We start from the raw sequence: 56487 nt of genomic DNA on the forward strand, positions 1-56487 counted from the left end.
CCGAGGATCGCACAGGAAAACTGAGACGCTGTCCGAGCCGCAGATGCCGAACGCGCGCATGCGCACCAGCACGTCGGTGGCCCCGATTCCGGGCCTGGGCACCTCCACGATCGAGGTCTGTCCCGGGCCGGTGACCAGCACGGTCTTCATGGTTTCCACTGCTTTCACATCCTTCGTAGCGGGGGCGACCGGCGCAGCTTAAACGATTTAGTGACTCGGGCGGTAGGGTGTCGGGGTGCCACGTAGCCGAGTGACCCTCAAAGACGTCGCCGCTGCCAGCGGTGTCTCCACCGCCACCGCCAGCTTCGTGCTCAACAAGGTCACCACCCAGACGATCGCGCCGGCCACCCAGGAACGGGTCCGCCGTGCCGCCGCCGATCTGGGTTACGTGCCGCAGGGCAGTGCCCGGGCACTACGGGAGGGCCGTTCCCGCCTGGTCCTGCTGAACGCCGGCCGGCTCCCGGTCACGGGAAGCCTCCGCAGCTTCATCACCGGCCTGGACACCGAGCTGTCGGCACACGGCCACACCCTCCTGGTCCGGCACGGCGCCACCACCGGGATCCCGGCCCGGACCGGTGAGGGCGCGCTGAAGCAGGCCGTCGACATCGTCGATCCCCGAGCGGTGATCGATCTGGTCCGGCTCTACGCCGACGAGGATCCGGACCGGCTCGACGGGGGCTGGATCGACGGGCTCGCGGCGCACACCGCCACCCAGATCGACTACCTGATCGGTCGCGGTCACTCCCGGATCGGGTTTGCCATGCCCGCTGACGAGCGGCTCGCCGGGATCGCCCGGCTGCGGTTCCAGCAGGCCTGTGCGGTGGCCCGTGGCCGAGGTGTGGCGGAGCCCGTCGGTGTGACCGGGGAGGCCGTCGAGATGCCGGCGGGTGTGACCGCGGTCGCGGCGTTCGATGACGATGTGGCGTTGCGGCTGCTCAGTGTGATGGCTGATCGTGGGCTCCGGGCGCCTGACGATCTTGCGGTGATCGGGTTCGACGACAGTGGGTACGGCGAGATGTGGCGGCCCGCGCTGACCACCGTGCGGATCGACGCCGCCGGGTACGGGCGCCGGGCCGCTCGGGCGGTCCTCGGGTTCCCGCTCGACGCGGTGGCTCCGGATCCGTCCATCGTGGTCGTCCGAACCTCCGCCTGACTCCGGGCCGGCCCGCCGGCAAGCCGGCGACATGTCGGCCCGCTGGCGAGCAGGCAGTCAAGGGGCGGCCGGGCGGGCTGGGCCACCCCGGTTGAAGGCCCGGATCAGCGCTGTAGCAGGCACGTTGCCATCCGAAGTGTCTCCGGTGGGCCGGATCCCGAAGTGCTACCGGGATGCACTGAAAAAGGGGCTGCCCGCGGGCCGAGTCGCGCCGAAGAAGAGTCCGACAGTCGAAGACGGCGACCCGAAAGGCCCTCACTTGATGCGCAGCGCTGCCCGTTTCCGTGCGATCGCCCTGACCTCCGCGGTGCTGCTGAGCGGGCTGGCGATGCCGGCCACCGCCGCGGCCGCGGTCGAGGCGGGAACTGCCGCGACCGTCGTGTCGACTGCGGATGGCGGGACCGTCGCGGCGCGTGCGGGCCGTGGTGCGGGCGGGCCCGGCCGTGGCAGGACCGCGGTGACGCCGACCCTCGCCGGGCGGCTGGCGGCCACCCGGTCGGTCAAGAGCCTCAACTACTACCCGTCGAACGCCGCCTGGTCGTCGATGTGGAACAACTTCGACGCCAAGCGCATCGAGGCCGACCTGGCCAAGGTCGCCGGGCTGGGCGCCGACAACGTGCGGGTCATCATCTTCCCGCAGGCGTTCGGCTACCCCACGCCCAAGGCGAAGTACACCGACCGGCTGGAGGCGTTCATCGCCGCCGCCGACAAGTACGGGATGACCGTCAAGATCACGCTGTTCGACTGGTGGGACGGCTACTCCGACACCGCCAACAGCATCACCTGGGCCAAGACCGTGATCGCCCCGTTCAAGGACGACCCGCGGGTGCTCGCCGTCGAGCTGAAGAACGAGTTCCAGCCGGACGACGCGAGCGCCGTCACCTGGGTCCGCAAGCTGATCCCGGCGATCCGCGCGGTCGCCCCGGCGATGCCGCTGACCCTGTCGGTCGACGGCGCCACCGGCGCCCCGGGCATGGCGAAGATCAAGAAATCGCTTGCCGGTACGTCGCTCGACTACTACGACTTCCACTTCTACGGCAGCTCGGAGCGCGCGCTCACCGAGATCCGCCGCGCCCAGGACGCGGTCGCGCCGGTTCCCGTCGTCATCGGCGAGACCGGTCTGAGCAGCGACTCCGACAGCGAGGGCGAGCAGGCCGCCTACCTGGCCCGGGTGTACCGCGCGGCCCGTGAGGCGGGTGTCGGCTCGGTGTCGCCGTGGACGTTCACCGACTTCTCCGACGGCGCCATCCCCGGGCACTCGCAGGTCTCCGGCAAGCCGGCCCAGTACAAGTTCGGCCTGCACCGCGTCGACGGCACCCCCAAGGTCGCCGCCTCGGTCGTGCGCACCGCCTGGACCAGCGGCGCCACCCCGAACAGCATCCTGAACCTGGGCTTCGAGGCGCCGGCCGGCGAGTCGCCCTGGCGGGACAACCTGCCGCAGGCGGGCGAGGCCGTGATGGCCACCGACTCGCCGCGGACCGGCAGGTACTCGGCCCGGTTCAGCAACACCGGCCGTACGTCCGCGGGTCTGCCGTCGCTGGCCATCTCGCCGATCACGCCGGTGCAGCCGGGCCACCGCTGGCATGCCGAGGCGTTCGCCCGGGGCGCGAACGCGACAGGCATCACCGAGATCACGCTGAGCTGGTTCGACGGGAACGGCAGCTGGATCGGCCAGCACTCGTCCACCCGCCTGGCGGCCGGCAACACCGGCTGGACCAAGCTGTTCGTCGACGCGGTCGCTCCGGCCGGTGCCGCCGGAGTCCAGCTGCACCTCAAGTCCGGCGACAACAAGGGCACCGTCTGGTTCGACGACGTGGCGATCTCCTGACTTAATGTGATCATGAATGCCGATCAGCGCACCACGATCCTCACCGACCTGGACGGCACGGTCGTGCCCTCCGGGGACGTGATCACCCCGGCCACGCTGGACACCGCGGTGTGGCTGCGGGATCAGGGGATCCCGCTGATCACGGTGACCGCCCGTACCCCGGCCGGGGTGGCCCGGCTCGGGCCGTTCGCCGACCTGCTCACCCTCGGGGTCGGCTACGGCGGCGCGCTCGGCTGGAACCCGGCCACCGGCGAGACGCTCTGGCAGGAGGTCATCGGCGCCGGCGAACTCCGTGATCTGGCGGAGTTCGCCGGTTCGGTGCCGGGCATCGGGTTCTCCGCCTTCGGTGTCGACGTCTGGCGGATGACCGCCACCCACGTGACGTTGCGGGGCGGCGCGCCCCGGGAACCGTGGCTGCTGGCCGAGCCGGACGAGATCGCGAGTGTCCCGGCCCACTCGGCGTCGTTGCGGCACCCGACGATCAGCTCCGACGAGATGATCACCAGGCTGACGGCGGCGGGGTTCGCCACCCGCCTGGACCTGACCTATGCGGCGAGCGGCCTGGTCAACATCAACCCGCTGGGTGTGGACAAGGCGGTGGGCGTACGGCGGGCGCTGGATCTTCTGGGTCGTGACCCGGCCGATGCGATCGCCTTCGGTGACATGCCCAACGACCTGCCGATGTTCGCCTGTTGCGGCCGGTCGGTCGCGGTCGGCAACGCCCACCCGGCGATCCTCGCGGCGGCCACCGACGTCACGGCGGCGGTGACCGAGGACGGCTTCGCGCAGTTCTTCCGGAACAACGCGCTCACCGTTCGGTGAGGTAGGAGCCCACTGTCTCCTTCCGCTCGGTGGGTCTGGGGCTGGCGGACGTAGTGGTCGCCTACGCGGCGGTGGAGCGGTGCAGATGACGCAGGGTCAGCGCCAGCCGGGCACGTAACAGGCCGTGTGGCTCGCGCAGGTTCCAGCCGAGCAGGTGCGAGGCCTGCGTGACCCGGTCCTGGAGGGTCGAGTGGTGCAGGCGCAACAGGGCGGCCGCCGCCCGCAGGCTGCTGCTGGTCGTCACCGCGTGCAGGGTCGTCGGCAACCACGGCGTGGAGGCGGCGGCCTGCTCCAGCACCCGCACGTCCGGAACCGACCCGGGATCGGGCACCGCGACGAGCACGGCCAGTGAACCGAGCTCGTCATGGCGTACCAGCAGATCGCCGGGATCGTCGTCGGTGCCGGCGGCACTGAACCGGACCGCGACCCGGGCCGCCTGCCACGACGAGGGCAGATCGAGAACGGGCACGGCCGGCCCGAGACCGCCCCGGATCAGCGGCGGCTCCGTGCCGGACGTCAGAAGAGCAACCTCTCCGGCGTACGTGACCAGCACCGACGCCGTGCCGGAGAGCCCCAGCAGCCGCGCCGCCCGCAACCGGGACTCGGGCGCGGCGGAGGAATCGATCAGCAACTCGACCATCGCCGGATCGTCGGCCACCGGGGCCCGCCCCCGGGTCCGGTCGAGCACGGTCCGCGCGGCCGAGGCGGCCCGTTCCAGCACCATCGCGTCGACCGGCCCGGGGCCACCGTCCCGCTCCAGCCACAGCCCGGCGGTCCCGAGATCCAGATGCGGCCAGTCCGGCGAGACCGGCGCCGGATCGGGCGCGGCGACCCCGTCCGGCCGCATCCGGATGTGGACGCGCCGGGCAGTGTCGTCGAGCCGGGCCGGGCAGCCGGACAGGACGGCCGCACCCCGGACGATGCTCTGCAGGCCGGCGCCCGCCTCGACGAGACCGTCGGAGTAGGCGATCACCTGCACGGCGGCGCTGGCGTCGGCGTCGAGCGCGGCCAGGCGTACGGCCAAATCCTTCACGGTGTTGAATTTAAGAGCCGAGAAGCCGGTCCAGCCAGCGGACCCGGGCCGCCCGGGCGTCCTGGGAGAGGGCCGCGCTCGGCACCATCACGTCGAAGCCGTGGAAACCGCCCGGCCAGACGTGCAGTTCGGCCTGGCCACCGGCCTGCCAGATCCGGCTCGCGTAGGCGACGTCCTCGTCCCGGAAGGTCTCCGCACTGCCGACGTCGATGAACGCGGGCGGCAGCCCGGACAGGTCCCCGGCCCGAGCCGGCGCGGCATAGGGCGACACGTCCGGGCCACCGGCGGCCTCGCCGAGCAGCGCGGTCCAGCCGGTCCGGTTCGACCCCCGATCCCACACCCCCAACCCTTCCATCTGTACGGAGGACGTGGTGTCGTTCCGGTCGTCCAGCATCGGGTAGATCAGCAGCTGCCCGCGCAGCGCCGGCCCGTCCAGATCGCGGGCCATCAGGGCGAGCGCCGCGGCCAGCCCGCCACCGGCGCTGCCTCCGGCGACGAGCAGCCGGTCCGGGTCGAAGCCCAGGTCGGCGGCGTTCTTCGCGGTCCAGAGCAGGCCTGCGTAACAGTCATTGACCGGGCCGGGATGCGGGGTCTCCGGAGCCAGCCGGTACTCCACCGACACCACCACCAGGTTGAAGCGCTCGGCCAGGTCCAGCATCTCGCCGATACCGGTCCGGTTGTCGCCGATGATCATCCCGCCGCCGTGGGTGTGGTAGACGCAGCCCAGGGTGCCGGTGGCCGCGGTCGGCCGGCAGATCAGCAGCGTGACGTCGGGGTCGCCGTCGAGCCCGGGAACAGCACGCTCCTCGACGGTGAACCGGCCGTCGCGCCGCAGGTCGTCGTCGGTGACCGGGGCGAGGGCGGCACCCTGCCGCATCGGCACGATCATTTCCGGGGTGATGACCGGCGGGAGTTGTTCGCTGATGACAGTGAGTGCGGCGGCGAGTTCGGGATCGAACGGAACGGTCGTCACGGCGGCCTCCTCGTGTTAACACCGGATCACAACCGTGTGACCGGTGTCACCAGCATGCTGCGCGTTGGCCCGCTGATCGAGCGCCATCCGGCGGAATCCACCCGCCGTTCGGCGGGTCAGCCGAGGTCGTCCAGAGCCGTCCGGATCTCCCGGCTCAGCAGATGGCCGGCATCGAGGCCCATGCTCGCGAAGGCTCCGGTGAGCTCCAGTGAGATCAGGCCGTGCACCCGGTACCACAACTGCACGGCCAGTCTGACGGCCCTGGGGGAGACGTCGCCGGGCAGCCCGAGGCCCTCGCTCCAGCGCTGTAGGTCGTCGTCGGCCGGCTCCGGACCGGTGATCTCGGCCAGGGTGGTGATCAGGGCGCGCATGCCGCGGTTGACCGCGGTGACGCCGTCGGCCGGATCCGGGGTGCCGGGGGCGCGGTCGGCGAACAACATCGTGTAGCGCCGGGGATGGACCAGGGCCCAGCGCCGGTACTCATGAACCAGGCGGTCCAGGCGATCCGCGGGACTGTCGCCGCCCCTGATGGCGCTTCCTGCGGCGTCGCTGCTCGGGGTGTCGTTTCCTGCGGCGGCGCTCTCCACGGCCGCGCCGAGATCCGCGTAGGCCGCGGCGACCAGCGCCTCGACCACCGCGTCTCGGGAGGGGTAGTAGCGGTACAGCGAGGGCGGGGTCATCTCCATCGCCTTGCCCAGGGCGGCGATGGTCACCGCGCTCACGCCACCGGCGTCGACGAGCGCGAAGCCGTGCTGCTGGATCTCCTCGATGGTGCGGGCGCGCAGGAGTTCCCGTCGTGACATGACCGAACTTTACCGCATTGCCAAGGTGAATGCTATTCGCTAGAGTTACGACTCGTAACTCAAGCGAAGGAGTGAAAATGCGGGATCGTATCGGGCGCGCGCTGATGGGCCTGGACGCGGTGTTCACCGTCGTCGCCGTGGTGAACGGGTTCACGCTGATGGCCGTCGCCACCGACGAGACGATCATCGTCGAGGGCTGGCGGACGTTCGGGTTCATCGTCTTCGTCGGCCTGTGGGCGCTCATCGCGGTCTGGCCACGTCGCGTACCAGGCGTCTGGGAGCTGATCCTGATCCACAAGGTGCTGGTCACAGGCCTGGCGCTCACGGTTCTGGACAGCGCCTCCGGTGCCGCGGAGACCGCCTGGATCGACGGCTGGCTGGTAATCTCGACTGCGGTCGCCTACGTGCTGTGCCGCGGCTGGCAGGCCTGGCGACGCCCGGCCGACACCGCTTGAGCCGCCACTCTGGACGGTTTGACTTCACTATCTAGGTTGTGGCCGGTGAAGATCCGCTATCTGTTGCACAACGCGTATGCCGTCGGCGGCACGGTCCGCACCGTCTTCAATCAAGCTGGCGCGATGTGTGGCGAGCACGACGTGGAGATTGCCAGCGTCTATCGGACTGGTGAAGTTCCGGCTCTGCCCCTCGACCCCCGAGTGCGGCTGGTCTCCCTCACCGATCTGCGGCCCGACGGCACACCCTGGGGCGGTGGCGGCACCCGCCTGCTGCGGCGGACCAGGCTCCTACCGAACCCGTTGCCGCACGGCCGGGACTTCCGCTACCAGCGGTGGGATCCGGTGGTCGACGTGAAGGTGGTCCGCTACATGCGGGCCCAGCAGGACGCGGTGCTGGTCACCACCCGGCCGTCGCTGAACCTGCTGTCGGCGTGGTTCGCGCCGCGCCGGCTGACCCGGATCGGTCAGGACCACATGAATTTCGGCAGCTACCGCAAGCGGCTGCAGGACCGGATCAAGCGGGCCTATCCGCGGCTGGACGCGGTGACCGTGCTGACCCGGGCCGACCTGAAGTCGTACCAGGACGCCCTCGGCGACCGGGTGCGCCTGGCCCGCATCCCGAACGGGATTCCGCCGCGTTCGGCCCGGCCCGCACTCGGCCGCGCGCCGGTGGTGATCGCCGCCGGGCGGCTCGGGCGGCAGAAGGGCTTCGACATGCTGATCCGGGCGTTCCAGCAGGTCCACGAGTCGCATCCGGAGTGGGAGCTGCACATCTTCGGCAACGGCGGGTGGGATCAGAAACTCACCCGGATGATCGAGAAGCACGGGCTGAACGGCACGGTCCGGTTGCGTGGTGTCACCAAGGACTTGGACGGCGAGTTCGCGAAAGCCTCGATCTTCGTGCTCAGCTCGCGCAAGGAAGGCCTGCCGATGGTGCTGCTCGAGGCGATGAGCACCGGCTTGCCGGTGGTGTCGTTCGACTGCCCGACCGGTCCCGCCGACGTGGTCGACGACGGGGTGAACGGGCTGCTGATCCCGCCCAAGGACGTGGACGCCCTGGCAGCCGGGATCACCCGGTTGATCGAGGACGCCGCCGAGCGCGACCGCCTGGGCGAGGCGGCCCGCCTGACCGGCGCGGCCTACGAGATGCCGGCGATCGTGCCGCTATGGGAGGACCTGTTCAAAGCACTGCTGCCCGGCCCGCAACGGGCCTGACCAACCTTCCCGGCGGCGCGCCCCAGGCCACCGGGCCACATAACCACATTCAGCGCCGCGCGGTCCGGGCCTTGACGGCCGTGGGTGCCTTGAGTGCTGTGCGGTCCGGGCCTTGACGGCCGTGGGTGCCTTGAGTGCTGTGCGGTCTGGGCCTCGGCGGCTGTGACCGCCTCCATCAGCGGCGTGGTTCGTGCCGCCGGGGCCGTGACCTCATTCAGTGGTGTGCGGTTCGGGCCTCGGCGGTTGTGACGGCCTTTGGCGCTGTGCGGGTTGGGGCTTGGTGGCCGTGTCCGCTTCCCCGGCGGCGCGGGTCGTGCCGCCGGGGTCGGGACTGGCTTCGGCGCTGTGTGGGTTGGGCCGTGGTGGGTGTGACTTGTTTCAGCGTGGGGCTGTTTGGGCTGCGGTGGCTGTGACTGTGTTCAGGTTGGTGGTGTCGGGGCCTCCGAAGCCTCGGCGGACGTAGCCGAAGGCGAGGCCGGAATCGGGGTCGGCCCAGCCGATGGCGCCGGCCGCGCCGCTGTGGCCGAGGGTGTGGTGGCTCGCCCATGGGAACTTTGTGGCCGGGTTCTCGAAACCTAGCGCGTAGTGGTCGGCCTCGCCGATGACCAGGTCGACGCCGAGTGAGTAGGGGGCGGAGAACTCGCGGAAAGTCTCCGGGCGCAGCAGGGCGGGACGGCCGTCCAGCGGGCCGATCGCCGCCGCGTACATCCGGGCCACCCCGCGGGCGCTGCCCACCCCGCCGGCCGATGCCTGCCCGCCGGCCCGTGCCGCCGGCGAGTTTCCGAACTCCACCAGGTCGAACGCGCCCAGCGTGGCCGCCGCGGCTGAGCCCGGCTCCGGGATCCAGGCCGGTCCGGGTGCCGCGAAGACGGGACGGAACCGGTGCTCCTGATCCTTCGGAAGACCCAGGAACAGGTCGATTCCGTACGGTTCCCGGAAGCGCTCGTCGTACCACTCGCGGATCGAGCGGCCGGTGACCAGACGCAACTCCGCGTCGAGCAGCGCCCCGACGGTCAGCGCGTGGTAACCGGTGGCGGTGCCCGGCGGGAAGAAGGGCTCGACCAGCAGTTTCGCCAGGGTTTCGTCCTCGGCGCACTGCTCGATGGTCAGCCCCTCGACGCTGATCAGCCCGGACCGGTGGCCGATCAGCTCGCGCACGGTCAGTGGGAACGGCAAGCTGCGAGCGGGAGCGTCCAGGTCGAGCCGGCCCTCCTGGACGAGCAGCGCGGCGACCAGGAACGCGGCCCCTTTGGACACCGAGAACACGCTGGTCACCGTGTCGTCGTCGCCGGTCCACAGGTCGGCGACGAGTTCACCGTGCCGGTAGACAGCGAGCTGCGCGGACTCCGCCACCGCCCCGGTGAACTCGTCGCGGACGGCCTCGAAACCGGGCGCTGTGAACCCGTACACCTCAGTCATGGTTCGTCAGTGTGGCACCGATCCATGCGTCGACGGTGGTCACGTCGGCCTGCATCGGGAAGACCTTGCCGGTCAGCACCCGGTGCACCTCGGGGTCGTTGTCGAGGCAGCCGTCGGCGAGAACGGTGAGCCGGTAGTCCAGGTCGGCGGCCTGCCGCAGCGTGGACAGCACCACTCCGGAGGTGGCGATCCCGGTCAGCACCAGGTGATCGATTCCGGACGCGCGCAGCAGCATGTCCAGGTCGCTGCCGGCGAACCCGGACACCCGCCGTTTCACCACGATCGCCTCGCCGGGCAGCGGCGCGACCGCCGGGTGCACGTCGGTCGGGCTCGCGGGCAGGTCCCGCCCGGCCAGGCCGCCGAACATCCGGTTGTGTGCGGCCACCTCGGGCGCGCCGGCCCGGAAACCGACCACCACGAAGATCACCGGCAGTCCGGCGTCCCGGGCCGCGCCGACCGCGGTGGCCAGGCGGGGCAGGTAGTCCGCGTCGGGGTAGCGGTCCGTCACGGCGGGCTGGACGTCCATCACGAGCAGGGCGGTACGGGCGGTCATCGATTTCCTTCACAAAGAGGGCCGGCAGAGGCCGGCTTGGAGATGGCCGGGCCAGGGGAGGCCGGGCCAGGGGAGGCCGGGTTGGAGGAGGTCGGGCCAGGGGAGGCCGGGTTGGCGTCGGTGGAGGTGGGGTCGGCGGAGGCCGGGGTGGTCCAGTTCGCCAGGAACTGGAGGGCCTGTTCGGACGGGGAGCCGGGTTCGGCAGTGCCTGCCGAGAGCCGCAGCCCGGAGTGCCCGGCCAGGGCCATCGACTCGAAGTCCACGGTGAGCGGCCCGGCAACGGGATGGTGGAACAGCTTGCGTCCGGTGCGGCGGTGCCGGACGTCGTACGCCGACCAGAGGGACCGGAAGTCGTCGCTCTCCGCAAGCAACTCGCCGACCAGGACCGAGAGCTCTCCCGGGTTGCGGCCCGCAGCCGTGCGCAGCACCGCGACCGCGTCGTGCGCCAGCAGCTCCCACTCCGGGAAGAACTCTCGCGCGCGCTCGTCCCGGAACAGGAACCGGGCCTGGTTGACCGGCTGGAACGGGCTGTCGAACAGCGGCGCGAACAGGGCCCGCCCGAGTGGATTGGCGGCCACGATGTCCAGCCGGGTGTTCCACACGTACGCCGGGGTGCCGGTCATCGCGTCCAGCAGCCGGTGCAGGGTCGGCCGCAGCGGACGGTCCGGCGCCGGGCGGGCCCGGTTGTTCGCGGCGTGCACCAGGTCGAACAGGTGCTCGCGCTCGGCGTCGTCCAGGTGCAGCGCCCGGGCCACCGCGGCCAGCACGTCGTCGGAGTAGCCGCGGGCGTTGCCGCGTTCCAGCCGCGTGTAGTACTCGACGCTGACCCCGGCGAGTTGGGCGACCTCCTCGCGGCGCAGCCCGGCGACCCGGCGCTCGCCGTGCCGGGGCAGTCCGGCCTGTTCGGGGGAGATCCGCGCCCGCCGGGACAGCAGGAAGTCGCGGATCTCGTCTCTGACGCTCACGCCCCGACGGTAGATCCACCGGGGGCGCCGCTGGGAGGAACCATCAGTGCCTGGCGGAACCGGACGGCACGATCATGTGATTCAACCGCGGGGTGATCCGGGAAAGCTCGTGGATACCACAAGGTCCACCAATGAGTGGGTACCACAAGGTCCACCAATGAAGGGGAATCCCGTGCTCCGCAACCTCGGCATGATCACCGCCGTCGCCGCCCTGGCGCTGACCCAGCAGGCGTGCGCGAACGGAACCTCCCCGCAAACCGCCCCGGAGACGACGACCTCCGCGGCGTCGCCGTCGCTGTCGCCGTCGCCGGAGAAGTCCACGGAACCCACCACCAAGGCGCCGACGAGCAAGCCGCCCAAGGCCGATCCGAAGGACCCGATCCTGGCCGGCAAGCGTCAGGTCGTGATCGCCCCGGTGGAGAGCTTCGAGGGCATCGTGGTCCTGGACGAGCAGGGCAACCTCGGCATGACCGACGGCGAGGCCGATCGTGGCCTGTTCGTCTTCACCCCGCACAACGGCAAGTTCCAGATCAAGACCGCCAAGGTGGGTACGGGTGGGGAGCCGGACTGCCTGAGCGTCAAGACCAACGGCAGCCAGCCCCTGACGGCCGTCGCGGTGGCCTGTGACACCAGCAAGGCCGAGCAGCTCTTCGACGTGGTCCCGACCGGCAAGAAGGACAACAACCGCCCGGTCTACACGATCGCCAACCGGGACGCGCTCCTGCGCACCAGCAGCAGCGGCCTGATCTTCGAGGAGCTGGGTGACGGCCCGGTGATCACCACGTTCGTCCTCGTCGACAACGGCAAGTCGACGCTGCCCGCGCTGGACTGACGCGGCCGGCGGTCTCCGGTAAGGGGTGTCCGGGAGTATGAGCCTGACAGACGGCGAAAACTGTCAAGGGCCAATATCCTGCGAGTGGTTCCCGGACGCCTGCCGGAAACAAACGCCGACTACCGTTCGGCCTTCGATCGACGAGGGGGCGGAGGACCGATGCGGATACTTCTCGTGGAGGACGACCGCCGGGTCGGTGCGGTGATGACCTCGATGCTGCAGCGCCGGGGCTACGCGGTGGAGCACGCGGCCACCGCGACCGCCGCTCTGGAGGCCGCGCCGGCCGACCTGGTGCTGCTCGATCTGAACCTGCCCGACGGTGACGGCCTGGACGTCTGCCGCACCCTGCGGGCCCGCAACGAGAACCTCGGCATCATCGCGGTCACCGCCCGCGGCGAGGAGCGCGACCGGGTCACCGGCCTGCGCACCGGCGCCGACGACTACGTGGTCAAACCGTTCTCGATGGCCGAGCTGCAGGCCCGGATCGAGGCCCTGCTGCGCCGCACGGTCCGGCACAGCCCGGCCGCTCCGGCCGTCGTCGAGGTCGGCCCGATCCGGATCGACCCGGGCGCCCGCACCGTCGAGGTGCACCGGCAGCCGGCCAATCTGACCCGCAAGGAGTTCGACATCCTGGCCTCGCTGGCCCGCCAGCCCGGGGTCGCCCTCACCCGCGAGCGCATCATGCTGGACGTCTGGCAGACCACCTGGTCCGGCAAACACACCCTGGAGGTCCACGTGGCCTCGTTGCGGACCAAACTCGGTGACGCCGACCTGGTGCAGACCGTCCGGGGCGTCGGCTACCGTTTGCGAGCAACATAGGGAGGTCGGGTGCGCAGGCGGCTGGTGGTCACCTACCTGCTGCTGCTGTGCATCACCCTGCTGGCCCTGGAGATCCCGCTCGCGGTCACGGTCGCGAGCCGGGAGACCGATCGTGCCGTCGCCGACCGGCTCGCCGACGCCACCCGGTTCGCCTCGCTCGCCGCGCCCGCGGTCCGCAGTGGCGAGTTGGAGACCCTCACCGAGGAGCTGCGCCGCTACCAGGAGCTGTACGGCATCGGCACCATGCTCGTCGACCAGGACCAGCGGCTGCTCAGCGTCTACGGCCGGTCCCCGGAGAACCACGCGTCGGCGATCCGGGGCGCGCTCGCCGGGCACCAGGTCGGCACCCCGGAGACGCTGTGGCCGTGGGTCAGCGAGCCGCTGGTGGTGGCGGTCCCGATCAGTGACGGCGGCGCCGTGCTGGGGGTGATCCTCACCGTCTCGCCGACCGACCGCAGCCGTCGTGCCGTGCTCTCGGTCTGGCTGGTGCTGGCCCTGGTCGGGGTGCTCGCGGTGGCCGCCTGCCTGACCGCCGCGCACAGTCTCGCCGGGTGGGTGCTGCGCCCGGTGACCAGATTGGACGCCGCGGCCCACGAGATCGCCGAGGGCGACAGCGCGGCCCGGGTGCCGCCCGGGGTGGGCCCGCCGGAGTTGCGGCGGCTGTCGGACAGTTTCAACGAGATGGCCGACGCGGTCGCCGAGGCGATGCGCCGGCAGCGGGAGTTCGTCGCCCACGCCAGTCACCAGCTGCGCAACCCGCTGACCGTGCTGCGGCTGCGGATCGAGGACCTGGGCGGCCGGTACGACGACGAGGAGCTGCACACCGACCGGCAGTTCGCCCTGGAGGAGACCGACCGGCTGGCCGACGTCCTGGACGGTCTGCTGGCGCTGGCCCAGGCCGAGCGGGGCCGTCCGGAGCTGGAGGTGGTGGACGCCACCGCGCTCACCACCGAGCGGGCCAAGGCGTGGCTGCCGCTGGCCGAGCGCCGTGGTGTCGAGCTGGACACCGACGTGCCCGCCGAGCCGGTGCCGGCCCGGGTGGTGGCGACCGCCCTGGATCAGGTGCTGGACGCGCTGATCGACAACGCGCTGAAGTTCACCCCGGCCGGCGGGCGGGTGTCGCTGCGGCTGCGAGCGGCCGGCGGGGGAGCGGAGGTGACCGTGCGGGACACCGGGCCGGGTATGACCGAGGAGCAGTGCCGGCAGGCCACCGAGCGGTTCTGGCGGGCCGCCGACGCGCAGAACGTGGACGGCGCCGGTCTCGGGCTGTCCATCGTCGCGGTCCTGGTGGAGGCGTCCGGTGGCCGGTTCACCCTGGCGCCGGCCCCGGAGGGCGGTCTGGACGCGACGGTACAACTCAGGGCTTGACCGGCCGCTTGTAAAAGGGGCTCAGGGCTTGACCGATTTGTAATAGCGGGCGGCCCCGGGGTGCAGGGGCACCGGCAGGGTGGCGATCGCGGCCCGCAGATCGAGTCGTTCGGCGGCCGGGTGCGCGGTGGCCAGGGCGCCGCGGCGTTCCATCAGCAGCCGGGTCAGGTCGTACGCCAGATCGTCGGGCATCGTCGCGGACGCCACCAGCAGGTTGGGCACCGCGATCGTGGTCACCGCCGGCATCGAGTACGCCGACGTCGGCACGTCCCGCACCACGTAGACGTCGCTGTAGACCCGGCGTAGCTCGCCGGCCCACGCGGACAGGTCGACCAGCCGGGTGCCGACCTCGGCGCTGACCTGTTTGATCCCGTTCACCGGCAGCCCGCCGGAGAAGAAGAACGCGTCGATCTCCCGGTCACGCAGCGCCGCGATCGAGTCGTCGAGGCTGAGTTCCCGGCGCTTGATCGCCTGGGGCATGCCGGCCACGGAGAGCAACCGGTCGACGGTGACCGTGGTGCCCGAGCCGCGGGCGCCGACCGACACCCGTTTGCCGCGCAGATCGCCCAGCTTCACGATCTTGCTGTCGGCCCGGACCACCAGGTGCAGCAGGTCGTCGTAGACCCGGGCCAGCGCGACGATGCCGGCCTTCGGCTCACCACCGGTGACCAGTACGTCCGCCTGGGTGAAGCCGATCTCGGCCCGGCCCTCGGTGACCATCTCCAGGTTCTCCGCCGAGGCCGCGGTCACCAGCACGCTGGTGGTCGTGTCGGGCAGCTCCTGATCGATGATCTTGCTGAGGGCGGTGCCGATCGCGTAGTAGACCGCGGTCGGGCTGCCGGTCGCGATCCGTACCTGGCGCTCCTGAGTTCTGTCCTGACTACAGGCGGTCACCATCAACAGCAGGGTCAGACCGGCGATCGCCATCCGGCGGTGTTTTCCTAGGGTCACTGTGCGTCCAAGATCACTGTGTTTCCCTACGCGGGAGGGCCCGGTCCGCGCAAGTTTCCCTCAAGTCTGCGTCACGGGTGTACCGGCCGAACGGCCGATCGGAGACGGTGACGTGACAAACCACGGGAGGGGAGAGGTCGATGGACCGCACAGCGACGTTGGATCACGCCGCCACACGCGCCGTCGTGCTCGCCGGAGCGCTGCCCGCCGCCTTCGAGTCGGCGGTCCTGGCCGCGTGTGTGGACACCAGCCGCACACTCCGGCCGGCCCCGCTCCGGGCGGAGTCGCGCATCGGTGAGGCCCTGGCCGAGTTCGACCGCGAGGACCCGGCCGAACGGCTCGAAATCCTGCTCGCCGGGCTCGGCTGCATGACCCGGCGCGACACCCGCTCCGGCGGCGAACGCCGCCGGTACTCGGTCGAACGTGTCATCGTCCACGAATCGCAACGTCACGCCACCTCCCGCATGCTCGACGCCGCCTGGCGCCAGGGCCGGCAGGCACTGCTCAGTTCCGAACCGCTCGGGGCGTCGTCGCCCCGTAACACCCAGCGCCTCACCCTGGCCCAGGCCGCCTGGCGGGCCGCGCTGCTGGCCGCCGGTCACCGCCGGCGACGGCACATCCTGTCGGTGATGATCCGGGACCAGGAGATCGCGGCGGTGCTGGTCCGGGCGGCCCGGCTGCTCGGCGTGACCGCCGAGGTCACCCGCCGCAGCGGATGCGTGGTGGTCACCGTGCCCGCCGACGCCGCCGATCTCCTCCCGGCGACCCCGCCCCGGTTGCGGTTGCGCGACTCGGCACTGGTTTAGACATCTCTGCTGGTACGGGGGTGAGCGCTCGACCGTTGTTCCGGCGGTCGAGCGCTCGGTGTCCGTACCTGATCAGTCGTCGCGGCCGGTGTCGACCGCCTTCATGATCATTGCGGCGATCGCCACGCCGACCACCGCGATACCGACCTGCACGCCGACGACGGCCCAGTCGTACCCACGACCCGCCACGGTGAACAGCGCGTCGCTGTGCAGTTCCCACCGGTCCGCGGCCCAGGTGCCGGCCACCGCCGCACCCATGCCGATCAGCACTGTCGGGATCACGCCGATGCTCTGCCGTCCCGGCAGGACGGCCCGCGCCACCACACCGATGATCGCGCCGAACACGATCGCCACCACATAATCCTGAGCGTCCACAGCGCCTCCCCTCAAGGTCGCAAGGTGCCCAGGGTGACAGACGTGTCAAACGTCGGCCGCCGGGACGAGCCGGTCGACGGCGATCCGCCAGTGACCGCAGGCACAGTGCTCGTACCGGACCCGGCCCTCGCTGGTGAGATGGCCGGACCGGGTGTACCAGGTGTGTCGATGCATGAGATCAGCATGATGTAATGCCCTTATGCGCATCAACCCTTACGGTGAGGAGCCGGTCCGGCTGGCGCTGGACCTGGTGACCCACCCGCCCGCCGACGCCGGGGAGCTGGCCGGCCGGTGCCGCGCCGCCGGTTTCGTGGTGGACATGCCGATTCGCGACGCCGACCTGTCCGAGGTGGAGGCGTTCCTGGCGGACTGGCTGGCGGTGATCGACGCCCCCGGTCCCGACGCCCGCGCCGAGCGGCTCAACGTGCTGCTGGCCCGGGCGTCCGCGCATCCCCGGCTGACCAACCACGTCGGCGACGGCTGGCACGTGCACTACCGCGACCCGGACCTGCCGCTGTCCGCCGCGCTGCGGGCGCTGATCAGTGTCGGCACCGCCCTGCACCTGGCCGGCCGGGGCATCCACCGGCTGGGCCGCTGCGCCGCCGAGGGCTGCGGCCGCCCGTTCGCCGACTTCAGCCGCACCGGCCGGCAGCGCTACTGCTCCCCGGCGTGCGGCAACCGCGACGCGGTCCGCCGCCACCGCTCCCGGGCCGCGGCCCCGGCGATCAGGGAGCGGTGACGGCGATCGGGAGCGGCGATGCGATCAGGGAGCGGTGACGGCGGTCGGCAGCGGTGATGCGGTCAGGGGCAGGCGGCCGGGCTGAGTTCGCTGACCAGGCGGGTGGCCGTGCCGGTGTGCTTGGCGTAGGCCTCCGGGAACGCGGAGATCTGGACCGCCTGCGCCGCCTCGGTCAGCCGCATGTCCTGCCAATTCCGGACCTTGAGCAGCTTGTCGTAGAACTTCCCGGTCTGGTACGCCGGATCACGCAGCTGCTTCGGGGTGCCCCAGCCCTGGCTGGGCCGCTGCTGGAAGAGCCCGATCGAGTCCCGGTCGCCGCCGCGCAGGTTGCGCAGGGTGGACTCCTGCAGGGCGGTGGCGACCGCGATCACCTGACCCTGCACCGGCACCTTCCGTTCCGCGCCGATGGCGACGATGGTGCGGGCGTTGGCGACCTGCTCCTCGTTCCATCGGTCGAGTTCGGACTTCGCCGGGGACGCCACGGGCGGGGCGCAGACCTCGGTGGCATCGGCGGTCTGGAACCGGGAGAGCACCAGCATGGTGGCCAGGACGGACACGAGAACGGTGAAGAGCACGCGCAAGACGGAACCTTCCAGGAACGTGAACCGTTCGCACGATATCGACCGTCCATGATTCACCGCCTCAGCCCACCGGTCAGAAGATCCGGCCAATGTGGTCAACGGACCCCCGCAGTGTCGGCGGGCCGCTTGCGCATCCGCGGTCGGTGACCGACGGTGAGCGGATGAAGGTCAACCATCTGAACTGCGGCAGTCTGCGGCCGTGGGGCTCACCCGGCGGCCTGGTCTGCCATGTGCTGCTCGTGGAGGCCGCCGACGGGCTGGTGCTCGTCGACTCCGGCTTCGGTCTGCACGACGTCGCCGCGCCCGCTCACCGGATCGGCCCGGCGCGGCACCTGATCCGCCCGGTCCTCGATCCGCGCGAGACCGCGATCCGGCAGGTCGAGAAGCGGGGACACGACCCCGCGGACGTACGCCATGTCGTGCTCACCCACGGCGACGCCGACCACACCGGCGGCCTGGCCGACTTCCCGCACGCCCGGGTGCACCTGACCGCCGCCGAGTCGGAGGCCATGCGCCGGCCGCTGACCCGCGGCGAGCGCCGCCGTTACCTGCCCGGCCAGCGCGAGCACGGCCCGGACCTGGTCGAGCACGACCCGGAGCACGGTGACGGCTGGCGCGGGTTCGCCGCGGCCGCCGAGATTCTGCCCGGGGTGGTGCTGATCGGGCTGAGCGGCCACACCCGCGGGCACGCCGCGGTCGCCGTCGACGCGGGCGACCGCTGGGTCCTGCACGCCGGGGACGCGTTCTACCACCGCGGCCAGATCGAGAACGCCGGCCGCCCGCCCCGCACCCTGACGACGATGGAGCAGGTGGTGGCGCACGACCGGGCCCGGGTGCGCGACAACCACGCCCGCCTCGCCGAGTTGCGGGCCGCCGCCGATCCCGGCCTGCTGCTGGTCAACGCGCACGACCCGGAACTGCTCCGCCGCGCCGTCGCGGACAGTCCGGACTGACGCCGGGCCGGGTGGCTGGCCCACCGGGGCCAAGATCCGCCGGTCCGGCGGACCGGACCGGCGGCTGCTGATTTGGTTCAGGGTGTGTTCAGCACTTTCATCCGGCGTAAGCGGCGCGGGCGGTGGCGGCGGGACTCCGAGCACGGCGGCGTGGCGGTGATCTTCGCGATCTTCATGGGCAGCTCGGTCCTGATCGGCATGACCGCGCTCGTGATCGACGTGGGCCTGCTCTACAACGAGCGCGAGCAGTTGATCACCGGCGCGGACTCGGCCTCGTTCAAGGTCGCGATCAACTGCGTCAAGGATCCCACCACGTGTACGACCGCGGCGCAGACCCCGGTCGCGATGCAGTACGCCGGCCGCAACGCCAAGGACAACACGTCGGCCGCCCAGATCTGCTTCGACGACACCGGCTGCCCGGTCTGGAACGTCCCGCGGGCGTGCCCGCCGCTGCCCGTGGTGCCGGCCGGGCAGGGCAAGGGCAACTGGGTGGAGGTACGGACCAGCACGGTCGTGCCGGGCGGCGGCACCCTGGTCCCGCCGATCTTCGCCAAGGCCGCCACCGACGGCAACTACAAGGGCACCCGGGTCGGCGCCTGCGCCCGGGTGGCGTGGGGGCCGCCGCTGGTGGAGAAGGTGTTCGCCCTGGGTATCTCGCTGTGCGACTGGAAGCGGATGACCAGCAACGGCACGGTCTTCTACAACCCGCTGGGCACCCTGCTCAACGACATCGGCCTGTTCCAGCTGATCGGCCTGCCCAGCCCGAACCCCGGTCAGGACAGCGCGATCCCGCAGGTGCTGCCGCTGACCGCGCTCGGCCTGCCGCTGCCGTCCTGCACCACCCCGGTCGACCTGACCGTGCCGCGCGGGTACGTCTGGCTGCAGTACCCCGACCTGAGCCCGCCGGACAGCGAGTGCATGATGGACCTGAAGGTCGACGACCTGCCCCGGTCGTTCCTGCTGTCCGGCCTGCTCATCGGCACCATCTGCGCGCAGAAACTGCAGGCCAAGCTGAACAAGGGCCCGTTCCTGGTGCCGATCTTCGACAAGATCGTGCCGGAGCTGGTCTCGCTGGCCCCGCAGTACCACATCGTCGGGTTCGCGCCGTTCGTCGTCACCGGCTACTCGTCCCTGGTCCCCGGCGTGGTGAACTCGGTGACCAGCCTGCTCAGCGGTGGTCTGCTGGGCGCGCTGACCACCCTGCTGTGCACGACCGCGGCCTGCATCACCGGCTACTTCACCAAGACCCTGATCCCGCACAGCCGGCCGCAGTTCGGCACCGGCCCCAATTTCGGCGCGACCGTGATCGGGCGTACCGGCTAATCGGTCTGGCTCTTCTCCAGGGCCCGCTCACCCGGCGGCAGGGAGCAGACCCGGAGCACCTCCTGACAGAGGTTGTCCAGCCGGGACACCGAGCGGGCGATCGCGGTGACCGCCCGCTGCTGCTGCGGCGCCAGCTCGTCGGTGTCGCCGAGCAGCGTCTCGGTGTACCCGCTGATCGTGGTGAGCGGCGTCCGGATCTCGTGCGACAGGATGCTCATCAGGTCGCGTTTCATCGCGTCCGCGTCGGCCAGCGCGGTGTTGGTGTCCTGCAGTTCGGCGTTGCGCTCGCCGAGGGCCCGGTTGGCCTCGTCCCGGTCGCGTTCGGCGGACACCCGGGCCGAGATGTCGGTGACCGCGGTGATGATGGTGGCCGGCCGGTCCAGGTGGTCACGCAGCATCGACACGCCGATCTGCGCCTCCACCACCCGGCCGTCGGCGGCGAGCAGCCGCTGGTGCCGGTCGGTGGCCGCGTCGCCGACGAAGAGCCCGGCGGCGGCCGCCCAGTTCAGGTGCCGGTCCTCGGGGTGGGTGAGGCTGTCGATGGTGCGCCCGGCGAGCGCGTCCGGGGCGTACCCGAGGATGTCGGCCAGGGCCGGGTTGGCCTGGATCACCGTGCCGTCGACGTGCAGCATCGCCTGCCCGACGGTGGAGAGCGTGAACTGCGCGTGCAGCAGCCGCTCCCGGTCGGCGAGCGCGGTCTCGGCCTTGCGGCGGTCGGTGACGTCCAGGTTCACCTCGAGGATCGCGGCCGGAGCGCCGTAGTCGTCGTACTGCACCGACTGGTGGCTGTGCACGGTCAGCCGGCTGCCGTCGCTGCGGAGCTGGTCGAGCTCGCCCTCCCAGCGGCTCTCGCCGGACAGCGCGTCCTCGACGACGGCCCGGTCCACCGGGTAGCGGGTGTCCAACAGCCGGTCGCTGCTCTTGCCGACGACGGCGCTGGACGGCCAGCCGTAGGTGAGTTCCGCGCCGGTGTTCCAGCCGATGATCCGGGCGTCCAGATCCCGGACGATCACCGCGATCGGGGCCAGGCGCAACAGCTCGGCCTGCTGCTCGGCGACGGCGTTGGCCCGGTGCCGTTCGGTCACGTCCGAGCAGAGGCCGTCGGCGAACAGCCGGTCGCCGTCGCGGCGGGCTACTCCCCGGATCCAGACCCAGCGGGTGATCCCGTCCAGCCCGGCCATCCGGCACTCGATCTCGGCGGCCTGACCCTCGTAGAGCTGCTCGACGAACGCGCGGTACGCGGCCTGGTCGTCGGCGTGCACCGCCCCGTAGAGGTGCTGGGTCATGTCCGCCTCGCCGGGCAGCTCCTCCAGCTCGCCCCCGAAGACGGCGACCACGTTGCCCTGGGCGTGCACGGTGCGGGCGGTCCCGCCGGGCAGCAGTTCCACGGTCCACAGGAAGTCGGTGAGGTTGTCGACGATCCGGGCCAGCGCGTCGCGGGCCACCGCCAGCTCCCGGTCCAGGTCGGCGGCCCGGCGGCGCTGCACGGCCTGGCCGATGTACGCCGAGACGCTCTCCAGGCTGGCGATCAGCTCGTCGTCGCGTTCGTCGTGCCGCTGGTGGTCGGCGATCATCAGCACCCCGACGACCTCGGCGCCGTCCCGGACCGGCACGGCGGCAACCGCGTGCAGCCCGGCCTCACCGGCCTCGGCGGCCCTGGGCAGGGCGCTGGACGGCAGGTCCGGGATCCACTGCGAGGCGCCGGCCGCCCACACCGTGCCGGGCACCCCGACCCCCGGCGCGTACGCCACCGTGACCTCCATCAGCTTGGCGATCTTCGGGTCGGCGCTGTAGACGGCGAGGCGCTCCAGGCAGGACTGGTCCGGGTTGCGGTGCCAGTACTCCAGGTACGGCCAGCCCAGCCGGTCACCGAGCGCGCCGACCACGTCCCGGGCGGCTTCGAGGGCGGTGCCGGTCTGCAGCAGGATGCCGGCCACCGCCTGTTCGGTGTCGCGCAGGTGCTGGGTGCGCTTGCGGTCGGAGATGTCCCGGACGAAGGTGTGGAAGGCGTGCCCGTCCGGTTCGAACAGCACCGACAGCGACAGCTCGGCCGGGAAGGCGTGCCCGTCGCGGTGCAGCATCTCCAGCTCGACCCGTTCACCGCCGAGCGCGGCAGCTTGGGTGTGCTCCATCCAGTCCGCGTCGGCGCGGAGCCGTTCGGGCACGATCAGGTCGGTGACCGGACGCCCGAGGGCCTCGTCGGCGGTCCAGCCGAAGATCCGTTCGGCGGCGTGGTTCCAGCCGGTCACCAGGCCCGCGCTGTCCCCGGCGATGAAGGCGTCCGGGGTGGTGTCCAGGAACCGCTGGGTGCGGGCGGCCAGCTGCTCGGTCTCGTTCGCGGCGGTCCGGGCGGCGATCTCCGACGCCGCGGCCAGTGCGAGGTCCTCCATCAGCTCCACGTCGGCGTCCGACCAGGTGCGGGGCTGCCGGTCGACGACGCAGAGGGTGCCGAGCACGGCCTGGTTCTTGGAGCGCAGCGGGACGCCGAGGTACGCGATCGCCTCGTGTTCCTCGATCGACGGGTTGCCGGACAGTTCCGGGTCGAGGCGGGCGTCGTCGACGGCCAGGGTGCGGCCGGCCTCCACCACGTGTTTGCAGTACGAGTGGGTCAGCGGGATCTCCCGGGTAGCGGCCAGCACCCCGGTCAACCCGGTCTCGGCGGTCAGGACCTGACGCTCGGCCTCGACCAGGGACACCACCGACACCGGCGCCCCGAGCAGGCGCGAGGCCAGGACGGTGAGCCGCTGCAGTGCCTCGGAGGGCGCGCCGTCGACCAGGCCGGTCGCGGCCACCTGTGCCAGCCGGGCCGGATCCTGCACCGCCGCGTTGATCTCTGCCGTCGTTCCCGCCACGTCTGGTATGTCGGCACCCTGGCCGCAGACTTGAAAGGCGGAACTGTTTACTTCTTCAGTTAACAGTCCTAATAATTAGCCATGCGTCGATCAGTGATCCTGGCTGTGGCGGCCGTCCTGGCCGCCGCGTCATCCACCGTCCTGGTGACGGCGACCGCGGGTGCGGCCGTCGCCTGCGCGCCCGCCTGGGCCGCCACCTCCGTCTACGTCAAGGACAGCGTCGCCTCGCAGGGTGGCACCAACTACACCGCGAAGTGGTGGACCCAGGGCGAGGACCCTTCCTCGCACAGCGCCCAGTGGGACGTCTGGGTCAACAGCGGGGCCTGCGGCGGCACCACTCCTTCCCCCTCGCCGTCCTCGCCGTCCACCTCGCCCAGCCCGACCCCCACGCCGACCACCCCGATTCCCGCTGGTGATCTTCCGCGGCGTGCGCTGATCGGCTACCTGCACACCAGCTTCGCCAACGGCTCCGGCTACGTACGGATGGCCGACGTGCCCGCCGACTGGGACATCGTCAACCTGTCGTTCGGCGAGCCGACCACCGCCACCTCCGGCGACATCCGGTTCACACTCTGCCCGGTCGCGGAGTGCCCGAACGTGGAGACCGAGGCCGCGTTCATCGCCGCGATCAAGGCCAAGCGGCAGGCCGGCAAGAAGGTGCTGCTGTCGATCGGCGGCGCCAACGGCCAGGTGCAGCTCACCACGACCACCGCCCGGGACACCTTCGTCCGCTCGGTCAGCGCGATCATCGACCGGTTCGGTCTGGACGGCGTCGACATCGACTTCGAGGGCCACTCGCTGTCGCTGAACACCGGCGACACCGACTTCCGCAACCCGACCACGCCGGTGATCGTCAACCTGATCAGCGCGATCAAGACCCTCAAGGCGCGGTACGGGGCCGGCTTCGTGCTCACGATGGCCCCGGAGACGTTCTTCGTCCAGCTCGGGTACCAGTTCTACGGTTCCGGGCCGTGGGGTGGCCAGGACCCGCGGGCCGGCTCGTACCTGCCGGTGATCCACGCGCTGCGTGACGACATCACCGTGCTGCACGTGCAGGACTACAACTCCGGGCCGATCATGGGGCTGGACGGCCAGTACCACTCGATGGGCGGCGCCGACTTCCACATCGCGATGACCGACATGCTGCTCGCCGGGTTCCCGGTGGCCGGCAACACGGCCCATGTCTTCCCGGCGCTGCGGGAGAACCAGATCGCCTTCGGCGCGCCCAGCTCGGTCAGCGCCGGCAACGGGTACGTCGCTCCGGCCGAGGTGCAGAAGGCCGTGTCCTGCCTGGTCAAGGGCGTGAGTTGTGGGTCGTACACACCGCGCAGTGGTCTGAATCCGGACTTCCGCGGACTGATGACGTGGTCGATCAACTGGGACCGCTTCTACAGCTGGGAGTTCAAGAACAGTCACCGCCCCTTCCTCAACGGCATCTAGGACCGTAACGACAGCACCATGCTCCGCAGGAGCCGGAACGCGACCGACTGCTCGTCCTCGGTCATGCCGGACAGCATCCTGATCTCGACGGAGCGGACCGCGGCGGACGCCTGCTCCAGGCTCCGCTCGCCGAGGGGCGTCAGCCGGGTGGGCAGGGCCTTCCCGACTGGCGCCTCGGCCGGCCTGGTCACCAGGCCCTCCCGTTCCAGGGTCTGCAGCAGCACGTTCATCGACTGCCGGGTGACGAAGACGCCCCGGGCCAGGTCGGAGTTGGACAGGCCGGGCCGCTGGGCGAGCAGCTCCAGGCAGGAGTAGCGGGTCACGTTCATCCCGAGCGGCCGCAGCACGTCCTCCATCGCGGCGCGCAGCGCGCTGGACGCCTCCTTCAGCAGGTAGCCCAGCGATTTCTCCAGGTCGACACCGTTCCCGTCTTGACTCATGTCAGCATACTGACATAACCTCGTGCATGTCAGTAAACTGACATGACCTATTGGAGGAGCACCACATGCCCGTCACCGGACCCGACTTCATCTCCCTGCAGGTGCGCGACCTGGACGCCTCGCAGGCGTTCTACGAGAAGTACCTCGGCCTGGTCCGATCGCCGGCCGGCCCGCCGCACGCCGTCGTCTTCACCACGACGCCTATCGCGTTCGCGCTGCGCGACATCGTGCCCGGCACCGACCTGGCCGCCGTCGAGCAGCCCGGCATCGGCGCCGCGATCTGGCTGCACGCCACCGATGTCCAGGCCATCCACGACGCCCTCGAAGCGGGCGGTCACACCATCACCGCCGCGCCGATCGACGGCCCGTTCGGCCGCACCTTCACCTTCGCCGATCCGGACGGTTACCGGATCACCCTGCACGACCGCGCCTGAGCGCTGATCAGAAGCGGTCGGCCAGGTTCGTCAGCTTGGTGACGTAGGCCGGCCAGTCGACGCCGCCGGGCAGGCTGTCGCTGCCTGCGGTCAGGCCGGTCGCCTGGTCGAGCTGCTCGCGCAGGATGTCGGCGTGACCGGCATGCCGCGCCACGTCGGCGGTCACGTGCACGATGATCCGGTGCAGGGTCACCTCCTGCCGGCCGGGCTGCCACCACGGCACCCGGCCCGGGGCGTCCAGCGGCAGCTCCTCGATCGTCGCGTCGGCGAACGCCGAGACCCGCTCGTACAAGCTGAGCAGTCCGTCCTTCGTCTCGTCCGCCCGCGCGTACCAGTCCGCCTGCGGGTCCTCGTCGTAGATCGACAGCGGCAGCAGCTCGGCGTGGCCGGGGAACTCCCGCCCGAACGTCGCCCCGAAATACCCGGCCTCCACGTTCAGGCAGTGCTTGATCAGGCCGAGGAGGTTGTTGCCGGTCGCGGTGCGGGGGAGCCGGGCGTCCCGTTCGCTCAGCCCGTCGAGTTTCCAGATCAGCGCCTCCCGGTTCTCCTTGAGGTAGGAGTGCAGGAAGTCCTTGGTCTCCGTCATGCCCGCATTGTCCGCTGAAGTTCGCCCGGTGACTGTCCCGCGAGTTCGGCCGACTCCCGGGTCAGGTGGGCCTGATCGGTGTAACCGGCCCGGGCCGCCATCTCGGCGAGCCCGCCGGTCCCGCCGAGCATGCGCTGGAACCGCTGGAAGCGCAGCACCCGGTGCAGGGTCTTCGGCCCGTAACCGACCGCCGCGGTGAACCGCCGCCGCAACTGGCGTTCACTGATCTCCAGGCGGGCGCCCAGCTCGTGGACCCGCGTCGCCGGGTCGTTCAGCATCCGGGCCGCCGCCAGCAACATCGGATCCGGCGGGCGCTCCTCAGCGAACGCGCCGGTCATCGCCACCAGACGACGCAGTGCCTCGTCCGGATCGAGGTCACCGTGCAGGACCCGGGCCGCCGACGGGTGCAGCTCGGCCAGGTCGACGCGGAGGTTACGCAGCGGATCCAACGGCAGTCCCAGGACCGTGCCACCGGCGCCGGGCCGGAACCGTACACCCCGGAGAATCTGATCTCTGCCGGGAACCGTCGGAACAGGGCGGGTGTCGGGGCCGGCCAGGAACACCCCGCGGCCGTTCTCCCAGATCAGGTCCACACACCCGTCCGGCAGGATCGCACCCGGTGCGGGATCGGCCACCACGTCCCGCCGCCACAGGCACGCCACCGAAGCCCGCAACGACACGGGCGGCACCCATTCGGCGTATGACATGGTCCCAGTATTCCCGCGTCCGTTTCCTACAAGCGTCCCCGCGCTCGAACACCTAGCGTTACCGGCATGAGCACTCTCCTCGCCGCGAGCCGGTTCCTGGACCGTGAGGCCCGCCTGCTGGAACGCCATCTCTTCGCCGGCCGCCCGGACGCGGTGATCAGCGCGTTGCGCGCCTATCAGAACGAGGACGGCGGTTTCGGGCACGGCCTGGAACCGGACAAACGCTGTCCCGCCAGCCTCCCGATCGACGTGGAGATCGCCTTCCAGGCCCTGGCCACCGTTCATGCGGCTCCCGCCGACCTGCTCGGCCCCGCCTGCGACTACCTGGCGAGCGTGACGATCGACGGGGCGGTGCCGCTAGCCTTCCCGGTGATCGAGGACTACCCGCGGGCCGCGCACTGGACCGACTGGACCTACGCGCCGGGCGTCAACCCGACCGCCGGCCTGGCCGGTCTCCTCCACCAGCTCGATTTTGATCACCCGTGGCGCACCACGGCTACCGCCTTCTGCTGGGACGTCATCGACGCGGGAAAGCTCCCCGACGAGGCCCACGCGTTGTCCGAGGTCCTGCTGTTCCTGGCGCACGTCCCCGACCGCGACCGGGCCCTGGCAGCGGCGCCGTCCGTTCTGGATCAGCTGACCGCCAACGATCTCTTCCACCCCACACCCGCACCCGGCGCGTACGGTCTGACCCCGCTGCACGTGGCCCCGACGGCGGACTCCCCGTGGCGCGCCCACTTCACGTCCGCCCAGATCGACGCCCACCTGGACGCCTTGGCCGCTGCCCAGCAGGACGACGGCGGCTGGCCGGTGGCGTGGGAGCCCCCGTCCACGGCGTCCAAGCTGGAGTGGCGAGGCATGGTCACCCTGCAGGCGATCAACACACTCACCTCGTACGATCGCCTGTGATCAGCGGCTCGGGTCGATCAGGATCTTGGCCTCGCGGGCGTCGGCCAGGGTGTCGAAGGCGGCGGGCACCTCGGGCAGGCCGATGACCCGGCTGATCAACGGCCGGGGGTTCAGCCGGCCGCGGGCGATCATCCGGAGCGTGTCGGCGATGTCGGCCGGGTCGTAGCAGAACGAGAAGCGCAACCGCAGCTCCTTGTTGATCGCCATGGTGGGGCGGAACGTGTCGGGTCGCATGCACACGCCGACGATCACGACCGTGGACAGGAACGGGGTGTGCGTGACGATGTCCTCGATCACCCCGGGCCGGCCGACACATTCGAACACCACCGGGCCGCGCGGGCCGGCGCCGAACCGTTTCGCCGCCCGCATCACCGGCCGCCACGGCAGGAACGGCACCCCGCGCAGCGTGTGCATCGCCTCCAGCCCGGTGCGGTAGTAGTCGGGCGCGTTCCGCACGATGGCCGGGCCGTCGCCGAGACGGTCCCACGGCGGGTCCGTCGCCGGATCGACGACGACGTGCGCCCCGCACCGGGACGCCAGCTCACGCCGGGGACGCGACGGGTCGCTCGCCACGATGTGACGTACACCGGCTGCTCGAAGAAGGAGGATCACCGCGAGCCCGATGGGACCGCAACCGACGACGACCGCGGGGTCCGTGCGGCGAAGGCCGCTCATCCGGACGGCATGGTGGGCGACGGCGAGCGGTTCGGTCAACACCGCAAGGTCAGGATCAACATTCGCCGGTACGGGCATCAAGGCGTCCTCGTCGGTCAACATGTACTCGGCGAACCCACCCGGCGCGTGTGTCGACAGCCCGATCATGTGGACCGCGCCGTCGATGCGGATCAACGGCAGCGAGACGACCCGGCCGCCCGGTTTCCAGCGCGCCCGGCAGCCCGGCCCGTACGCGACGATCTCGCCGGTGAACTCGTGCCCGAGCACCACCTCGTCCGAGCGGCGCATGAAGTCGGGGTACCCCACCTCGGCGGCGACGTCCGCGCTGGTGTCCGCGTCGTGGCGCACGTGCAGGTCGGAGCCGCAGATCCCGGCCCGCAGCACGCGCACCAGCACCTGGCCCGGGCCGGGCACCGGGATCGGGCGCTCGGCCACCGACAGTCTCGTGTCCCGAACCGTGACGACGTTCATCGATTCGTTCTACCCGAAGAGCGCCCGCCCCCAGTAGTCTTCCGGGCCGCTGAGTCCGGGTGGGCAGGCGAAGAGGGCGCTCGACACGTGCCGGAGGTACTCGTTCATCTCGTCCCGGGCAGCGAGACTGCGCTGCACCGGGATGAACGCGGTCCGCGGATCGCGCTGGTAGGCGATGAAGAACAGCCCGGCGTTGAGCCGCCCCAACCCGTCCGAGCCGTCGACGAAGTTGTAGCCGCGCCGCAGCATCCGGGCCCCGCTGTTGGTGTCCGGATGCGCGAGCCGCACGTGTGACGTCGCCGGCAGCAGCGGTTGCCCGTCGGCGCCGACCGAGTCGAAGTCGACCTCGTCGAACTCGCCGGACGTGCCGAGCGGCGCCCCGGAGCCCTTGTACCGGCCGACGATGGTCTCCTGCTCGGTCAGCGACGACCGGTCCCAGGTCTCGATCAGCATCCGGATCTTGCGGGTGACCAGGTACGACCCGCCGGTCAGCCACTCCGGCCCGTCGCCCGGCTGCACCCACAGGTGGTCGCGCAGCGCGTCGGTCTCCTCGGCCTTGAGGTTGCGGGTGCCGTCCTTGAAGCCGAACAGGTTGCGCGGGGTGGCCTGCCCGGTGCTCGTCGACGAGGTGCGGCCGAAACCGAGCTGCGACCACCGTACGCTGACCGCGCCCATCCCGATCCGGATCAGGTTGCGGACCGCGTGCACCGCCACCTGCGGATCGTCGGCACACGCCTGGATCGCGATGTCGCCGCCGGAGAGGGCGGCGTCCAGGGTGTCGCCGGTGAACCGGGGGAGTTCCTCCAGCGCGGCCGGCCGCTGGGCGGACAGCCCGAACCTGTCGAACAGCGCCGGTCCGAATCCGATCGTGATCGTCAGGTGCGCCGGCGGCAGCCCGAGCGCCTCACCGGTGTCGTCCGGCGGCGCTTCCGGGATGCCGGCGACCGCGCCGATCTCCCCGGCGTCGCGCCCGGCGGTCATCCGGGCGGCGGCGGCCGTCCAGTCCTTGAGCAGCTTGATCAGCCGGTCCCGGTCCCTGGTGGTGACGTCGAGGGCGACGAAGTGCAGCCGGTCCTGGGCGGGCGTGACGATGCCCGCCTGATATTGGCCTAAAAAAGGTATTTCGTCCGACTTACCGATGAGGCCGCGGTCGGCGGCCAGGGAAAGGCCGGCGGCCCCCACCCCGGCCAGGGTGAGGGCTCGCCGTCGGGAGAGTGGCGTCATTTGCCGGAGACCACGGCCGCGACCTTGCTGATCGGCTCGGCCAAGGCGTTGATCGCGTCGGACAGCGTCTTCAGGTCCGCCTCGGTGAGGTCGGTGTGCAGCTTCCAGCCGTCCCCGGAGCGGTGCGCGCTCAGCGCGGTGTCCACGTTGGCGAACTCGGTGTCCAGGGTCTTGACCAGCTCCGGATCACGCTCCTCGAGGACCGGGCGCAGCGACGCGATGGCCGCTTTCGATCCCTCGATGTTGGCGTTGAAGTCCCACAGGTCGGTGTGCGAGTAGCGGTCCTCCTCGCCGGTGATCTTGCCGCTGGCGACCTCGTCGAGCAGCGCCTTCGCACCGTTGGCGAGCTGCAGCGGGGACAGCTTCTCGGCGTTCGCCTTGGTGACGATCTCCTTGACGTCGGTCAGCAGCTGATCGGCGATCGGCCCGGACTTGGAGATGTCCTTGGTCTCCCACAGGTCCTTCTCGATCCGGTGGAAACCACCGAACGTGAGGCCCTCCTCGGTGACCTCCTCGCGGCCGTCGATGCGCGGGTCCAGATCGCCGAAGATCTCGGCGACCGGCTCGATCCGCTCCCAGTACGTGCGGGCCACCGGGAACAGCGCCTTCGCCTCGTCGATCTTGCCGTCCTTGACCGCCTGCACGAACTCGGTCGTCTTCTCCAGCAGGGCGGCGGTCTGGCTCTTCACGTACCGCTGGTAGCTCTCGGTGGCGGCCAGCAGTGCGGCGTCGTCGGTCAGCGGGGCGGCCGACCCTTCCACTGTCAGCGGCCCGCGGATGCCCTTGCCGATCATGCCCGGCTTGCAGGCGGTCTCGTAGGTGCCGGCCGGCAGCTCGACGTGCAGGTTGCGGGACAGCCCGGGGGCGATGTTCTCCACTTCGGCCATCACCCGGTCGCCGGCGGCGTACACGTAGAACTCGGTGACCTTCTGGCCCTTGTTGCTGATGGCGAAGACGCTGGTCCCGGCGTTGACGGTGGTGGTCGCCACCTCGCAGCCGGTGTCGGTGGCGGACACCGTGATCGGGCCGCCGCCGTCGGTCTCGGTGGTGGCGGAGTCGGAGCCGCAGGCGGTCAGGGATGCGCCGAGAACCCCAGCGGTGGCGAGGGCGAACAGTCGATGGGTGGTGCGCACGCGAATCTCCTAAGACTGCGGAACGGGAGCGGGCTTGCTTTTTTGCGGGGTGAGGAAGAGCAGAAGGACCGGTGCGGCGTACGCGCCCCAGGCGATCGTCTCCAGGACACTCGCCGTCGGGGTGACGTTGAACATGCCGGTGAGCAGCGCCGTGTACCAGGCCGAAGGATCAAGGACCGGACTGATGTCGTACGCCAGGGTGTTGAGTCCCGGCAGGACGTCCGCCTCCTGGAAGTCGTGCACGGCGTACTTGAGGATTCCGGCGGCCACCAGGATCAGCAGCACGCCGGTCCAGCGGAAGAACACGGTCAGGTTGATCCGGACCGTCGTCGCGTACATGATCCAGCCGATCACGATCGACGTGGCGATGCCGCCGAGCAGGGCGTACAGCGGGCCGCTGTCGTCGACCGCGCCCTGCACCGCCGAGTAGAAGATCAGCGACGTCTCCAGGCCCTCCCGGACGACCGCGAGGAACGCCATCAGGGCGACCGCCGCCGCGCCCAGGTTCAGCGCCTGGTCGAGCTTGCCGCGCAGCTCACCCGCGATGGACCGGGCGGCCCGGCGCATCCAGAAGATCATCCAGGTGACGAAGGCGACAGCGAGGAGTGAGGTGATGGCCTCGAACAGTTCCCTCTGCTCATACTGCTGGAGCAGGGTGGTGGAGGTGTAGCTGAGCAGCCAGCCGAAGACCACCGACAGCACGACCGCCACGGCGACCCCGGCCCACAGCTGCGGGAGCCGGTCGCGGCGCCCTGACCTGGCCAGGGCCGCGATGAGGATGCTGACCACGAGAGTGGCCTCCAGCCCCTCCCGCAGCCCGATGAGGTAGGTGGCGAACATGAACCGGCCTCCATAAGGCTTGCCTTACTTTGCTTCTACAGGCTGTAGATTAGGGTTGCCTACCCTCGGTGTCCAGTCGCTGGGCACTTCTGCGTCCCGTGGCACACTGTGGTTCCGTACGGAACGGAGCCGGTGGTGTTCGATCACTTTGTGTCATCAGTAGTGATCTGCCCGATTCTGGTCACGCTCGCGATCCGGTTTCTCGCCGACCGGCTCCGCCCCGACGCCGCCGTCCGCTTCCTGGTGCTGTCACTGACCGCCGCCGCGGCCGCCTGCCTGGTCACCATCGGTGCCTTCGGGCTCAAGGCGATCGCCGAACTGCCCGTGGTCGGGGCGTACTTCCACTTCTCCGACCGGATCGTCCGCGCCGACACCGCCCACGAACCGTGGGTGTCCTGGCTGTCGGTGGCCCTCTGCGCGGTCGCGGCCGCCGGGATCGCCCGGGTCTGGTGGGTGCACCGGGTGGAGACGGCGGCAGTCCGGCACTTCACGGGCCGGTCCGCCTCGCCTGCCTCCTCCGCCTCCTCCGCTTTCTCTGCCGGCGGGCGGGTCGTGCTGATCGACGACGACCGGGCCGCCGCCTTCGCCGTGCCCGACGGCCGGGTCGTCGTCACCACCGGCATGCGCGCGGCCCTCGACGACACGCAATATGCGGCACTGCTCGCCCACGAGGACGCCCACCTGCGCGGCCGTCACCACCGGCTGATCCTGCTGACCCGGCTCGCGGCCGCCGTCCACCCGGCGTTCCGGCTGCTCACCCGCCGGATCGACTACCTGGTCGAACGCGCCGCCGACGAGCAGGCCGCCGTCCGGGTGCACGACCGGCGGGCGGTCGCCCGGGCGATCGGCGCGGCCGCCCTGGTCTCCTCCGGCGCGGCCGGACTGCGGATGGCCCCGGCCGCCGGCGACCTGCGGCGCGCCGGTGCCGTGCCACGCCGGGTGGCGTCCCTGCTCAGCCCGCTACGGGTGTGGTCACCGCTGCTCCTGATGGCACCGATCGGGGTGGCGCTGTTCGACCTGGCGTGGACCGCCGAATGCGTCTGGGATCTGGGCGAGCTGCTCTACGCCGCGCAGCTCTAACCCTTGTCGTCGAACAGCTGCCGCAGCAGTTCGGCGTCACCCGGCTCCAGGGTGCTGACGAAACGGCGGAGCACGGTGCCCCGGTCGACACCCGAGCCGAGCAGGGCGCTCATCCGCCCGGCGGCCATGGTGTCGGCGTCGGTCAATGGCGCGTACCGGAAAGCACGCCCTTCGCGGTATCGGGCGGTCATGCCCTTGTCGTGCATCCGGGTGAGGATGGTGACGACGGTGCTGTAGGAGAGCGGTGGCGTGAGCCGGTCGAGAACCTCGCGGGGGGTGAGCGGGGAATGGGCCCCACCGAGCACGGCCAGGATCTGTCCCTCCAGCTCACCGGGTCTCCGGCGGCTCTCCGCTTCGCTCACCACTCAAGTCTACCGATGCCTCCTGTGACAGCCCGCCCTCTGCCTCAACCCGTCTCTCTCGCGGCCGATGTAACTGCGTGTCGCTGAACCGGTACCGCTTCCCCATCGGCGCCGTGGCGTTGACCGCCGTACTCTGTGCCGTCTTCCTCAACGGCTGGGGCGGTCCGGCGCTGTCGGTGATCCTGTGCTGGCTGACGGCCGCCGTCTTCACCACCGGGATGGCCTGGTACTCGGCGCGGGCCCTGCGGCTGATGGCGCCCGGCGCCCCGCAGCGACGGTTCTTCCAGGCGTTCGTCGGCGCCGCCGCGATCTTCGCCATCGGTGACTGGATCCAGCTCGCCATCACCCTCACCGACCCGCTGTCGCTGACAGCCCAGTCCGGCACCGGGCTCGCCCGCACCGTCGGACTTGGCCTCGGCGGCATCATCATGATCGGCGTGATGGCCACCTACCCGCTGCCGCACCGCTCCGGGCGGGAACGCCTCTGCTTCCACCTGGACCTGGCCACAGTAGTCACCGCGGTCGCCGCGATCGGCCTGTACTGGTCGGTGACCAGCGTGCTCGCTGCCGGAGCCGTCGCCGGGGTGGTGGCCGGGCCGGTGGTGGCGACCCTGGTCGCGTTCGCCGTCGGCCGGCTCTACCTGAGCGGGTCCGCGCCGTTCCGCTGGCACGTCGGCATCATCGGCCCGCTCGCCGCGATTCTGGAAGCCACGGCCCGCACACTCGGCCCCGAGCTGGCCCGCGCCGGACGTCCCGGACCGGTTTTCGTGCTGACCATGGGCTGCCACATCCTGCTGCTCCTGGCCGCGTGGCGGGAGCACACCGACTACCGGGCCGGGGACGTGGCCCTGCCGACCGCCCGGCAACGGCCGTACAGCCTGCTGCCGTACTTCGCTCTGGCCGGCCTCTACGCGCTGCTCATCGTCACGCTGCTCACCCGAGGCCTGGACGTCCGGGCCTGGATCATCCAGGTCGGCGCGATCGTCTGCACCGGCATCGTGGTCGCCCGCCAGTTGACCGCGTTCATCGACAACGCCAACCTGCTGGCCGAACGCGACAGCCTGACCCGGCGCCTGCACACGATGGCGTTCACCGACAGCCTGACCGGCCTGGCCAACCGGGCCGGTTTCCTGGGCCGCCTGCACGAGGCGGAGGGCAGGGTGGCGGTCCTGTTGCTGGACCTGGACGACTTCAAGCCGGTGAACGACCGCTACGGCCACGCCGCCGGCGACGCGGTCCTGATCCAGACCGCGGCCCGCCTGCGCGAGAGCCTGGACCCCGGAGACCTCCCGGCCCGCCTGGGCGGCGACGAGTTCGCGGTCCTGCTGACCGAACGCCCCGAGGGGGAGTACGAGAAGGTGGCCGACCGGATAGCGGCAGCCCTCTCCACCCCGTGCACCCTCCCATCCGGCGACACGGCAACGGTTCGAGCCAGCGTGGGCTTGGCAACCGCAGAGCCCACACAGGTCCTGAACGCCGCAGACCAGGCCATGTACCGAGCCAAACACCAGGGCAAAGGCAAACTGGAAACAGCCGCCTGAGTACGCCCACCCACCGCGGTCCCGCCCACCCACCGCGGTCCCGCCCTCCCGCCGCGGTCCCGCCCTCCCGCCGCGGTCCCGTCCTGCCGCCGCGGTTCCGGATTGCCACCGCCGCCCAGGCCCCCGCCGCCGTCCCGGTTTCCTACCGCTGTCCCGGCCTCCCGCCGCCGTCCTCGTGCCCTTCCGCGCCGTTCCCGTCTTCCCGCCCGGCCGCCCTATTTAGGCCGTCTTGTCCTGGTCGTTTTTCCCGAGCCGTCCTCCCGGGCCGGTCGTCCCTCCCGGGGTCGTTCTCCCGGGCCGATCGTCCCTCTCGGGGCCGGTCGTCCTTCCTGGGGTTGATCGTTTTTCCTAGGGCAGGACCACGCATCGCCGGCAGCGGGCCTCGTAGGAGTAGGTGCCGTCATCCGGTAGCGCCGTAGAGGGCGCCAGCTCACGAATCATCGGTTTCCCATGCTCCAGAACCTGGGTGTGCGTGGCATCCAGCGACCGACAAACGTCACAAACCGCCCGCCGATAGATGACCCGTTCCGGAGCCAGCTCGAACAGGGCCCGAACCGGCTCGAACAACAGCCCCCGATGATCAAGATCGATCCCGGCAACGACCACCTTGATCCCACGCCGAACAGCAACCCCGAGCACAGCGATGTCATCGGTGGTGAACATGTGGATCTCATCAACCCCGATCCACTTCACGTCCCCGTCAGCCGCCCCCGCCAGGGACCGAACCTTGACGGTCTGCAAACTCCCCCCGGACCGAGAGGTGACAGCAGTGTCCCGCCCATGCCGAGCCGACTGATAAATCCGGTGCGGAATACCAGCATGTTCAAGCGGAGACAGAAGACTGATCATCTCCAGCGACTTGCCGCCCTTCATAGGGCCAAGGATCACGGTCAGGTCCATGCCCGCAGACCCTGCCACCCACCCCGAACCACCCCACACGCAGGGCCCACTCAGTCCCACCCACCCAAACCCCCAAAAACAAGAAAAGCCCTTCCCCCCAACTACGCAAGGCAACCACCACCCCGCCAGCCAGCAACCACCAGCCAGCAACCACCGTCGGGCCAGCCAGCAACCGCCGCCCCGCTGACCAGCAACCACCCGTTCTCCACCGTGACCAGCCGCGACCACCTGCAGGCACATCCACAAGCCCTGGGGCGCGCGCCCCACTGCCTGACACCCCGCACACCCGCACACCCGCACACCCGCACAGCGATCAAAGCCACTGCCGTCTCACGCGCTCACGGCGTGCGCCCCACTACGTGACACTCACCTATCCCGCCGTGATCAAATCCGTCCTTGCCGCAGACGCCTACTCAGTTCATAAGTGTTGGCGACCGCCCTGCCGCTCCTCAACGGCGTGATTGAACCGCTTCCTCTTTTATTCACGCGTGGCGAGGTCGATTTCAGGGTGATGGTGGTCGATATGATGGCCGGGTGTTCGGGCCATTCCGCAGAGGCTTCCGGCCGGATATCGATGACGCCCAAGCCGACCGGGAACTACGCGACGCACGCGACCGTGCCGTGCGTGGCGAGTGGACGGCCGCCCGCGACCTGTTGGCCGCCACCGAGCCCGCCGCCGCGTCCACCACCCAGCCCACCAATGAGCCCATCAACGAACCCACGCCCGGATTCATCAACGAGCCCACACCCGAATCAACCCCCGGGCCCACCTCCGAGCCTGACGCCGGGACCACCACTGGGTTCGATGTTGGCCCCAACGCAGGAATCAGCGCCGACCCCGCCACCAGATTTACGACCGACCCGACCGCGAGGCCCAGCGCCGACTCCACCACCAGCTTCCCCGCCGATCCGGCGGCGAGGCCCAGCGCCGACCCCACCACCAGGTTCCCTGCCGATCCGGCGGCGAGGTTCGGTGCCGACCCCGGCGCCGGGTTCCCTGCCGACCCGGCCGCGAGGTTTGGCGCCGACCCCGCTGCCAGGTTTGGTGCCGGCTTCACGGCGAGGTCCGGTGCCGGCTTCACGGCAAGGTCGGAGGTCGGGGCCGATGCCGGCTCTGGTGCATCGGACCGGGAACTGCGTGACCGTCGGCTGACCGTGCTCGCCGCTGCCGCGGGACGGGAACTGCGATGGCTCGCCGAGTGGGAGGCCGCCGTCCCGGACGATCCGGATGCCGCGGTGCTCCGGGCGCAGGCTCTGCTGGACCAGGCGCGGTCGGCCCGTGGTGGCGGGGCAGCCCGGCACACGAGCCGCCGACAGTCCCGTGAGTTCGAGCGTCTGTCCGCACTGGCCACCGAGGCGGGGCGCCGGGCCATCCGGCTCAGTCCAGCCGACCCGTACCCCTGGGTGTCGATCGCGGGTTCGATGTTCGCCACCGGGGACAGGCGCGCGTTCATGTCGGCGATCTCCGAGGCGACCGCCCGAGACCCGCTCAACTTCGAAGCCCACCTGAGCAGGGTCTCCTTCGTCTGTGAGAAGTGGTTCGGTTCGCACGCGGAGATGTTCGACGCGGCCCGCAGTGTCGCCGCGGGTGCGCCGCCAGGTTCCCCGGTGACGATGCTGCCGGTACTGGCCCATTTCGAGTTCGCCCTACGTGAGTACGGGTTCGACAGCCGCGACGGCTCCCTGTCGGCGAAGGCCGCACACTTCCGCCGATCCGAGGTGGCCGAGGAGGTCGCCGTGTGCGGCGCCAAGTGGCGCGCGGCCGGCGAACCGAGCCTGCTGGGCCGAGGCATCATGCTCCGCCACTGGCTGGCGCTGGCGCACTTCCTGTCCGCACGAGGCCGCGACGACTCCCGTGACCTGCTCGACCAGATCGGCCCCTATCTGGGCGACACCCCCGCCTACGGCTACTTCTGGCTGCGCCAGACCGAAGGCTTCCGCGTGGTACGCCGCTGGGCAGCCCCCTTCCAGTAGCACCCACCCAACAGCCCACCGCCATCCGCCCAGGTTCAAAGGTCGCCAGAACCGTCGGCGCCTCAGAACCGTCGGCGCCTCAGGACCACCGGCCGCTGAGAACCGTCCGTTGCTCAGGAATGCCGGCCGCTCAGCGCCTCGCTCTGGATCTGTGGGAACTGGGCGGCCATCGCCTCGGCCAGTGCGTTCGCCGCGGAGAGCGGCCGCACCATCACCATCAGGTCGTCGATTCTCCCGTTCTCGTCGGTGTGCAGGAAGTCGCATCCGGTGATCTTCTTGCCGTTGACCGTCGCCTCGAAGACCAGCGCGTGATCGCTGCCGGCGTCGAACTCGCGGACGTACCGGAAATCCTCGAAGACCCGCATCACGGCCCGCAGGATCGCGGCGGTGATCGGCTTGCCGGAGTACGGCTTGTGCGCGACCGGACTGGTGAACACGACGTCGTCGGCGAGCAGCGCCTCGATCGCGGCGCTGTCCCGGGCTTCCACGGCCTGCCGGAACGGGTGCATGATGACCTCCAGGATAGTCAACTTTTTGACTAGGTGTTCCGGACTGTACGCCGCCGGGCCCACTCCGGTCGATGACCGGATCAATGCCGGCGCGGTGGTTTGGCAAGGCTTGTTTCGGATAGCTGGGAGGGCTGACCCCGAGCAGCGGATCAGAGCGCCGGCGGTTAACGTATTTTTGTCGGACAGCGGCGAGGAGACAGCTTCTGCGATGAGCGGTATCGAACGTCTGCCGTCGCCGCACACCTTCTCGGCGGATCCCGAGGTCGGCACCGACCTCGCCGCCGTCGACTGGGCGGCGACCCCGTTGGGCGAGCCGGAGCAGTGGCCGCAGAGCCTGCGGACCGCGGTCAGCATCCTGCTGTCGTCGCGGTTCTCGATGTGGATGGCGTGGGGCCCGGAGCTCACCTTCTTCTGCAACGCGGCCTACCGCCGGCACACGCTGCACGAGAAGTACCCGTGGGCGCTGGGCCGCCCGGCCCGCGAGGTGTGGGCGGAGATCTGGGACGACATCGGCCCCCGCATCGACACCGTGCTCAGCACCGGCGAGGCCACCTGGGACGAGGGTCTGCTGCTCTTCCTGGAGCGGGCCGGGTACCCGGAGGAGTCGTACCACACGTTCTCCTACAGTCCGTTGCGTGACGACGAGGGCGGTCTGGTCGGCATGCTGTGCGTGGTCAGCGAGGACACCGATCAGGTGATCGGCGAGCGCCGGATGGGCACGCTGCGGGACCTGGGCTCGGACCCGTCGGTGGCCCGCACCGAGCGGGAGATGCTGGCGTTCACGAGCCGGCAGCTCGGCCGGAACCAGGCTGACCTGCCGTTCACCCTCACCTACCTGTTCGGCGACGACGGCCGCCCCGAACTCGCCGCGTCGACCGGTTTCGACAACCCCCACCCCACGCCCGGGTCCGAGGGCACGCATCCCGCGACCGAGCCCGAGGGCACGCCTTTGGCGACGGGTTCCGACGGCGTGTATCCCGCTCCTGGTTCCGACGCCGGAGGCTCCGAAACCGGGTTCGTCAGCGCCCACCGGGCGACCGCTCCGGAGGTGTGGCCGGCCGACCGGGTCGCCACCGGGGAGCCCGTGCTTGTCGAACTGGCCGGCGAGCCGTTCGCCGGCCTGCCGACCGGTGTCTGGCCGGACCCGCCCACGCGGGCCTTGGTGCTCCCGTTGCCCCGGCAGGGTGGAACGCCCTACGGATTCCTGGTCGCCGGCCTGAACCGTCACCGGCCCTTCGACGACTCCTACCGCGGATTTCTCGAGCTGGTCGCCGGCCACGTCGCGGCCGGTATCGCCAGCACCCGCAGTTACCGGGCCCAGCAGCGGCGGGCCGAAGAACTGGCCGAGCTCGACCGTGCCAAGACCACTTTCTTCTCCAACATCAGCCACGAGTTCCGTACCCCCCTGACGTTGATCATGGGTCCGGTGGAGGACCTGCGCGCCCGCCTCACATCGGCCGGCGACGAGGTCCGTGAGGGCATCGAGGTCATCCACCGCAACGGCCTGCGGCTGGGCAAGCTGGTCAACACGCTGCTCGATTTCTCCCGGATCGAAGCCGGCCGGATGCAGGCCCGGTACGAACCGGTCGACCTGTCCGCTGTCACCGCCGAACTCGCCAGCGCATTCCGGTCGGCGATCGAGCGGGCCGGGCTCACCTTCGAAGTGGACTGCCCGCCGCTGCCCGAACCGGTGCACGTGGACCTGGGCATGTGGGAGAAGGTCGTCCTCAACCTGCTCAGCAACGCCCTCAAGTTCACCTTCGACGGGGGCGTCCGGGTGGCCGTGCGCGCCGACGGTCCCGACGCGGTCGTCACCGTCACGGACACCGGCGTGGGTGTGCCCGAGGAGGAGATGCCCCGCCTGTTCGAACGGTTCCACCGCATCGAGAACGCCCGCTCGCGTTCCAACGAGGGCAGCGGCATCGGCCTGGCGCTGGTCCAGGAACTCGTCCGGCTGCACGGTGGGACGATCGCCGCGCAGAGCGAGACCGGCCGGGGTACGTCCTTCGCCATCCGCCTCCCGTTCGGTCACGCCCACCTCCCCGATTACACCGGAGTGCCCGTGGCCGGCGGCTCCCGGGAAGCCACCCCGTCCCGTCCCTCGCCGGTCGGCGCTGCCTCGGCTCAGCCCGACCCGGCCACGCCGCTCTCGACCAACGCCGACCCCTTCCTGCAGGAGGCCCTGCGCTGGCTGCCGCCCGGCGGCGCCTCGCCGCCCACCCGGGCCGCCCTGGAGCCGGTTGCCGGCCCCGTGCCCGGCACCGGCACGTCGGTGCTGGTCGCCGACGACAACGCCGACATGCGCGATTACCTCACCCGGCTGCTGCGCTCCGCCGGTCACCGGGTGACCGCGGTCGTCGACGGCCGGTACGCCCTGGACGCCGCCCGCGCCGAGGTGCCCGACATCGTGGTCAGCGACGTGATGATGCCCCGTCTCGACGGGTTGCAGCTGGTCGCGGCCCTGCGCGCGGACCCGCGGACGGCCGGCACCCCGGTGCTGCTGCTGTCCGCCCGGGCCGGTCAGGAGGCGTCGATCGAGGGCCTGGACGCGGGCGCCGACGATTATCTGTTCAAACCGTTCTCCGCCGCCGAACTGCTCGCCCGGGTCCGTGCCAACGTCGACCTGGCCCGGCTGCGCAACCATCACGCACGCTGGCGAACGGCCCTGATCGACTCGTTGCAGGAGGCGTTCTTCGTCAGCGACGAGAGCGGCGCCATCATCGAGATCAACAGCGCGTTCACCGACATCCTGGGGTACGGGCCGGAGGGTCTGCCCTACCTCCCGGTGCACCCGTGGTGGCCGGACCGGGAGAGCGACGTCGAGGGCCACCGCGCCGTGGCCGACTCGTTCGCCATGCTGCTCGACCGGCCGTACGGCGCCTACACCATCCCGGTCGTGCACCGCGACGGCCGGCGGCTGTGGGCGGCGGCCGCGTTCAACCAGGTCCGCGACCCGGAGACCGGCCGCCGGGTCATCGTCGGCACCTTCCGTGACGTCACCGCCGAGCAGCACGCCGTCCAGCGGGACTCCGCACTCGCCGCCCTCGGCCTGTGCCTGTCCGAGGCCGAGAACCTGGACGGCGCGCTCACCGCGGTCCTGGCCGAACTGCGCGACATCTGGCAGGCGACCTACGTCCTGGCGGCCGTCTTCGACGACAGCAGCAGCCCCGCCGTGACCTGCACCGACCCGGCCCTGAACTGGGAGACGCTGCCCGAGCAGCGGCGGGCCGCCCTGCTGGCGCTGCGGGCCCGGCCGGTGCTCACCCCGGTCACCGAGGAACACGCCGGCAGCGGCATCACCCTGGAACACCCCGCCGGCACCATGGTGCTGTGGATCGAACCCGGCCCGGCCCGTCCGTTCTCCACCGCCGACGAGACCCTGCTGGCCCTGCTCGCCGGGCACCTCGGCCAGGGCCTCAACCGGATCCACCAGATCGACCAGCAGCGGGAGACCGCCCTCGCGCTGCAACGTGCCATCCTCGGGCCGGACCGGCTGCCCAGCGGATTCGCGGTCCGGTACGAACCGGCCACCCGGCCGCTCAAGGTCGGCGGCGACTGGTACGACACCATCGAACTCGCCGACGGCCGGATCGGCATCGTCGTCGGTGACTGTGTCGGGCACGGCCTGCAAGCGGCCACCGTCATGGGCCAGCTCCGCAGCGCCTGCCGTGCGCTGTTGCTCCGGGACTCCAGCCCGGCCCGCACCCTGATGTCCCTGGACGTCTTCGCCGCCATGCTGCCCGGCGCGGCCTGCGCCACCGTCTTCTGCGGAGTGCTCGACCCCGGCACCGGCCACCTGGTCTACTCCAGCGCCGGGCACCCACCGGCCATCGTCGGTCACCCCGACGGCAGCACCCACCTCCTCGACCAGGGAAGATCCAGGCCGGTCGCGGTACGGGCCGGCGCCGAGCGGCCGGAAGCCGAGTTCACCGTGCCACCCCGCGCCACGCTCCTGCTCTACACCGACGGTCTTGTCGAACGCCGCCGCCGTCCGCTGTCCAGCGGCATCAGCGAGGCCAGCACCGCGGTCCGGCACGGGCTCGGCACCCCGATCGAGGACCTGGCCACCGAGATCATGGACCGGCTCACCCCCGACAACGGTTACGACGACGACGTGGCCGTGCTGCTCTACCGTCATCCCGGCCCCCTCGAACTGGAATTCCCCGCCGAATCGGGCCGGCTCGCCCCGGTCCGGTCGGCACTGCGCGGCTGGCTCGAACGCTGCGGCGTCGACGCGGCGACCACCCAGAACATCCTGGTGGCGGCGGGGGAGGCATGCGCCAACGCGATCGAGCACGGGCACCGGGACAGCCCCGGCGGCCAGATCCGGCTCCGTGCCGCCGCCACCGCCGGTGACCTGCGCCTGATCGTCACGGACACCGGCATGTGGAAGAACCCCGACCCGACTGCCAACCCGTACCGCGGCCGGGGTCTGAAGTTGATGCGCGCGTTCATGCAGGCGGTTACCGTCACCTCCGGAACCTCCGGCACCATCGTCGACATGCAGGCGAGGATCTCCTGATGACCACCGCGCTCACTCTCACCACCGGCCCCGGGGCGGTTCTGACGGCGGCCGGTGAGATCGACATGAGCAACGCCGAGACCTTCGCCGCGGCCCTGACGTCGGCGGTGACCTCGGCGGCCGGATCCCCGCTGACGGTGGACCTGACCGCCGTGCAGTACCTCGACAGCGCCGGGCTGGCGGCGCTCTTCGTCCAGGCCGACCACATCGAGGTGCTGACCGGCCCGATCCTGGCGCCGCTGCTGGAGATCTCCGGCCTGTCCGAAATGACGACGGTCCGCTGGGCCTGACCGCCCGGCCCGGCCGACCTCGCCCGAGACGGTCAGGAATCGAGAAGTCCCAGGTCGGTCCGGCTGACTAGCGTTCTCCCGGTAGGCAGCGAACCATATCCTGGAGGGTGTCATGCAGAAGCGGATCCGGCAGTTCCACCGATGGACCTCGATCGTCTTCACCGCCACCGTGCTGGCCACGTTCGGCGCGTTCGCCCTGGAGGAACCGGTGGAGTGGGTGTCGTACACCCCGCTGCTGCCGTTGTTCCTTCTGATGGTCACCGGGTTGTACCTGTTCGCACTGCCTTACACCCGGCGGCGTGTGAGCGGCGGAAGCCGGGCAGACCGATGATCAGGGCCGCGCCCACCATGAAGTGCATGCCGAGCAGCGTCAGCATGGTGGTCCGGTCGACGGCCGCGGTCAGTGGGCCGGCCAGCGACAGGACCAGCACGGCGGAGGCCACATATCGGTAGGCCCCGGGTCTGCCCCAGCGCTCCAGCAGGGCCAGCAGTGCCCAGGCGGCCAGCCCCGACACGACCGCCGCGGCGGCCACCGCGACCGGGCCGACCTGCTGCACGGTGCCACCCTGGTCGACCAGCAGCTCGTGGCCGGGCAGCGGGCCGTTGACGGCCCACAACAGCAGGGCGCCGGCGGTGGCGATGGAAACGGTGAGAGCTCGGCTCGTACGAATGTTCGTCATGCCACCGAGGATGCTGCGCGGGGCCGGAAGTCCGCATCGGACCAAAGAAGGTTCCGAACACATACTTTGGAAGGTGTCGGCTCGGGCCGCCGCGCGGATAGCCTCGGCCCGTGAACGAGGAACGGGTGCGAACCGGAGCCGTCGTCACCGTCATGGCGGCCTCAGGCGCGCTCATCGCGGTGACGCTCGTCGGTGGGCAGACCACCGGCCGTATGCTCGCGCTCGACATCGTCGTGGGCGTCCTCGCCTGGGCGCTCACCCCGGCGCTCCTGTGGCGCCCGGTCGCTGGGACTGTGCTGCTGAGCCTGCTGGCGGCGCTGTCGCCGGCGGCGACACCACCGGCCACGATGGGCGCGCTGCAGGTGGCCCGGCGGAGGCCTTTCCCGGTGGCGATCGCGACGGGCACGGCCGGTCTGGCCGCTCACGCTCTGCAGGGGTGGTGGAGGGCCAACGGCGGGATGTCGTACGGGTGGTGGCTGGTGTTGATCACCGTCACCTACGGTGCGCTGCTCGGCTGGGGCGCCTGGGCGCAGGCCCGGGAGGCGTTGATCCGCTCGCTGGAGGAGCGCGCCCGCCGGGCCGAGGCCGAGCAGGGGAGACGGGTGGCCGAGGCGCGGATGCTGGAGCGCCGCCGCATCGCCCGGGAGATGCACGATGTGCTGGCGCACCGCCTGTCGTTGCTGGCGACGTTCGCCGGGGCGATGGAGTACCGGCCGGACTCCCCACCCGAGCAGCTCTCCAAAGCGGCCGGGGTGGTCCGCTCCGGGGTGCACCAGGCTCTGGAGGAGCTCCGCGATGTGATCTCGCTGCTCCGCGACGACGAGCGGGACGACGAGCAGGACGGCGAGGGGAACCGTCCGCAACCGTTGCTGGCCGACGTGCCCCGGCTGGTGGAGGAGAACCGCGAGGCCGGTGCCACGGTCCTGGTGAACGACGCGGTGACCGACCCGGCCGAGGCGCCGCCGGCGTTGGCCCGGACGGCTTACCGGGTGATCCAGGAGGCTCTGACGAACGCTCGCAAACACGCTGCGGGCCAAGAGGTGCACCTGGACCTCCGAGGGGCCCCCGGGCAAGGCCTGGAGATCGATGTGCGCAACGCGCTGCTCGTCACGCCGGTCGGCCGACCAGCCGTCACGCCGTCCGGGCGGCCATATGTTGCGTCGTCCGGCCGACCACAGGTTGCGTCGTTCGGTCGACCAGACGTTGTGTCGTCCGGCCGACCACAGGTTGCGTCGTTCGGTCGACCAGACGTTGTGTCGTCCGGCCGAACACCGGTCGCGGCGTCTGGCCGACCACGCGTTGCGCCGTCCGGTCTGCCATACGATGCGCCAGCCGGCCTGCCAGATGTTGCGCCGTCCGGCCTGCCGGAGGGCCCGGATCCTGCCTGGGCCAGCGGCGGAGCGGGTCTGGTGGGCCTGACCGAGCGGGTCAGCCTGGCCGGTGGCACCCTCGACCATCGCGAGGCCGACGGCGAGTTCCACCTACACGCGTCGATACCATGGCCGTCGTGAGCCGAGGCGTGAGGGATCTGCCAGGGCTGGTGGGAGTGCCCCATCGGCGCCGGGCATCAGGTCGTGCTCAGCAACAGCCGCGGCCCGGAATCCCTGGTCTGAGTGATCTGCCAGGTTCTGGAGTGGGCAGTCCGGGTGCGGGCTCGGTGAGTGGGTCGTGATGTGTGGCGGCGGGATGGGGCCGGGGGCGGTATGAAGCCGGTGGTTCGGGTGCTGGTGGTTGATGACGACGCGCTTGTCCGGGCTGGGCTGACCATGATGCTCGACGGGGCCGAGGGGATCTCGGTGGTCGGCGAGGCTTCGGACGGGGAGTTCGTGCAGGCCGCAGCTGATGCGCATGGGCCGGACGTGGTGTTGATGGATCTGCGGATGCCTCGGGTCGACGGGATCACCGCTACCCGGCGGCTGCGGGCTCGGGCCCGGCCGCCTGAGGTGATCGTGCTGACCACGTTCGACACCGACGAGAACATTCTGCATGCACTGCGGGCGGGGGCCAGCGGGTTCCTGTTGAAGGACACCCCGCCGGCGCGGATCGCCGAGGCGGTTCGGCAGGTCGCCGCGGGTGAGCCGATTCTGTCGCCGCGGATCACCCGCCGGCTGATGGACAAGGTCGCCGTGCAGGCCGGGGCCTTCGGGGAGGCCCGGCGGAGCCTCGCCGTGCTGAGTCCGCGCGAGCGCGACGTGGCGGTGGCGATCGGTCAGGGCAGCGGCAACGCGGAGATCGGCGCGGCCCTGGACATGACCCTGGCCACGGTCAAGTCACACGTCTCCCACATCCTGACGAAACTGGACTTCGACAACCGCACCCAGATCGCTCTCCTGGTCCACGACGCCGGCCTGGTCTGACACCCGGCCAGGACCCCGGCGGGTCCGCGCCGCCAGGGTGCGGTGGGAGGCCGGTGGCCTGTAAGGCTGGGTTGACCGGGCTGGGTTGACCGGGCTGGGCAAACATGACTGGGCTGACCGGGCTGGGCTGACATGACCGGGCTGACGGGGCGGGGCGGGCTGACGAAGCTGGGCTGACGGAGCTGGGCTGGCGGGCGGGCTGACGGAGCTGGAATGGCGGGGCTGTACTGGCGGGGCTGCAGTGACCTGCGGTGGGGGAGTTCGGGTCACCAGTGAGCCAGCACCTCGCGTGTGGTTTCCGGGACGGTCAGGTTGTCGGTGTTGATGACGTAGTCCTCCACCGCGGCGGCTCTGAGGATCTGGCCCAGTTCGTCGGCGCGGTTCAGGTGCCATGACAGGGCTTCCGGGGCTGTGGTGTGGCGGTGGTGCAGCCTTACTCGTACCGCCGCGGGGGTGATCTGGAGCCGGCAGACCGTGAGGGGGACGCCCAGCGCCGCCTCGTGGTCGTCGCGTTCTGTTCGGGTTTCCAGGACGCCGGCCAGGATCAGGCGTTCGGCGCCCGCGTTGCGGAAGTTGGTGGCGACCGCGCGCAGGTTGCGGATCGTCAGCGCATGATGGAAACGGTCATCGGGCGGGCTGGGCCAGGCGCGGCGTAACCAGTCCAGGTCGATCACCGCGTGCGGTACCCGCTGCTCGGTCAGCAGGTCACCGATGGCTTCCGCGACCGTCGTCTTGCCCGCGCCGACCGTGCCGGTGATCAGCAGGGCCCGAGGCCCGGATGACGGGATGTCGGCACTCGCGGTCACATCGTCTCCCTCTGCGGGTCCGTTCGGAGAATCTCCCGGTTCGGTATGGCGATCCTTTCATCAGGACGCCGCAAGCTGCGCGGTTCGGAGGCCGAGACGGTGGGAGCCGCGCGGTTCGGGTGCCGAGGTGCCGTGTGCCGGTCGCCGGGATAGGGGGCTGTCGACATGCGACGTTCACATGGATCAATTTCGTAACAGCGTGAACATCTTGCCGAAAACGTTTTCGTAAGGCAGCGTACCGATCAGGCGACCCGCATCACCGGGGCAGATGCGTGTGGTCCGCCCGGTGGTATCGCGTGCACTGAAACCTGGAAATTCCTGCGACCCGGGCGATTCCTCACCCTAGGCATCGACGTTTGTCGATCAATAACCGACAGGGAGGTTCCGTGAGAACGAAACGGCTCGTGACACTCGTCGCCGCGCTGCTGACGATCGTGCTCGCCCCGGCCTCGGCAGCACTGGCCGCGCCGGCGAGAACGACGGCGACCGCAGCAACACCGGCCGCGCCGGCGAGGACGACGGCTACCGCAGCAGCACTGGCCGCACCCGCCACCTGGAGCCCGCCGTCCAACCTGGTCACCCCACTGAACCAGGTCTGGCAGCACCAGGAGCAGACCTACAACGGCGGCAATCTGTACGGGTTCCGCAACTACGGCTGGGACCAGATCATGGCCAACCGGGGCTACATCAACTACTGCGTCCGCTGGGATTCCACGGCGACCGTGACCGCCGCCCAGCGCGACCAGATCCACGCGACGCTCGCCCGTCAGCACAAGAAGTGGATGGACGAGCTGGTCGGGCACAACGCCTGGCCGTACGGTGACGTCCCGGTCCGGGTGGTCGGCTGGGCCGTACGAAATCGGTCGCAGTTGCAGTGGACCGACACCAGCGTGGACATCTACGTCAACGACATCCGTGAGAACGCCCCGCAGTGTTCGGTGCCGTGCGGGCGCTTCTTCAACCAGAACGGGCAGTACCCCAACTGCCCCGGTGGGTACGCCCGCCACTACGACCAGTCCCTCTGGCTGACCGACGGCTTCGGCGGCGGCGCGGGCGGCGACTGGGGCCAGCGGGTGGGCCGCGAGTACTACATGGCCAATCTCAACACGGCGAACATGCACATCCTGCTGCACGAGATAGGCCACACCTGGGGTCTGGACGACTTCTACGACTGGACCCCGACCGGCGTCAGCAACTTCATCATGCTCGCCGGCAGTTCGACGTCGATCACCGAGTTCGACGCCTGGATGCTCCGTGACTGGTGGCGGCACCTGAAGAGCCGCTACGGCTACTAGCGCCGTCCCCCTGAAGTGACCCGTCCCGGCCGGACGCACCCGGCCGGGACACCGGCGAAAGGTGTCCCATGATCTCGCGTCGCACCCTGCTGAAAGCCGGCGCCGCCGCCGCGTTCCTGCCACCTGTCACGCTGGCGCGCCCGGACACCGGTGTCACCGCGTACGGGTTCCCGCTGCCCGCCGTCACCCTGACCGGCGGTCCGTTCGCCGCGAACACCGGTCGTACCCATGCATATCTGAAGTTCCTCAACATGGACCGTCTACTGCACACGTTCCGCCTGAACGCCGGTCTGTCGTCGTCGGCGACCCCGTGCGGCGGCTGGGAGTCACCGACCACGGAGCTGCGCGGGCACTCGACCGGGCACGTGTTGACTGCACTGGCGCAGGCGTACTCAAGTACCGGCGACACCGCGTTCAAGACCCAGGGCGACTACCTGGTCGCCCAGCTCGCGCTCTGCCAGCGCCCGAACGGCTACCTGTCGGCGTACCCGGAGAGTTTCATCGACCGGGTCGAGACCGGCCAGCAGGTGTGGGCGCCCTACTACACGCTGCACAAGATCGTGCAGGGGCTGCTCGACCAGCACCAGCTCACCGGCAACGCCCAGGCCCTGCAGATCCTGCTGCGCAAGGCCGCCTGGGTGCAGGCCCGCAACAGCCGGCTCACCCACGCCCAGCGGCAGCAGATGCTGCGCGTCGAGTTCGGCGGCATCGGCGAGACCCTGTTCAACCTGTACCAGTTGACCGAGGATCCGGTACACCTGTTCACCGCCCAGTACTTCGACCACGACCAGGTCCTCGACCCGCTCGCGAACAATGTCGACGCGCTGGCCGGTTTCCACGCCAACACGCAGATCCCGAAGGCGATCGCGGCGATCCGTGGTTTCCACGCCACCGGCGACACCCGGTACCGCGACATCGCGGTCAACTTCTGGAATTTCGTCGTACGCCAGCATTCGTACGCGATCGGCGGCAACTCCAACGGCGAGTACTTCCAGGCCCCGAACCGGATCGCGTCCGAACTCTCCGACAACACGTGCGAGTGCTGCAACTCGTACAACATGCTGAAGTTGACCCGGCAGTTGTTCTTCACCGACCCCGGCCGAAGCGACCCCGGCCGCGCGGGCGAGTTGATGGACTTCTACGAGAAAGCCCTGTTCAACCACCTGCTCGGCGCACAGAACCCGAATTCCACGCACGGCCACCACTGCTATTACGTGCCGCTGCGGGCCGGGGGCATCAAGACGTACAGCAACGACTACGACAACTTCACCTGCTGCCACGGCACCGGCATGGAGACCAACACCAAGCTCGCCGACAGCATCTACTTCACCGACAACAACTTGATTCTGTACGTCAACATGTACGTCCCGTCAACATTGACGTGGCCGAACCGTGGCATCACGATCAAGCAGGAGACCACCTTCCCGGAGACGTCCACCTCGCGGCTGACGGTCACCGGCTCCGGCGGTTTCGACATGCGGCTCCGCATCCCGTCGTGGACCACCGGCGCCCAGGTCCGGGTCAACGGAACCGCCACCGGAACACCCGCCCCCGGCACGTACCTGAGCATCGATCGCACCTGGACCAGCGGCGACGTCGTGGAGATCAGCCTCCCGATGGCCCTCGCCCTGGAGCCCACCCCGGACAATCCGTCGGTACGCGCGGTCAAGCACGGCCCGATCGTGCTCGCCGGACAGTTCGGCACCGGCAACCTCAGCGCCCTGCCCACGCTCGACCCGGCGACCCTGACGCCGACCGGCACCGCCCTGGAGTACACCGCCGGATCGGTGCTGCTCAGGCCGTTCTACAAGACGCACGGCCAGCGCTACTCGGTCTACTGGAACGTCACCGGCAGCACCCCGCGCGAGGCCCGCTACCTCTTCGACGAGGCATCCGGCACCACCGCGGTCGACGCCACCGGCAACGGCTGGAACGGCACCCTGGTCGGCGGCGTCACCCGCACCGCCGGGCGCAGCGGAACAGCGGTCCTGTTGAACGGCGTCAACATGTACGTCAACCTGCCAACCGGCATCCTGGCCGGCGCCACCGCGTTCACCGTCGCCACCTGGATCCGCCTGGACACCGCCGCCACCTGGGCGCGGATCTTCGACTTCGGCGCGGGCAGCGGCGCCTACCTCTTCCTGACTCCGCGCACCAGCGCGGGAACCATGCGATACGCGATCACCACCGGCGGATCCGCGGCCGAACAGCGGATCGAAGCTCCGGCCCTGGCCACCGGCGCGTGGGCGCACGTCGCCGTCACGCACACCGGCAACCTCGGCGTGCTCTACGTCAACGGCGCCGAGGTCGCCCGCAACAACGCATTGACTGTACGGCCGTCCGGAATCAACACGACCCAGAACTGGATCGGGCGCTCCCAGTACGCCACCGATCCCTACCTCACCGCGGCCGTCGACAACTTCCGGATCCACAGCCGGGCCCTGTCGGCGGCCGAGGTCTCTCAACTGCACGCGAACAGCCAGTAAGAAAGGCGCGCCAACAGCCAGTAGGAAAGGCACGCCACCGGTAAGTGAGAAAGGTGTCCAGATGTCCTCACGGAGATGGCTAGCCGCGTCCTGCGCGCTGGTCACCGCCGCGGCCGCGGTCGCGGTCGCCACCGCGGCCCAGGCCGCCAACCCGATCATCACCAGCATCTACACCGCGGACCCGGCGCCCCTGGTGGTCGGGAACACCTTCTACATCTACGCCGGGCGGGACGAGGCGCCCACCGGCACCAGCAACTTCGTCATGCGCGAATGGCACGTGCTGTCGTCCACCGACGCGAACACCTGGGTCGACAACGGCGCGAAGGCCAACATCGCGACGTTCCCGTGGGCCGGCGCCGACGCGTGGGCGGGCGAGGTCGAACCGCGCAACGGAAAGTACTACTGGTACACCTCGGTCAACGGCAACGGCGCGGGCTGGATGAACATCGGCGTCGCGGTCGGCGACACCCCGCTCGGGCCGTTCACCGACGCCAAGGGCGGGCCGCTGATCAGCGACAGCACCGCCAACTCGTCGGGACTCAACATCGACCCGACCGTCTTCGTGGACGACGACGGGCAGGCGTACATGTACTGGGGCGGCTACTGGTCGCCGCGCGCGGTCAAACTCGCCGCCAACATGATCGACACGGTCGGGTCGGTCGTCACCCCGCAGGGGCTCACCAACTACTGGGAGGCCCCGTGGATGTTCAAACGAAACGGCCTCTATTACATGATGTACGCCGCCAACGACACCAGTGGCTGCGTGACCAACTCCAACTACGCCTGCCAGCGGTACGCCACCGCGACCAACCCGCTCGGGCCGTGGACGCACCGGGGCATCGTGCTGGGGCAGGTGTCGTCGACCACCAACCACGCCGGGATCGTCGACTTCAACGGGCAGTCGTACATCGTCTACCACACCGCCGACGCGCCCGGTGGCGGGAATTTCCGCAGGTCGGTGGCGGTCGACAAGCTCTACTTCAACGCTGACGGGACGATCCAGCGGGTCATCCCGACGACCGGCGGCGGCACCGGCGGCAGCGGCACCAACGTCGCGCCGAACGCTACCGCCTCCACGTCCTTCGTGTCGTCGTGGGAGAGCCTCGCGGCGATCAACAACGGGGGTACGCCGGCCAACTCGCAGGACCGGTCGAGCCTGGCCTACGGCAACTGGCCGGAGCAGGGCACCCAGTGGATCGAGTACCAGTGGCCGACCGCGCAGTCGCTCAACAAGAGTTCGGTGTACTGGTTCGACGACAACCAGGGCATCGACGTGCCAGCTTCCTGCCAACTCCAATACTGGAACGGAAGTTCATACGTCAACGTGCCCGGCCAGTCGGCGTGTGGAGTGGCCGGCAACACCGAGAACGTCATCACGTTCAGTCAAGTCAACACGACGCGGCTGCGCCTCAACATCACGTCCCGATCCGGGCTGTCCACAGGCGTTCTCGAGTGGAAGGCGTTCCAGACATGAACCGGCGGCCATGGGCGTACGCAATGGGACTGATTTTGATCGTCGGTGGGGTGGGGGTCGCCAAGCCGGCGCTCGCCGCGCAGACGATCGGCTATCCCACCTTCGGGAACACCGGCTCGATCCCGGCGCCGCCGGTCGGCTACTCGACCGGGGACACCATGAAGGCGATCTACGACGCGGAGAGCGGCGGCACCGACTTCTGGATGGACCGCCTGCTGGCCCGCACCGGTAACGACCCGGCCGGCACCTGGCTGATGACCCGGGGCCGGGCCGCCTACATGAACACGCACAACCCGGCGGTGATCGGTTTCGGTGGCAACGCCGCGTACTGGGACAACATCAGCAGCCAGAACGCCTACGCCATCACGGCCTCGCCGGGCACCTTCACCGAGCAGGCCGCCCAGCGCCGGCAGACCCCGAGCCACTGGCGCAGCGTGCACACCGGCGGATCGGTCCGGCTCGAGGTCACCAAGTTCATCACCCACAACAACGTGCTGGTCACCAACGTGTCGGCGGTCAACACCGGCACCGCGGCGACGACGCTGACCCTGAACGCCACGTCGCCCTACGCGACCACCGTCAGCGGCACCGAACTGACCGGCACCCGCGCGGTGAAGAACAACCTGACCACCCTCTACCCGCGGTTCTCCGGGGACGGCTTCACCGCCGCCAACGGGGCCCTGAGCCGATCTATAACGGTCGCCGCGGGTGCGACGGTCACCGTCAAGGTGCAGCTCGGCCTGGTCGCCAACGAGATCCCGGCGTCCCGCACCGACTACGACGCCTACCGCACCCGCACACCCGCCGACGCGTTCGGGGTGCACGTCCGCGAGTACAACAGGTGGTGGGCCGACAACGTCCCCTACATCGACGTGCCTGATGCCGGTATCAAGAAGAGCATCTACTACCGCTGGTGGCTGATGCGCTACAACAACCTGGACGCCGAGATCCCCGGGCAGGACTTCCAGTTCCCGCAGTCGATCGAGGGCGTGACCGGTTACAACAACGCCATCGCGTTGACGCAACCGATGCACATCGACGACCTGAAATACCTGCGGTCACCCGAGTACGCCTACGGCAACTACCTCGCGGTCGGGCAGTACTCGGCGAACGGCCGGTTCGTCGACAACCCCGGCGACCCGGAGAACTGGTCGAACTCGTACACCCAGTACATCGCCGAGGCCGCGTGGCGCGCCTACCAGATCCACGGCGGCCAGCCGGCCATGCTGCCCAACTTCGCCCGCTACGCCGAGGGCGACGCGAAGGGCCAGCTCGCCACCTACGACACCAACAACAACGGCGTCATCGAGTACGACTGGGGCGCGATGACCGGCAACGACGCCGACGCGGTGTCGTTCCACTGGCGGGCCGGCAACCTCGACCGGGCCGAGACCGCCTACGTGTGGACGGCCGCGATCGCCGCCCGCGACGCGTACACATTGATGGGCAACACGTCCAAGGCGACCGAGATGCAGACGCTCGCCGACCGGATCCGCAACGGCGTCATCAACACGCTGTGGAACCCCACCCGGCAGCTGCTGGAGCACAAGCACGTGTCCACCAACACCCACGTGCCGTGGAAGGAGATCAACAACTACTACCCGTACGCGGTGGGGCTGATGCCGAACACCGCCCAGTACAAGGAGGCGCTGCGCCTCTACGCAGACCCGGCCGAATATCCGATCTTCCCGTTCTACACCGCCAACCAGAAGGACAAGGCGGCAGCGGCGGCAGCAGGCAACCCGGGCAGCAACAACTTCTCCACGATCAACTCGACGGTGCAGTTCCGGCTCTACTCGCAGGTGCTGCGCAACTACCCCAACTCGTGGATGGTCAACGAGGACTACAAGAAGTTGCTGTACTGGAACGCCTGGGCTCAATACGTCAACGGTGACACCAACTGGCCGGACGCCAACGAGTTCTGGGCCGACTGGAACGGCAACGCCATCACCTACCGCTCGTGGATCCACCACAACATCCTCGGCAGCAGCAACTGGACCGTGATCGAGGACGTCGCCGGGCTCCGGCCGCGCAACGACACCACGATCGAACTGTCGCCGATCAACATCGGGTGGAGTCACTTCGCGGTCAACAACCTGCGTTACCGCAACGCCGACCTGTCGATCGTCTGGGACGACCCGGCCGACGGCGTGACCCGGTACGCCGGAGTGCCGCAGGGGTACTCGATATTCCTGAACGGTACCCGTGTGGCAACACTGAACAGTCTGGTGCCGTTCACCTACAACCCGGCCACCGGAGCCGTCACCACCAGCGGCGCCGTCGCCTACAGCGCCGCCTTCCCGACGCTGGCCGCGCCGCAGAACGTGGTGCAGGGCAGCGCCCGGGTGGTCGACATGTTCAGCAAGGCCGGCGTCGATCTCGCCTCCACCCGGCCCAACCTGGCCACCGGCGCCACCGTGACCGCCTCCTACACCACGTCCGGCACCGCCACCTCCGGCATCGTCGACGGCCTGCCCACCAACGCGCCGCTGTGGGGCAGCTTCGGCAGCACCAACGCCACCGACTGGGTGGAATTCAACTTCGGATCCGCTCGTACGGTCGACGAGGCCTGGATCTACTTCCGCAACGACCGGGCGGGGAACCGTTATCGGCCGCCGTCCGCGTACAACGTCCAGTACTGGAACGGCACCGCCTGGGTGGACGCGGCATCGCAGGCCAGGACACCCGGCGCGCCGCAGTCCAACTTCAACCGGGTCAAGTTCAGTGCAGTCAACACGTCCCGGTTGCGGATCCAGTTCACCCAGCCCACCGGCACCCCCAAGACCGGTCTGACCGAGGTGAAACTGTTCGGCCAGGGCACCGTCCCGTCCAACCCGAACCTGGCGGCGACGGCGACCCCGAGCGCCTCCTACACCTCGTCGTGGGAGAACGTGGCCGCGATCAACGACGGCATAGACCCGCCGTCGTCGAACGACACCGTCAACTCGCGCTGGGGCACCTGGCCCAACCAGGGCGAACAGTGGGCGGAGCTGACCTGGCCGACGGCGCAGACGGTGGGTTCGGCACAGGTCTACTTCTTCGACGACGGCCAGGGCATCGACCTGCCGGCATCGTGGAAACTGCAGTACTGGAACGGCAGCGCCTACGTGGACGTGCTGGGCGCCGGCTCCTACCCGACAGCCGCGAACCAGTACAACAACGTCACCTTCACCCCCACCAGCACCACCAGGTTGAGGGTGGCCCTGACCAGCGGCGCAGCTTCCGTAGGCCTCCTGGAGGTGAAGGCCTTCGCCACCTGACCGCCGACGCCGCCGTCCTCGGTCTCCTGGCAGTGAAGGCCTTCGCGACCCAGGCCAGAGGAGACGCTTCCATCGGCTTCCGGGAGGTCTTCGTGACCTGAGGGCAATGCGGCTTCCAGCGGTGTCCTGGTGGTGAAGCTCTTCGTGACCTGAAAGGTGATGCGGCCTCCGCCGGTCTCCTGAAGGAGAAGGCCTTCGCCACCTGATCCGTTAGCCCCTACCGGCCGGCTTCGTCAACGTTGACCCGAACAATCAATGTTGACGGAGTCGGCTCAATGTTGACCGAGCCAATCAATGTTGATCATGTCGTTCCATGTTGATCGGCGTTGGGGGAGATTGAGCGGTCGGCACTGCGGATCGGGTGGTCACTGTTCTTGGTGTCGTGTGACTGGCCTTCTTGTCCCGGCGGCCCGCGCTGTCTTTGTTCCGCTCGCGGTCATCTGACCGCTCTCGCCACTTGTGGTGGTGGCCCGGTCCACCCGGATCCCGGCGGCTGATCGCCTCACTGTTTCTGGCCATCGCGTTGTTTCCGGCTGCGCTTCTTCCTCGCCGGCCTGCTCTCTCCTGAGTTGAAGAGCGCGCCCACAGGAACTCGGCGATTGTCCGGATTACAGGTGGTCGCGGTCTCGGGAGCGGGCGTAGTGGCGGGCTGCCCGGGCCCGGTTCCCGCAGCCGGGGGAGCACCACTCCCGGCGAGGCGAGTCGCGGACGAAATGCAGCACACAACCGGGCCCCGGGCAGGCGCGCAGGTCGTCCCGGGCGGCGCCGGTGAACAGAGCGATCGCCTCGTCGGCCACGGTGGACAGAGCTGTGGCGACCGGGGTGGCATCGGTGTGGACGGTGGCGTGCGGCTGCGGGGACCAGTGCAGCTCACGCCACCGTGGTGTTGATCGCGCGATCGTATTGACGGTGTTGACGTCAACATGTAGCGGATCAACACCTTGGGCTACCGCATGAGCGATGGCCCGGACGGCATCCCGCAGCTCACGTGCCCGGAGTAGGTCGTTGGCCGTGACCTCGATCGCCGGTTCATCAGTGGCCGGCTCACCTTCAGGAGCGCTGGACCGCCTTTCAAGGCTGGACCGTCGCGACCCGATTGCCGGTGCACCTATCGCCGGATCGTCGGTGCTGGTGCTGGTGCTGGCTCTGGAACCAGGTCGAGCGCCAGCACCAGCACCGACACCAGGCCCATGGCCGGGGCCAACGCCCGTCAGCCCGTTGCGAGTGAGCCAATCCGCCAGCTCAGCCGTGGTCGTCAGGCCGTCCTGAGGCCG

The 56487-nt window shown here is 70.1% G+C and carries 51 protein-coding genes (1 of these 51 only partly in view); 27 read left to right on the forward strand and 24 right to left on the reverse strand.

Annotated elements, in window-relative coordinates; all coding sequences use genetic code 11:
* Window positions 1–235: 235 nt before the first annotated feature.
* From Aco03nite_RS46165 to Aco03nite_RS46175, 3 genes are all read left to right on the forward strand, one after another.
* Window positions 236–1153, forward strand: a complete 918-nt coding sequence (locus tag Aco03nite_RS46165) for a LacI family DNA-binding transcriptional regulator (protein WP_239145986.1) — start codon at window positions 236–238, stop codon at window positions 1151–1153.
* A gap of 262 nt (window positions 1154–1415) precedes the next feature.
* On the forward strand, window positions 1416–2981 hold the full coding sequence (locus Aco03nite_RS46170; protein WP_203808344.1) for a cellulase family glycosylhydrolase: 1566 nt from the start codon (window positions 1416–1418) through the stop codon (window positions 2979–2981).
* A 12-nt stretch (window positions 2982–2993) separates the two neighbouring features.
* The gene (locus Aco03nite_RS46175) at window positions 2994–3803 is read left to right on the forward strand and encodes an HAD family hydrolase (RefSeq protein ID WP_203808346.1); all 810 of its coding nucleotides are present in this window, start codon (window positions 2994–2996) and stop codon (window positions 3801–3803) included.
* 61 nt (window positions 3804–3864) lie between these two features.
* On the opposite strand, the gene Aco03nite_RS46180 is transcribed toward Aco03nite_RS46175, so the two are convergent.
* The 3 genes from Aco03nite_RS46180 to Aco03nite_RS46190 form a co-directional block, all read right to left on the reverse strand.
* Window positions 3865–4836 (reverse strand): helix-turn-helix domain-containing protein, encoded by a 972-nt coding sequence (locus tag Aco03nite_RS46180; protein WP_239145987.1) that lies wholly within the window; start codon window positions 4834–4836, stop codon window positions 3865–3867.
* Window positions 4837–4846: 10 nt separating this feature from the next.
* Complete coding sequence (locus Aco03nite_RS46185; RefSeq protein WP_239145988.1) at window positions 4847–5809, reverse strand: alpha/beta hydrolase; 963 nt, start codon at window positions 5807–5809, stop codon at window positions 4847–4849.
* Between the two features lie 116 nt (window positions 5810–5925).
* Window positions 5926–6612, reverse strand: coding sequence for a TetR/AcrR family transcriptional regulator (locus Aco03nite_RS46190; protein WP_203808348.1), 687 nt, complete (start codon window positions 6610–6612; stop codon window positions 5926–5928).
* Between the two features lie 77 nt (window positions 6613–6689).
* On the opposite strand from Aco03nite_RS46190, the gene Aco03nite_RS46195 reads away from it, so the two are divergent.
* Together Aco03nite_RS46195 and Aco03nite_RS46200 are read left to right on the forward strand one after the other, a co-directional pair.
* Entirely contained in the window at window positions 6690–7067 is a 378-nt protein-coding gene (locus Aco03nite_RS46195; protein ID WP_203808350.1) for a hypothetical protein, read from the forward strand.
* Window positions 7068–7112: 45 nt separating this feature from the next.
* The gene (locus Aco03nite_RS46200) at window positions 7113–8282 is read left to right on the forward strand and encodes a glycosyltransferase family 4 protein (protein WP_203808352.1); all 1170 of its coding nucleotides are present in this window, start codon (window positions 7113–7115) and stop codon (window positions 8280–8282) included.
* Window positions 8283–8660: 378 nt separating this feature from the next.
* Here Aco03nite_RS46200 and Aco03nite_RS46205 read toward each other — a convergent pair whose 3' ends face one another.
* Genes Aco03nite_RS46205 through Aco03nite_RS46215 form a run of 3 tightly spaced genes read right to left on the reverse strand, consistent with a single transcriptional unit; the run spans window position 8661 to window position 11219 of the window.
* Window positions 8661–9701 (reverse strand): serine hydrolase domain-containing protein, encoded by a 1041-nt coding sequence (locus Aco03nite_RS46205; RefSeq protein ID WP_203808354.1) that lies wholly within the window; start codon window positions 9699–9701, stop codon window positions 8661–8663.
* Window positions 9694–10254 carry a cysteine hydrolase family protein gene (locus Aco03nite_RS46210; RefSeq protein WP_203808356.1) on the reverse strand — a complete coding sequence of 187 codons (561 nt, stop codon included), beginning with the start codon at window positions 10252–10254 and terminating at the stop codon, window positions 9694–9696. Before Aco03nite_RS46210 ends, Aco03nite_RS46205 begins: the two co-directional genes overlap by 8 nt.
* Entirely contained in the window at window positions 10251–11219 is a 969-nt protein-coding gene (locus Aco03nite_RS46215) for a helix-turn-helix transcriptional regulator (protein WP_203808358.1), read from the reverse strand. The genes Aco03nite_RS46210 and Aco03nite_RS46215 overlap by 4 nt, the downstream gene beginning before the upstream one ends.
* A gap of 157 nt (window positions 11220–11376) precedes the next feature.
* On the opposite strand from Aco03nite_RS46215, the gene Aco03nite_RS46220 reads away from it, so the two are divergent.
* The 3 genes from Aco03nite_RS46220 to Aco03nite_RS46230 all read left to right on the forward strand — a co-directional run bounded on the left by Aco03nite_RS46220 (window position 11377) and on the right by Aco03nite_RS46230 (window position 14238).
* On the forward strand, window positions 11377–12051 hold the full coding sequence (locus tag Aco03nite_RS46220; RefSeq protein ID WP_203808360.1) for a hypothetical protein: 675 nt from the start codon (window positions 11377–11379) through the stop codon (window positions 12049–12051).
* A 159-nt stretch (window positions 12052–12210) separates the two neighbouring features.
* Complete coding sequence (locus tag Aco03nite_RS46225) at window positions 12211–12870, forward strand: response regulator transcription factor (RefSeq protein WP_203808362.1); 660 nt, start codon at window positions 12211–12213, stop codon at window positions 12868–12870.
* Between the two features lie 9 nt (window positions 12871–12879).
* Window positions 12880–14238 carry a sensor histidine kinase gene (locus tag Aco03nite_RS46230; protein ID WP_203808365.1) on the forward strand — a complete coding sequence of 453 codons (1359 nt, stop codon included), beginning with the start codon at window positions 12880–12882 and terminating at the stop codon, window positions 14236–14238.
* Window positions 14239–14259: 21 nt separating this feature from the next.
* Here the strand turns inward: Aco03nite_RS46230 and Aco03nite_RS46235 are convergent, their stop codons facing one another.
* Window positions 14260–15165 (reverse strand): TAXI family TRAP transporter solute-binding subunit, encoded by a 906-nt coding sequence (locus Aco03nite_RS46235; protein WP_203808367.1) that lies wholly within the window; start codon window positions 15163–15165, stop codon window positions 14260–14262.
* A 164-nt stretch (window positions 15166–15329) separates the two neighbouring features.
* Between Aco03nite_RS46235 and Aco03nite_RS46240 the strand changes: the two genes are divergently transcribed.
* Complete coding sequence (locus tag Aco03nite_RS46240; RefSeq protein ID WP_203808369.1) at window positions 15330–15995, forward strand: hypothetical protein; 666 nt, start codon at window positions 15330–15332, stop codon at window positions 15993–15995.
* 72 nt (window positions 15996–16067) lie between these two features.
* Here Aco03nite_RS46240 and Aco03nite_RS46245 read toward each other — a convergent pair whose 3' ends face one another.
* On the reverse strand, window positions 16068–16370 hold the full coding sequence (locus tag Aco03nite_RS46245; protein ID WP_203808371.1) for a GlsB/YeaQ/YmgE family stress response membrane protein: 303 nt from the start codon (window positions 16368–16370) through the stop codon (window positions 16068–16070).
* Window positions 16371–16415: 45 nt separating this feature from the next.
* Window positions 16416–16544 carry a hypothetical protein gene (locus tag Aco03nite_RS54460; protein ID WP_275415981.1) on the reverse strand — a complete coding sequence of 43 codons (129 nt, stop codon included), beginning with the start codon at window positions 16542–16544 and terminating at the stop codon, window positions 16416–16418.
* Between the two features lie 25 nt (window positions 16545–16569).
* Between Aco03nite_RS54460 and Aco03nite_RS46250 the strand changes: the two genes are divergently transcribed.
* Window positions 16570–17109 carry a CGNR zinc finger domain-containing protein gene (locus Aco03nite_RS46250; protein ID WP_203808373.1) on the forward strand — a complete coding sequence of 180 codons (540 nt, stop codon included), beginning with the start codon at window positions 16570–16572 and terminating at the stop codon, window positions 17107–17109.
* Between the two features lie 62 nt (window positions 17110–17171).
* On the opposite strand, the gene Aco03nite_RS46255 is transcribed toward Aco03nite_RS46250, so the two are convergent.
* Complete coding sequence (locus Aco03nite_RS46255) at window positions 17172–17684, reverse strand: peptidase M23 (RefSeq protein ID WP_307837683.1); 513 nt, start codon at window positions 17682–17684, stop codon at window positions 17172–17174.
* A gap of 167 nt (window positions 17685–17851) precedes the next feature.
* On the opposite strand from Aco03nite_RS46255, the gene Aco03nite_RS46260 reads away from it, so the two are divergent.
* Entirely contained in the window at window positions 17852–18643 is a 792-nt protein-coding gene (locus Aco03nite_RS46260; RefSeq protein WP_203808459.1) for an MBL fold metallo-hydrolase, read from the forward strand.
* 84 nt (window positions 18644–18727) lie between these two features.
* The gene (locus Aco03nite_RS46265; RefSeq protein WP_203808375.1) at window positions 18728–19966 is read left to right on the forward strand and encodes a TadE/TadG family type IV pilus assembly protein; all 1239 of its coding nucleotides are present in this window, start codon (window positions 18728–18730) and stop codon (window positions 19964–19966) included.
* Here the strand turns inward: Aco03nite_RS46265 and Aco03nite_RS46270 are convergent.
* Window positions 19963–22818 carry a PAS domain S-box protein gene (locus Aco03nite_RS46270; protein WP_203808377.1) on the reverse strand — a complete coding sequence of 952 codons (2856 nt, stop codon included), beginning with the start codon at window positions 22816–22818 and terminating at the stop codon, window positions 19963–19965. The two genes, Aco03nite_RS46265 and Aco03nite_RS46270, sit on opposite strands and share 4 nt — an antisense overlap.
* An 81-nt stretch (window positions 22819–22899) precedes the next feature.
* Between Aco03nite_RS46270 and Aco03nite_RS46275 the strand changes: the two genes are divergently transcribed.
* Window positions 22900–24258: a glycosyl hydrolase family 18 protein gene (locus Aco03nite_RS46275; protein WP_203808379.1), complete on the forward strand. Its 1359-nt coding sequence runs from the start codon at window positions 22900–22902 to the stop codon at window positions 24256–24258.
* Here Aco03nite_RS46275 and Aco03nite_RS46280 read toward each other — a convergent pair.
* Window positions 24255–24698 carry a MarR family winged helix-turn-helix transcriptional regulator gene (locus Aco03nite_RS46280; RefSeq protein ID WP_203808381.1) on the reverse strand — a complete coding sequence of 148 codons (444 nt, stop codon included), beginning with the start codon at window positions 24696–24698 and terminating at the stop codon, window positions 24255–24257. The two genes, Aco03nite_RS46275 and Aco03nite_RS46280, sit on opposite strands and share 4 nt — an antisense overlap.
* A gap of 65 nt (window positions 24699–24763) precedes the next feature.
* Between Aco03nite_RS46280 and Aco03nite_RS46285 the strand changes: the two genes are divergently transcribed.
* Entirely contained in the window at window positions 24764–25132 is a 369-nt protein-coding gene (locus Aco03nite_RS46285; protein WP_203808383.1) for a VOC family protein, read from the forward strand.
* 7 nt (window positions 25133–25139) lie between these two features.
* Here the strand turns inward: Aco03nite_RS46285 and Aco03nite_RS46290 are convergent, their stop codons facing one another.
* Together Aco03nite_RS46290 and Aco03nite_RS46295 are read right to left on the reverse strand one after the other, a co-directional pair.
* The gene (locus tag Aco03nite_RS46290) at window positions 25140–25718 is read right to left on the reverse strand and encodes a DinB family protein (protein ID WP_203808385.1); all 579 of its coding nucleotides are present in this window, start codon (window positions 25716–25718) and stop codon (window positions 25140–25142) included.
* Complete coding sequence (locus Aco03nite_RS46295; protein ID WP_203808387.1) at window positions 25715–26425, reverse strand: helix-turn-helix domain-containing protein; 711 nt, start codon at window positions 26423–26425, stop codon at window positions 25715–25717. Before Aco03nite_RS46295 ends, Aco03nite_RS46290 begins: the two co-directional genes overlap by 4 nt.
* A 66-nt stretch (window positions 26426–26491) precedes the next feature.
* Between Aco03nite_RS46295 and Aco03nite_RS46300 the strand changes: the two genes are divergently transcribed.
* Complete coding sequence (locus Aco03nite_RS46300) at window positions 26492–27334, forward strand: hypothetical protein (RefSeq protein ID WP_203808389.1); 843 nt, start codon at window positions 26492–26494, stop codon at window positions 27332–27334.
* On the opposite strand, the gene Aco03nite_RS46305 is transcribed toward Aco03nite_RS46300, so the two are convergent.
* From Aco03nite_RS46305 to efeU, 4 genes are read right to left on the reverse strand one after another with little or no spacing between them, the layout of a single operon-like run.
* Entirely contained in the window at window positions 27335–28480 is a 1146-nt protein-coding gene (locus tag Aco03nite_RS46305; protein ID WP_203808391.1) for an alcohol dehydrogenase catalytic domain-containing protein, read from the reverse strand. It abuts the gene before it with no gap.
* 9 nt (window positions 28481–28489) lie between these two features.
* Complete coding sequence (gene efeB, locus Aco03nite_RS46310; RefSeq protein ID WP_203808392.1) at window positions 28490–29704, reverse strand: iron uptake transporter deferrochelatase/peroxidase subunit; 1215 nt, start codon at window positions 29702–29704, stop codon at window positions 28490–28492.
* Window positions 29701–30837, reverse strand: coding sequence for an iron uptake system protein EfeO (gene efeO, locus Aco03nite_RS46315; protein WP_203808394.1), 1137 nt, complete (start codon window positions 30835–30837; stop codon window positions 29701–29703). The genes efeB and efeO overlap by 4 nt, the downstream gene beginning before the upstream one ends.
* A 9-nt stretch (window positions 30838–30846) precedes the next feature.
* Window positions 30847–31677: an iron uptake transporter permease EfeU gene (gene efeU / locus Aco03nite_RS46320; RefSeq protein WP_203808396.1), complete on the reverse strand. Its 831-nt coding sequence runs from the start codon at window positions 31675–31677 to the stop codon at window positions 30847–30849.
* A gap of 150 nt (window positions 31678–31827) precedes the next feature.
* On the opposite strand from efeU, the gene Aco03nite_RS46325 reads away from it, so the two are divergent.
* Window positions 31828–32757, forward strand: a complete 930-nt coding sequence (locus Aco03nite_RS46325; protein WP_239145989.1) for a M48 family metalloprotease — start codon at window positions 31828–31830, stop codon at window positions 32755–32757.
* On the opposite strand, the gene Aco03nite_RS46330 is transcribed toward Aco03nite_RS46325, so the two are convergent.
* The gene (locus tag Aco03nite_RS46330) at window positions 32754–33119 is read right to left on the reverse strand and encodes a BlaI/MecI/CopY family transcriptional regulator (protein WP_239145990.1); all 366 of its coding nucleotides are present in this window, start codon (window positions 33117–33119) and stop codon (window positions 32754–32756) included. The two genes, Aco03nite_RS46325 and Aco03nite_RS46330, sit on opposite strands and share 4 nt — an antisense overlap.
* Before the next feature lie 77 nt (window positions 33120–33196).
* Between Aco03nite_RS46330 and Aco03nite_RS46335 the strand changes: the two genes are divergently transcribed.
* A complete protein-coding gene (locus Aco03nite_RS46335; protein WP_203808403.1) occupies window positions 33197–34660 on the forward strand; it encodes a GGDEF domain-containing protein in 1464 nt (487 codons plus the stop codon).
* Window positions 34661–35008: 348 nt separating this feature from the next.
* On the opposite strand, the gene Aco03nite_RS46340 is transcribed toward Aco03nite_RS46335, so the two are convergent.
* Window positions 35009–35560 (reverse strand): thymidine kinase, encoded by a 552-nt coding sequence (locus tag Aco03nite_RS46340; protein ID WP_203808405.1) that lies wholly within the window; start codon window positions 35558–35560, stop codon window positions 35009–35011.
* Between the two features lie 1155 nt (window positions 35561–36715).
* Here Aco03nite_RS46340 and Aco03nite_RS46345 point away from each other — a divergent pair.
* The gene (locus Aco03nite_RS46345) at window positions 36716–37534 is read left to right on the forward strand and encodes a tetratricopeptide repeat protein (RefSeq protein ID WP_203808407.1); all 819 of its coding nucleotides are present in this window, start codon (window positions 36716–36718) and stop codon (window positions 37532–37534) included.
* A gap of 113 nt (window positions 37535–37647) precedes the next feature.
* Here the strand turns inward: Aco03nite_RS46345 and Aco03nite_RS46350 are convergent, their stop codons facing one another.
* On the reverse strand, window positions 37648–38064 hold the full coding sequence (locus tag Aco03nite_RS46350) for a nuclear transport factor 2 family protein (protein WP_239145991.1): 417 nt from the start codon (window positions 38062–38064) through the stop codon (window positions 37648–37650).
* Window positions 38065–38251: 187 nt separating this feature from the next.
* Here Aco03nite_RS46350 and Aco03nite_RS46355 point away from each other — a divergent pair, with 187 nt between their 5' ends.
* From Aco03nite_RS46355 to Aco03nite_RS46365, 3 genes are all read left to right on the forward strand, one after another.
* On the forward strand, window positions 38252–42565 hold the full coding sequence (locus Aco03nite_RS46355; protein WP_203808409.1) for a SpoIIE family protein phosphatase: 4314 nt from the start codon (window positions 38252–38254) through the stop codon (window positions 42563–42565).
* Window positions 42565–42855: an STAS domain-containing protein gene (locus tag Aco03nite_RS46360; RefSeq protein ID WP_203808412.1), complete on the forward strand. Its 291-nt coding sequence runs from the start codon at window positions 42565–42567 to the stop codon at window positions 42853–42855. The genes Aco03nite_RS46355 and Aco03nite_RS46360 overlap by 1 nt, the downstream gene beginning before the upstream one ends.
* A gap of 112 nt (window positions 42856–42967) precedes the next feature.
* Window positions 42968–43186, forward strand: coding sequence for a hypothetical protein (locus Aco03nite_RS46365; RefSeq protein WP_203808414.1), 219 nt, complete (start codon window positions 42968–42970; stop codon window positions 43184–43186).
* Here Aco03nite_RS46365 and Aco03nite_RS46370 read toward each other — a convergent pair.
* Window positions 43113–43535: a DUF6069 family protein gene (locus Aco03nite_RS46370; RefSeq protein ID WP_239145992.1), complete on the reverse strand. Its 423-nt coding sequence runs from the start codon at window positions 43533–43535 to the stop codon at window positions 43113–43115. The genes Aco03nite_RS46365 and Aco03nite_RS46370 overlap by 74 nt on opposite strands.
* A gap of 110 nt (window positions 43536–43645) precedes the next feature.
* Here Aco03nite_RS46370 and Aco03nite_RS46375 point away from each other — a divergent pair, with 110 nt between their 5' ends.
* Together Aco03nite_RS46375 and Aco03nite_RS46380 are read left to right on the forward strand one after the other, a co-directional pair.
* Window positions 43646–45046 (forward strand): histidine kinase, encoded by a 1401-nt coding sequence (locus Aco03nite_RS46375; RefSeq protein WP_239145993.1) that lies wholly within the window; start codon window positions 43646–43648, stop codon window positions 45044–45046.
* Window positions 45047–45238: 192 nt separating this feature from the next.
* Window positions 45239–45892 (forward strand): response regulator, encoded by a 654-nt coding sequence (locus tag Aco03nite_RS46380; protein WP_203808418.1) that lies wholly within the window; start codon window positions 45239–45241, stop codon window positions 45890–45892.
* A 266-nt stretch (window positions 45893–46158) separates the two neighbouring features.
* Here the strand turns inward: Aco03nite_RS46380 and Aco03nite_RS46385 are convergent, their stop codons facing one another.
* Window positions 46159–46698 (reverse strand): AAA family ATPase, encoded by a 540-nt coding sequence (locus Aco03nite_RS46385; RefSeq protein WP_203808420.1) that lies wholly within the window; start codon window positions 46696–46698, stop codon window positions 46159–46161.
* 386 nt (window positions 46699–47084) lie between these two features.
* On the opposite strand from Aco03nite_RS46385, the gene Aco03nite_RS46390 reads away from it, so the two are divergent.
* The 4 genes from Aco03nite_RS46390 to Aco03nite_RS46405 all read left to right on the forward strand — a co-directional run bounded on the left by Aco03nite_RS46390 (window position 47085) and on the right by Aco03nite_RS46405 (window position 55213).
* Window positions 47085–47993, forward strand: a complete 909-nt coding sequence (locus tag Aco03nite_RS46390) for a hypothetical protein (protein WP_239145994.1) — start codon at window positions 47085–47087, stop codon at window positions 47991–47993.
* A gap of 68 nt (window positions 47994–48061) precedes the next feature.
* The gene (locus Aco03nite_RS46395; protein ID WP_203808422.1) at window positions 48062–50479 is read left to right on the forward strand and encodes a glycoside hydrolase family 127 protein; all 2418 of its coding nucleotides are present in this window, start codon (window positions 48062–48064) and stop codon (window positions 50477–50479) included.
* Between the two features lie 61 nt (window positions 50480–50540).
* Window positions 50541–51953 (forward strand): glycoside hydrolase family 43 protein, encoded by a 1413-nt coding sequence (locus Aco03nite_RS46400; protein WP_203808424.1) that lies wholly within the window; start codon window positions 50541–50543, stop codon window positions 51951–51953.
* A 23-nt stretch (window positions 51954–51976) separates the two neighbouring features.
* Complete coding sequence (locus tag Aco03nite_RS46405) at window positions 51977–55213, forward strand: discoidin domain-containing protein (RefSeq protein ID WP_239145995.1); 3237 nt, start codon at window positions 51977–51979, stop codon at window positions 55211–55213.
* 608 nt (window positions 55214–55821) lie between these two features.
* Here the strand turns inward: Aco03nite_RS46405 and Aco03nite_RS54465 are convergent.
* Window positions 55822–56487 carry the 3' portion of a CGNR zinc finger domain-containing protein gene (locus tag Aco03nite_RS54465; protein WP_373872694.1) on the reverse strand. Its footprint extends 54 nt past the window's final position, so only the last 666 of its 720 coding nucleotides appear in the window; its start codon lies beyond the right edge, outside the window; the stop codon is at window positions 55822–55824.

It is taken from the genome of Actinoplanes couchii (assembly GCF_016862075.1).
Taxonomy (GTDB): Bacteria; Actinomycetota; Actinomycetes; order Mycobacteriales; family Micromonosporaceae; genus Actinoplanes; species Actinoplanes couchii.

What these genes read in the sequence shown, in the direction of transcription:
- Aco03nite_RS46170 (WP_203808344.1), top strand. Translation starts at nt 1,416, where the DNA reads ATGCGCAGCGCTGCCCGTTTCCGTGCGATCGCCCTGACCTCCGCGGTG.
- Aco03nite_RS46175 (WP_203808346.1), top strand. Translation starts at nt 2,994, where the DNA reads ATGAATGCCGATCAGCGCACCACGATCCTCACCGACCTGGACGGCACG.
- Aco03nite_RS46190 (WP_203808348.1), bottom strand. Translation starts at nt 6,612, where the DNA reads ATGTCACGACGGGAACTCCTGCGCGCCCGCACCATCGAGGAGATCCAG.
- Aco03nite_RS46195 (WP_203808350.1), top strand. Translation starts at nt 6,690, where the DNA reads ATGCGGGATCGTATCGGGCGCGCGCTGATGGGCCTGGACGCGGTGTTC.
- Aco03nite_RS46205 (WP_203808354.1), bottom strand. Translation starts at nt 9,701, where the DNA reads ATGACTGAGGTGTACGGGTTCACAGCGCCCGGTTTCGAGGCCGTCCGC.
- Aco03nite_RS46210 (WP_203808356.1), bottom strand. Translation starts at nt 10,254, where the DNA reads ATGACCGCCCGTACCGCCCTGCTCGTGATGGACGTCCAGCCCGCCGTG.
- Aco03nite_RS46220 (WP_203808360.1), top strand. Translation starts at nt 11,377, where the DNA reads ATGAAGGGGAATCCCGTGCTCCGCAACCTCGGCATGATCACCGCCGTC.
- Aco03nite_RS46225 (WP_203808362.1), top strand. Translation starts at nt 12,211, where the DNA reads ATGCGGATACTTCTCGTGGAGGACGACCGCCGGGTCGGTGCGGTGATG.
- Aco03nite_RS46235 (WP_203808367.1), bottom strand. Translation starts at nt 15,165, where the DNA reads ATGGCGATCGCCGGTCTGACCCTGCTGTTGATGGTGACCGCCTGTAGT.
- Aco03nite_RS46240 (WP_203808369.1), top strand. Translation starts at nt 15,330, where the DNA reads ATGGACCGCACAGCGACGTTGGATCACGCCGCCACACGCGCCGTCGTG.
- Aco03nite_RS54460 (WP_275415981.1), bottom strand. Translation starts at nt 16,544, where the DNA reads ATGCATCGACACACCTGGTACACCCGGTCCGGCCATCTCACCAGCGAG.
- Aco03nite_RS46250 (WP_203808373.1), top strand. Translation starts at nt 16,570, where the DNA reads ATGCGCATCAACCCTTACGGTGAGGAGCCGGTCCGGCTGGCGCTGGAC.
- Aco03nite_RS46260 (WP_203808459.1), top strand. Translation starts at nt 17,852, where the DNA reads ATGAAGGTCAACCATCTGAACTGCGGCAGTCTGCGGCCGTGGGGCTCA.
- Aco03nite_RS46275 (WP_203808379.1), top strand. Translation starts at nt 22,900, where the DNA reads ATGCGTCGATCAGTGATCCTGGCTGTGGCGGCCGTCCTGGCCGCCGCG.
- Aco03nite_RS46280 (WP_203808381.1), bottom strand. Translation starts at nt 24,698, where the DNA reads ATGAGTCAAGACGGGAACGGTGTCGACCTGGAGAAATCGCTGGGCTAC.
- Aco03nite_RS46285 (WP_203808383.1), top strand. Translation starts at nt 24,764, where the DNA reads ATGCCCGTCACCGGACCCGACTTCATCTCCCTGCAGGTGCGCGACCTG.
- Aco03nite_RS46290 (WP_203808385.1), bottom strand. Translation starts at nt 25,718, where the DNA reads ATGACGGAGACCAAGGACTTCCTGCACTCCTACCTCAAGGAGAACCGG.
- Aco03nite_RS46295 (WP_203808387.1), bottom strand. Translation starts at nt 26,425, where the DNA reads ATGTCATACGCCGAATGGGTGCCGCCCGTGTCGTTGCGGGCTTCGGTG.
- Aco03nite_RS46300 (WP_203808389.1), top strand. Translation starts at nt 26,492, where the DNA reads ATGAGCACTCTCCTCGCCGCGAGCCGGTTCCTGGACCGTGAGGCCCGC.
- Aco03nite_RS46305 (WP_203808391.1), bottom strand. Translation starts at nt 28,480, where the DNA reads ATGAACGTCGTCACGGTTCGGGACACGAGACTGTCGGTGGCCGAGCGC.
- efeB (WP_203808392.1), bottom strand. Translation starts at nt 29,704, where the DNA reads ATGACGCCACTCTCCCGACGGCGAGCCCTCACCCTGGCCGGGGTGGGG.
- efeU (WP_203808396.1), bottom strand. Translation starts at nt 31,677, where the DNA reads ATGTTCGCCACCTACCTCATCGGGCTGCGGGAGGGGCTGGAGGCCACT.
- Aco03nite_RS46340 (WP_203808405.1), bottom strand. Translation starts at nt 35,560, where the DNA reads ATGGACCTGACCGTGATCCTTGGCCCTATGAAGGGCGGCAAGTCGCTG.
- Aco03nite_RS46355 (WP_203808409.1), top strand. Translation starts at nt 38,252, where the DNA reads ATGAGCGGTATCGAACGTCTGCCGTCGCCGCACACCTTCTCGGCGGAT.
- Aco03nite_RS46360 (WP_203808412.1), top strand. Translation starts at nt 42,565, where the DNA reads ATGACCACCGCGCTCACTCTCACCACCGGCCCCGGGGCGGTTCTGACG.
- Aco03nite_RS46365 (WP_203808414.1), top strand. Translation starts at nt 42,968, where the DNA reads ATGCAGAAGCGGATCCGGCAGTTCCACCGATGGACCTCGATCGTCTTC.
- Aco03nite_RS46370 (WP_239145992.1), bottom strand. Translation starts at nt 43,535, where the DNA reads ATGACGAACATTCGTACGAGCCGAGCTCTCACCGTTTCCATCGCCACC.
- Aco03nite_RS46380 (WP_203808418.1), top strand. Translation starts at nt 45,239, where the DNA reads ATGAAGCCGGTGGTTCGGGTGCTGGTGGTTGATGACGACGCGCTTGTC.
- Aco03nite_RS46395 (WP_203808422.1), top strand. Translation starts at nt 48,062, where the DNA reads ATGATCTCGCGTCGCACCCTGCTGAAAGCCGGCGCCGCCGCCGCGTTC.
- Aco03nite_RS46400 (WP_203808424.1), top strand. Translation starts at nt 50,541, where the DNA reads ATGTCCTCACGGAGATGGCTAGCCGCGTCCTGCGCGCTGGTCACCGCC.
- Aco03nite_RS46405 (WP_239145995.1), top strand. Translation starts at nt 51,977, where the DNA reads ATGGGACTGATTTTGATCGTCGGTGGGGTGGGGGTCGCCAAGCCGGCG.